This window comes from Brevibacterium sp. UMB1308A, assembly GCF_030230605.1.
GTDB lineage: Bacteria > Actinomycetota > Actinomycetes > Actinomycetales > Brevibacteriaceae > Brevibacterium.
Genome location: NZ_JASPDO010000016.1, coordinates 1 through 57,671, shown reverse-complemented (window position 1 = coordinate 57,671; position 57,671 = coordinate 1). Strand labels below are relative to the sequence as shown.

56 protein-coding genes (1 of these 56 running past the window's edge) are annotated in these 57,671 nt (G+C 57.0%); 10 read left to right on the top strand and 46 right to left on the bottom strand.

Annotated elements, in window-relative coordinates:
- From QP868_RS08100 to QP868_RS08085, 4 genes are all read left to right on the top strand, one after another.
- Window positions 1–72, top strand: the 3' portion of a protein-coding gene (locus QP868_RS08100) for a phenylacetate--CoA ligase family protein (protein ID WP_284926077.1). Its footprint begins 1,533 nt before the window's first position; only the last 72 of its 1,605 coding nucleotides appear in the window; its start codon lies off the left edge, out of view; it ends in the stop codon at window positions 70–72.
- An 81-nt stretch (window positions 73–153) separates the two neighbouring features.
- Window positions 154–642, top strand: a complete 489-nt coding sequence (locus tag QP868_RS08095) for an antibiotic biosynthesis monooxygenase family protein (protein WP_284926076.1) — start codon at window positions 154–156, stop codon at window positions 640–642.
- Window positions 643–647: 5 nt separating this feature from the next.
- Entirely contained in the window at window positions 648–1,829 is a 1,182-nt protein-coding gene (locus QP868_RS08090; protein ID WP_284926075.1) for a hypothetical protein, read from the top strand.
- On the top strand, window positions 1,826–2,875 hold the full coding sequence (locus QP868_RS08085) for a hypothetical protein (RefSeq protein ID WP_284926074.1): 1,050 nt from the start codon (window positions 1,826–1,828) through the stop codon (window positions 2,873–2,875). The genes QP868_RS08090 and QP868_RS08085 overlap by 4 nt, the downstream gene beginning before the upstream one ends.
- Window positions 2,876–2,950: 75 nt before the next feature.
- On the opposite strand, the gene rplQ is transcribed toward QP868_RS08085, so the two are convergent.
- From rplQ to infA, 6 genes are all read right to left on the bottom strand, one after another.
- On the bottom strand, window positions 2,951–3,529 hold the full coding sequence (gene rplQ, locus QP868_RS08080) for a 50S ribosomal protein L17 (RefSeq protein WP_284926073.1): 579 nt from the start codon (window positions 3,527–3,529) through the stop codon (window positions 2,951–2,953).
- A gap of 21 nt (window positions 3,530–3,550) precedes the next feature.
- Entirely contained in the window at window positions 3,551–4,549 is a 999-nt protein-coding gene (locus QP868_RS08075; RefSeq protein ID WP_005885783.1) for a DNA-directed RNA polymerase subunit alpha, read from the bottom strand.
- Window positions 4,550–4,637: 88 nt separating this feature from the next.
- Window positions 4,638–5,039, bottom strand: a complete 402-nt coding sequence (gene rpsK / locus QP868_RS08070) for a 30S ribosomal protein S11 (protein ID WP_284926072.1) — start codon at window positions 5,037–5,039, stop codon at window positions 4,638–4,640.
- Between the two features lie 27 nt (window positions 5,040–5,066).
- Window positions 5,067–5,435 carry a 30S ribosomal protein S13 gene (rpsM, locus tag QP868_RS08065; protein WP_005885787.1) on the bottom strand — a complete coding sequence of 123 codons (369 nt, stop codon included), beginning with the start codon at window positions 5,433–5,435 and terminating at the stop codon, window positions 5,067–5,069.
- Window positions 5,436–5,598: 163 nt separating this feature from the next.
- A complete protein-coding gene (rpmJ, locus tag QP868_RS08060; RefSeq protein WP_005885790.1) occupies window positions 5,599–5,712 on the bottom strand; it encodes a 50S ribosomal protein L36 in 114 nt (37 codons plus the stop codon).
- A gap of 64 nt (window positions 5,713–5,776) precedes the next feature.
- Window positions 5,777–5,998 carry a translation initiation factor IF-1 gene (infA, locus tag QP868_RS08055; RefSeq protein ID WP_019159374.1) on the bottom strand — a complete coding sequence of 74 codons (222 nt, stop codon included), beginning with the start codon at window positions 5,996–5,998 and terminating at the stop codon, window positions 5,777–5,779.
- Window positions 5,999–6,184: 186 nt separating this feature from the next.
- Here infA and QP868_RS08050 point away from each other — a divergent pair, with 186 nt between their 5' ends.
- Complete coding sequence (locus tag QP868_RS08050) at window positions 6,185–7,183, top strand: C2 family cysteine protease (RefSeq protein ID WP_284926068.1); 999 nt, start codon at window positions 6,185–6,187, stop codon at window positions 7,181–7,183.
- Between the two features lie 117 nt (window positions 7,184–7,300).
- Here the strand turns inward: QP868_RS08050 and QP868_RS08045 are convergent, their stop codons facing one another.
- The 7 genes from QP868_RS08045 to QP868_RS08015 form a co-directional block, all read right to left on the bottom strand.
- The gene (locus QP868_RS08045; protein ID WP_284926067.1) at window positions 7,301–9,430 is read right to left on the bottom strand and encodes an LPXTG cell wall anchor domain-containing protein; all 2,130 of its coding nucleotides are present in this window, start codon (window positions 9,428–9,430) and stop codon (window positions 7,301–7,303) included.
- A gap of 179 nt (window positions 9,431–9,609) precedes the next feature.
- Complete coding sequence (locus QP868_RS08040) at window positions 9,610–10,056, bottom strand: META domain-containing protein (protein WP_284926065.1); 447 nt, start codon at window positions 10,054–10,056, stop codon at window positions 9,610–9,612.
- A gap of 41 nt (window positions 10,057–10,097) precedes the next feature.
- On the bottom strand, window positions 10,098–12,908 hold the full coding sequence (locus tag QP868_RS08035; RefSeq protein ID WP_284926064.1) for an alpha/beta hydrolase: 2,811 nt from the start codon (window positions 12,906–12,908) through the stop codon (window positions 10,098–10,100).
- 88 nt (window positions 12,909–12,996) lie between these two features.
- Entirely contained in the window at window positions 12,997–13,821 is an 825-nt protein-coding gene (gene map, locus QP868_RS08030; protein ID WP_284926063.1) for a type I methionyl aminopeptidase, read from the bottom strand.
- Complete coding sequence (locus QP868_RS08025; RefSeq protein WP_284926062.1) at window positions 13,821–14,384, bottom strand: adenylate kinase; 564 nt, start codon at window positions 14,382–14,384, stop codon at window positions 13,821–13,823. Before QP868_RS08025 ends, map begins: the two co-directional genes overlap by 1 nt.
- A 21-nt stretch (window positions 14,385–14,405) precedes the next feature.
- Entirely contained in the window at window positions 14,406–15,707 is a 1,302-nt protein-coding gene (gene secY / locus QP868_RS08020) for a preprotein translocase subunit SecY (protein WP_284926061.1), read from the bottom strand.
- A gap of 162 nt (window positions 15,708–15,869) precedes the next feature.
- Window positions 15,870–16,697 carry a hypothetical protein gene (locus QP868_RS08015; RefSeq protein WP_284926060.1) on the bottom strand — a complete coding sequence of 276 codons (828 nt, stop codon included), beginning with the start codon at window positions 16,695–16,697 and terminating at the stop codon, window positions 15,870–15,872.
- Window positions 16,698–16,804: 107 nt separating this feature from the next.
- Between QP868_RS08015 and QP868_RS08010 the strand changes: the two genes are divergently transcribed.
- Window positions 16,805–17,029 (top strand): hypothetical protein, encoded by a 225-nt coding sequence (locus QP868_RS08010; protein WP_284926059.1) that lies wholly within the window; start codon window positions 16,805–16,807, stop codon window positions 17,027–17,029.
- Between the two features lie 125 nt (window positions 17,030–17,154).
- Here QP868_RS08010 and rplO read toward each other — a convergent pair whose 3' ends face one another.
- From rplO to rpsL, 24 genes are all read right to left on the bottom strand, one after another.
- Window positions 17,155–17,607: a 50S ribosomal protein L15 gene (gene rplO, locus QP868_RS08005; protein WP_102238567.1), complete on the bottom strand. Its 453-nt coding sequence runs from the start codon at window positions 17,605–17,607 to the stop codon at window positions 17,155–17,157.
- A 1-nt stretch (window position 17,608) separates the two neighbouring features.
- A complete protein-coding gene (rpmD, locus tag QP868_RS08000; RefSeq protein WP_005881509.1) occupies window positions 17,609–17,791 on the bottom strand; it encodes a 50S ribosomal protein L30 in 183 nt (60 codons plus the stop codon).
- Complete coding sequence (gene rpsE / locus QP868_RS07995) at window positions 17,791–18,438, bottom strand: 30S ribosomal protein S5 (protein WP_005881511.1); 648 nt, start codon at window positions 18,436–18,438, stop codon at window positions 17,791–17,793. Before rpsE ends, rpmD begins: the two co-directional genes overlap by 1 nt.
- Window positions 18,435–18,815: a 50S ribosomal protein L18 gene (gene rplR, locus QP868_RS07990; protein WP_005881513.1), complete on the bottom strand. Its 381-nt coding sequence runs from the start codon at window positions 18,813–18,815 to the stop codon at window positions 18,435–18,437. Before rplR ends, rpsE begins: the two co-directional genes overlap by 4 nt.
- Window positions 18,816–18,817: 2 nt before the next feature.
- Complete coding sequence (gene rplF / locus QP868_RS07985; protein WP_284926055.1) at window positions 18,818–19,354, bottom strand: 50S ribosomal protein L6; 537 nt, start codon at window positions 19,352–19,354, stop codon at window positions 18,818–18,820.
- 17 nt (window positions 19,355–19,371) lie between these two features.
- Window positions 19,372–19,770, bottom strand: coding sequence for a 30S ribosomal protein S8 (rpsH, locus tag QP868_RS07980; protein ID WP_005881516.1), 399 nt, complete (start codon window positions 19,768–19,770; stop codon window positions 19,372–19,374).
- Between the two features lie 66 nt (window positions 19,771–19,836).
- Complete coding sequence (gene rplE / locus QP868_RS07975; protein ID WP_005881518.1) at window positions 19,837–20,409, bottom strand: 50S ribosomal protein L5; 573 nt, start codon at window positions 20,407–20,409, stop codon at window positions 19,837–19,839.
- Entirely contained in the window at window positions 20,409–20,774 is a 366-nt protein-coding gene (gene rplX / locus QP868_RS07970) for a 50S ribosomal protein L24 (RefSeq protein ID WP_005881519.1), read from the bottom strand. Before rplX ends, rplE begins: the two co-directional genes overlap by 1 nt.
- Before the next feature lie 2 nt (window positions 20,775–20,776).
- A complete protein-coding gene (gene rplN, locus QP868_RS07965; RefSeq protein WP_005881521.1) occupies window positions 20,777–21,145 on the bottom strand; it encodes a 50S ribosomal protein L14 in 369 nt (122 codons plus the stop codon).
- Window positions 21,146–21,283: 138 nt separating this feature from the next.
- Window positions 21,284–21,568 carry a 30S ribosomal protein S17 gene (gene rpsQ / locus QP868_RS07960; RefSeq protein ID WP_005881523.1) on the bottom strand — a complete coding sequence of 95 codons (285 nt, stop codon included), beginning with the start codon at window positions 21,566–21,568 and terminating at the stop codon, window positions 21,284–21,286.
- Complete coding sequence (gene rpmC, locus QP868_RS07955) at window positions 21,568–21,819, bottom strand: 50S ribosomal protein L29 (protein WP_005881525.1); 252 nt, start codon at window positions 21,817–21,819, stop codon at window positions 21,568–21,570. Before rpmC ends, rpsQ begins: the two co-directional genes overlap by 1 nt.
- 2 nt (window positions 21,820–21,821) lie before the next feature.
- On the bottom strand, window positions 21,822–22,238 hold the full coding sequence (rplP, locus tag QP868_RS07950) for a 50S ribosomal protein L16 (protein ID WP_005881527.1): 417 nt from the start codon (window positions 22,236–22,238) through the stop codon (window positions 21,822–21,824).
- A gap of 3 nt (window positions 22,239–22,241) precedes the next feature.
- Window positions 22,242–23,048, bottom strand: a complete 807-nt coding sequence (gene rpsC / locus QP868_RS07945) for a 30S ribosomal protein S3 (protein ID WP_102238557.1) — start codon at window positions 23,046–23,048, stop codon at window positions 22,242–22,244.
- Window positions 23,048–23,422: a 50S ribosomal protein L22 gene (rplV, locus tag QP868_RS07940; protein ID WP_005881530.1), complete on the bottom strand. Its 375-nt coding sequence runs from the start codon at window positions 23,420–23,422 to the stop codon at window positions 23,048–23,050. Before rplV ends, rpsC begins: the two co-directional genes overlap by 1 nt.
- 36 nt (window positions 23,423–23,458) lie before the next feature.
- The gene (gene rpsS / locus QP868_RS07935; RefSeq protein ID WP_005881532.1) at window positions 23,459–23,740 is read right to left on the bottom strand and encodes a 30S ribosomal protein S19; all 282 of its coding nucleotides are present in this window, start codon (window positions 23,738–23,740) and stop codon (window positions 23,459–23,461) included.
- A 15-nt stretch (window positions 23,741–23,755) separates the two neighbouring features.
- A complete protein-coding gene (rplB, locus tag QP868_RS07930; RefSeq protein ID WP_005881534.1) occupies window positions 23,756–24,592 on the bottom strand; it encodes a 50S ribosomal protein L2 in 837 nt (278 codons plus the stop codon).
- Window positions 24,593–24,622: 30 nt separating this feature from the next.
- Window positions 24,623–24,922 carry a 50S ribosomal protein L23 gene (gene rplW, locus QP868_RS07925; protein ID WP_005881536.1) on the bottom strand — a complete coding sequence of 100 codons (300 nt, stop codon included), beginning with the start codon at window positions 24,920–24,922 and terminating at the stop codon, window positions 24,623–24,625.
- On the bottom strand, window positions 24,919–25,590 hold the full coding sequence (gene rplD / locus QP868_RS07920; protein WP_284926054.1) for a 50S ribosomal protein L4: 672 nt from the start codon (window positions 25,588–25,590) through the stop codon (window positions 24,919–24,921). The genes rplW and rplD overlap by 4 nt, the downstream gene beginning before the upstream one ends.
- A gap of 6 nt (window positions 25,591–25,596) precedes the next feature.
- Window positions 25,597–26,271: a 50S ribosomal protein L3 gene (rplC, locus tag QP868_RS07915; protein WP_284926053.1), complete on the bottom strand. Its 675-nt coding sequence runs from the start codon at window positions 26,269–26,271 to the stop codon at window positions 25,597–25,599.
- 14 nt (window positions 26,272–26,285) lie between these two features.
- On the bottom strand, window positions 26,286–26,594 hold the full coding sequence (gene rpsJ / locus QP868_RS07910) for a 30S ribosomal protein S10 (protein WP_040347502.1): 309 nt from the start codon (window positions 26,592–26,594) through the stop codon (window positions 26,286–26,288).
- Between the two features lie 386 nt (window positions 26,595–26,980).
- Window positions 26,981–28,174 (bottom strand): elongation factor Tu, encoded by a 1,194-nt coding sequence (gene tuf, locus QP868_RS07905; RefSeq protein ID WP_005881543.1) that lies wholly within the window; start codon window positions 28,172–28,174, stop codon window positions 26,981–26,983.
- 97 nt (window positions 28,175–28,271) lie between these two features.
- Window positions 28,272–30,377 carry an elongation factor G gene (gene fusA / locus QP868_RS07900; protein WP_005881548.1) on the bottom strand — a complete coding sequence of 702 codons (2,106 nt, stop codon included), beginning with the start codon at window positions 30,375–30,377 and terminating at the stop codon, window positions 28,272–28,274.
- Between the two features lie 73 nt (window positions 30,378–30,450).
- The gene (rpsG, locus tag QP868_RS07895) at window positions 30,451–30,921 is read right to left on the bottom strand and encodes a 30S ribosomal protein S7 (protein WP_005881550.1); all 471 of its coding nucleotides are present in this window, start codon (window positions 30,919–30,921) and stop codon (window positions 30,451–30,453) included.
- Window positions 30,921–31,295 carry a 30S ribosomal protein S12 gene (gene rpsL, locus QP868_RS07890; protein ID WP_005881551.1) on the bottom strand — a complete coding sequence of 125 codons (375 nt, stop codon included), beginning with the start codon at window positions 31,293–31,295 and terminating at the stop codon, window positions 30,921–30,923. Before rpsL ends, rpsG begins: the two co-directional genes overlap by 1 nt.
- 404 nt (window positions 31,296–31,699) lie before the next feature.
- On the opposite strand from rpsL, the gene QP868_RS07885 reads away from it, so the two are divergent.
- A complete protein-coding gene (locus tag QP868_RS07885) occupies window positions 31,700–32,482 on the top strand; it encodes a DUF1707 SHOCT-like domain-containing protein (protein ID WP_284926052.1) in 783 nt (260 codons plus the stop codon).
- A 112-nt stretch (window positions 32,483–32,594) separates the two neighbouring features.
- The gene (locus QP868_RS07880; protein ID WP_284926051.1) at window positions 32,595–33,620 is read left to right on the top strand and encodes a 6-phosphofructokinase; all 1,026 of its coding nucleotides are present in this window, start codon (window positions 32,595–32,597) and stop codon (window positions 33,618–33,620) included.
- A 158-nt stretch (window positions 33,621–33,778) separates the two neighbouring features.
- On the opposite strand, the gene QP868_RS07875 is transcribed toward QP868_RS07880, so the two are convergent.
- Window positions 33,779–37,654 (bottom strand): DNA-directed RNA polymerase subunit beta', encoded by a 3,876-nt coding sequence (locus tag QP868_RS07875; protein WP_284926050.1) that lies wholly within the window; start codon window positions 37,652–37,654, stop codon window positions 33,779–33,781.
- Between the two features lie 42 nt (window positions 37,655–37,696).
- Window positions 37,697–41,179 (bottom strand): DNA-directed RNA polymerase subunit beta, encoded by a 3,483-nt coding sequence (rpoB, locus tag QP868_RS07870; protein ID WP_040347505.1) that lies wholly within the window; start codon window positions 41,177–41,179, stop codon window positions 37,697–37,699.
- A gap of 350 nt (window positions 41,180–41,529) precedes the next feature.
- Between rpoB and QP868_RS07865 the strand changes: the two genes are divergently transcribed.
- Complete coding sequence (locus QP868_RS07865; RefSeq protein ID WP_284926049.1) at window positions 41,530–44,952, top strand: hypothetical protein; 3,423 nt, start codon at window positions 41,530–41,532, stop codon at window positions 44,950–44,952.
- 17 nt (window positions 44,953–44,969) lie between these two features.
- Here QP868_RS07865 and QP868_RS07860 read toward each other — a convergent pair whose 3' ends face one another.
- From QP868_RS07860 to rplJ, 6 genes are all read right to left on the bottom strand, one after another.
- Window positions 44,970–46,049, bottom strand: a complete 1,080-nt coding sequence (locus QP868_RS07860; RefSeq protein ID WP_284926048.1) for an ABC transporter ATP-binding protein — start codon at window positions 46,047–46,049, stop codon at window positions 44,970–44,972.
- The gene (locus tag QP868_RS07855; RefSeq protein ID WP_284926047.1) at window positions 46,046–47,728 is read right to left on the bottom strand and encodes an ABC transporter permease; all 1,683 of its coding nucleotides are present in this window, start codon (window positions 47,726–47,728) and stop codon (window positions 46,046–46,048) included. Before QP868_RS07855 ends, QP868_RS07860 begins: the two co-directional genes overlap by 4 nt.
- A complete protein-coding gene (locus QP868_RS07850) occupies window positions 47,725–48,771 on the bottom strand; it encodes an ABC transporter substrate-binding protein (protein ID WP_284926046.1) in 1,047 nt (348 codons plus the stop codon). Before QP868_RS07850 ends, QP868_RS07855 begins: the two co-directional genes overlap by 4 nt.
- A gap of 145 nt (window positions 48,772–48,916) precedes the next feature.
- Entirely contained in the window at window positions 48,917–50,116 is a 1,200-nt protein-coding gene (locus QP868_RS07845; RefSeq protein ID WP_284926045.1) for a cobalamin-independent methionine synthase II family protein, read from the bottom strand.
- 204 nt (window positions 50,117–50,320) lie between these two features.
- Entirely contained in the window at window positions 50,321–50,710 is a 390-nt protein-coding gene (rplL, locus tag QP868_RS07840; RefSeq protein WP_005885891.1) for a 50S ribosomal protein L7/L12, read from the bottom strand.
- A 57-nt stretch (window positions 50,711–50,767) separates the two neighbouring features.
- The gene (gene rplJ, locus QP868_RS07835) at window positions 50,768–51,304 is read right to left on the bottom strand and encodes a 50S ribosomal protein L10 (RefSeq protein WP_284926044.1); all 537 of its coding nucleotides are present in this window, start codon (window positions 51,302–51,304) and stop codon (window positions 50,768–50,770) included.
- A gap of 338 nt (window positions 51,305–51,642) precedes the next feature.
- Between rplJ and QP868_RS07830 the strand changes: the two genes are divergently transcribed.
- A complete protein-coding gene (locus QP868_RS07830; RefSeq protein WP_284926043.1) occupies window positions 51,643–52,434 on the top strand; it encodes an MBL fold metallo-hydrolase in 792 nt (263 codons plus the stop codon).
- Window positions 52,435–52,597: 163 nt separating this feature from the next.
- Here QP868_RS07830 and QP868_RS07825 read toward each other — a convergent pair whose 3' ends face one another.
- Entirely contained in the window at window positions 52,598–57,484 is a 4,887-nt protein-coding gene (locus QP868_RS07825) for a PT domain-containing protein (RefSeq protein WP_284926042.1), read from the bottom strand.
- Window positions 57,485–57,671: the final 187 nt, after the last annotated feature.

Below are 57,671 nucleotides of genomic sequence, written 5' to 3'. Positions count from 1 at the left end.
CACGACCACGGCACCGGCCCGTTCGCGGAGGCCACCAAGAAGATCAAGAACACCTACCTGATGAAGTCCTAGTGGGCCCCACCGCCGCCCAAGCAGCCGCCGTCCATAGCGTCGAGCCCGAAAGCACCCCCAACACCAACAACAGGAGCACTCATGCGCACACGAGACTTTTCCGCCACCCCACCCCAGGGGCAGGGCAACGCTCTGTTCTTGGGATGCAACGAATACCGGTCGGTCCTGGACATGGCTGATCAGGTGCGCCGTTGGACCAAATTGGCCCGAGCCCTCAAACGCGCCCCCGGCTACCTCTGGCACCGCAGTTACTACGAGTTCCCCAAGCGGATCGGCCTGGTTGTGGTGTTCCAGTCCCTCGATGACCTCATGCGTTTTGCCCGCACGCAGGAGCACCACGAAATCATGCACTGGCTGGTGGGCAAGGGCGACAAATCCCCAGCTAAAGGCGGGTTTATCCGCATTCACGAGGCGAACGAATGGGGGTACTCCAACGGCATCTTCCGCGCCGAGGACGGCCGCACCGGCATGATCGACCGCTTCACCCAACTCCCCGGCGAAACCGCGACCTCCAGCACCCAGCTGCCCGGCGCCGCCACCTCGCCCAGCGCCCGCACCGACCTCCCGTAACCCCCATGCCTCCCATGATCACAGTCGAACAGGTGGAAACCCGCGCGCAGCTGCGTGAGTTCTGTGCGGTTCCAGCGTGGATGACCCCCGCCGAGGTGGCCTCCCGAGTCCCGCTGTTACGTTCCGATGTGGTGGCGTGGCACCGGGGCAGGTCGTGGTTTCCCGGCCCGGTGACGTTGCTGTTGGCCCGCGACGCGCATGGCACGGTGGTGGGCCGGTGTACGGTGCATTCGCACGCTGACATGGACGCGAAGCTTGGCTTCCCTACCCTGTTGTTTGGAGCCCTCGAGTTTGCACACCGAGACGCTTTCGAGGCGCTCATGGCCACGGTTGATGAGCACGCCGCCCGCACCGGCAAGACGCACATCATGGGGCCGGTCTCGCTGTTGCCCAACGAAACCGGGGGCGTTGTTGTCGCCGGTCACGAACACCCGGGCTTCTTCGACTCCGCGTGGAACTCCCCGCTGGTGTCCCACGCGTTCGAGACCAGTGGTTTCACCCCGTTCAGCGGCGGCCGCACGTGGGAAGTTGACCTGGGTAAGGTGCCGGCTAAGCGGGCTACGGCGCCCGCGCCGCAAGAGTTCGCCGAGGTGGGAGTCGAGCTACTCAGCCCCGGCCGCTTGGGGGTGAGGAAGGTTTTGAACCGCGTGATGCCCACGCTTAACGAAGCGTTCGACCCGCTCCCCTACTACACGCCCATTTCTACAGAACAGTTCGCCTCACAGACCAGTGGCTTGGAGTTGCTCATGGACCCCGGGCTGATTGTGTCGGCCCAGGAGGTGGGGGCCAGCCCTGACCCCGACAGCCCAGACGCTGGCTCCACCCCTGTCGCCGGGTTCATTCTCACTGTCCCCGACCCAGTCGAGCATCTACGCGCAACCAACGGCGCCCTCTCCCCCACCTTCGCCGCACGTTTGCTGCGGGAGCGCCTATCACGGAAGCGGTTAACCACCTCGGCGAACGATGCGGTTCTCATCATCCAGGGCTCCCGCCCGTCCGTACAGGGGCGAGGCATTGTCTCACTGTTGGCGCGCCAGATGTTCTCCACCCTGGTCAAGAAAAACTACCGCCGACTTAGAATTACGTTTATAGGCGAGGACAACCCCGGCTCGGAAGCGATCCCACGCAAGGCCGGTGGTCACCCGCTCCACGACATCCGATTTTTCCTCCGAAAGGTGCACACGTGAGCTTCTCCGAGGCCACTTTCGATCGAGTTTTCGCAATCGCCGGCTGGGCTCCCAGCGCGCACAACACGCAACCGTGGCTGCCCCAGGTGAGTTCGCTGTCTGGGTCGAGTGCCACCCTTACGGTGCGCGTCGACCCTGAGCGCACGCTCCCCGTGACCGATCCGCACGCCATGGACCTGGGCCTCTCCCTGGGCTGTTGGGTCGAAGCGGCCAACATCGCCTTGGGTGCGACTGGCGCCCGCATTGAGGACGTGCGCGTGCTGGGTGAAGGGCACGGCATCTGGCTTGAGTTGGAAGTCGCCGAGGTTGGCGCGGGTGCGCACGAAACTGACAGCGGGGCGAGTTTTGAACCCGCCGAGGTGTTAGACCGTCAGGTGGACCGCGGCAAGTTGGTGCCCCGGACCGACCGCCTGGAAGAGGCACTCGCCCAGTTCGCCAAGACCAACTTCGCGTACACCTCGGGCCCTATTGCCAGCGCCCAGATTCCTGAAGCCACCTGGAGCGCGTCCTCCCGTTATGCGCAGGCGGCGGCGCTGTCACCTCGGGAAGCCTTGGACGAAACCCTGGAGTGGTTGCGCTTAGACGACACCGACCCGCGTTACTACCAGGACGGGCTGACGGCGGAAACACTGCGGATTCCGCGGGCCGTGGCTCGCACAGGCGCCCGTCTGGTCAGAGCCGGCAGCGACACGCTTTTGAACGCCGTGTCCCGCACCGGAGTGTGGAGCACTATGCTCCCCACGTTCACATCACGTAAAGCCCCAGACCGCGTGGTGCTGGCGCTGCACCGCGACCACGCGTCACAGGTGAGCGCAGAAGACTGGGTGCAAGCAGGGCGCGACCTGCTACGGTTGTGGCTGATTCTTGCTCGCCACGAGCTCCGGGTGGCTGTTGAGTCACAGTTGAAAGACACGCCACTGTCTGCAGCCATGCTGTGCGATGTTTTACGACGCACCGACCCACACGGCAGTTTCGTCCCGTTTGCCGTGTTTTCCGTGGGCGAATCCACCAGCGAGGTTCCCAAGTCACATCGTCTGGTGGAATAGACACCCAAAGCGTGAAACGCAACAACGCAAAGAGCCCGTCCACCAAACGGTGAACGGGCTCTTGCCAAAGAAACCTTACTTGGTTTCTTCTTCAGCCTTTTCGTCTGCTTCTTCAGCAGCGTCGTCAGCTACAGCCTGTGCTTCGTCTTCCTGAGCACCGGAGTCAACGTCAGCAGGAGCTTCAGCCTTAGCCTCAGCAGCTTCGTCAACCTTCTCTTCAGCTACGTCAGCTTCTTCAGCAGCAGCGGTTTCAGCGACTGCTTCAGCTTCCTTGACGGCCTTCTGCTTTGGCGAGTAGGGCTCAAGGACCAGTTCAATGACAGCCATTGGAGCGTTGTCGCCGCGACGAGGACCAATCTTGGTGATGCGCGTGTATCCACCTGGGCGCTCAGCAACAGCAGGAGCAATCGAGGTGAAAAGTTCGTGCACGATTCCCTTGTCGGAAATCGAAGCAAGAACACGACGGCGTGACGCGAGGTCGCCACGCTTTGCGAACGTGATGAGACGTTCTGCAACGGGGCGCAGGCGCTTTGCCTTGGTCACCGTGGTGGTTACTGACTTGTTTTCAAAGAGCTGGGCTGCCAAGTTGTTCAGCATTGCCCGCTCGTGCGCCGGGGAACCTCCCAGACGGGTTCCCTTAGTAGGGGTAGGCATGGATATTTCTCCTTGGAATTCTTAGAACTGTTCGTCCTCAACGAACGATTCGTCTGAGTCGAGGTTAGCTTCACCGAATCCGTTAGGGCTGTCCTTGAGGCTCAGGTTCAGTTCATTAAGTTTCTGCTTGACTTCGTCGATGGACTTCGAACCGAAGTTACGGATGTCCATGAGGTCAGCTTCGCTACGAGCAACCAGTTCACCAACAGTGTGAATACCTTCGCGCTTGAGGCAGTTGTACGAACGAACCGTCAGATCGAGGTCCTCGATCGCAAGCGCCAGGTCAGCAGCCAAAGCAGCGTCAACTGGCGACGGTCCAATGTCAATACCTTCAGCTTCCACGTTGAGTTCGCGGGCAAGGCCGAACAGTTCGACAAGGGTCTTACCGGCCGATGCAACTGCATCACGTGGCAGAATCGATGGCTTGGTTTCTACGTCGATGATCAGGCGGTCGAAGTCGGTGCGCTGTTCAACACGTGTGGCTTCAACCTTGTAGGTGACCTTCAGCACAGGCGAGTAGATCGAGTCGACAGGAATCCGGCCGATCTCAGCGTCAGCGTTCTTGTTCTGCGCAGCAGAAACATAACCACGTCCGCGTTCGATCGTCAGTTCAATGTCGAGCTGACCTTCGTCATTGAGCGAGGCAATGTGCAGATCCGGGTTGTGGACCTCCACACCGCCAGGCGCAGAAATGTCGGCGGCCGTGACTTCACCAGGACCCTGCTTGCGCAGGTAGGCGACGACAGGCTCGTCGAATTCCGAGGAGACGACCAGTGACTTGAGGTTCAAGATGAACTCGGTGACGTCTTCCTTAACTCCAGGCACGGTTGAGAACTCGTGCAGGACACCGTCCACCCGGATGCTGGTGACAGCAGCGCCAGGAATTGAGGACAGCAGGGTGCGACGAAGTGAGTTACCGAGGGTGTAACCGAAACCAGGTTCAAGAGGTTCAATGATGAATCGTGAACGGTAGTCGGATACGACCTCTTCGTTAAGCGTGGGGCGTTGTGCAATTAGCACGTTGGCTTCCTTTCAGCGAGCAACCGCTATTTGACGCTCGCATTGCACTCAGTGGAGGGATTTACTCGTGACGCAACCTGTTAGGAAATTAGCCGCGACGACGCTTTGGAGGGCGGCAACCGTTGTGCGGAACTGGGGTGACATCCTGGATGGTGCCCAATTCCAGACCAGCAGCCTGGAGCGAACGGATCGCGGTTTCACGACCTGAACCCGGTCCCTTAACGAAAACATCTACCTTCTTCAAGCCGTGCTCTTGCGCACGACGAGCAGCAGACTCGGCAGCCATCTGAGCTGCATAAGGGGTGGACTTACGGGATCCCTTGAAGCCAACCTCACCCGAGGAAGCCCAGGAGATCACAGCGCCCGTTGGGTCCGTGATCGAAACAATGGTGTTGTTAAAAGTTGACTTGATGTGCGCCTGGCCATTAACAACGCTCTTCTTGACCTTGCGACGCGTAGAACGCGCTGATGCGCGTGACTTGGGTGGCATGTGTGAAAACTCCTTACGAAAACCTGATTACTTCTTCTTACCGGCCACGGTGCGCTTTGGTCCCTTGCGGGTACGCGCGTTGGTCTTAGTGCGCTGACCACGCACTGGAAGTCCGCGGCGGTGGCGGAGGCCTTCGTAGCTACCAATTTCCACCTTGCGGCGAATGTCAGCTGCAACCTCACGACGGAGGTCACCTTCTACTTTGAACGTACCTTCGATGTAGTCGCGCAACTGCACGAGTTCATCGTCAGTAAGGTCCTTCACACGGGTGTCCGGGTTAACCCCGGTCTCCGTCAGGGTCTGGCTCGCACGAGTGCGGCCCACACCATAGATGTATGTTAAGGCGACTTCCACACGCTTTTCGCGCGGGAGGTCGACTCCGGCAAGACGTGCCATATTTGCGGTTCTCCTGTTGTTGATCAGAGGTACTTACTCAGACCTGTTCCCTTTCGGGTCCTCGGCCTCTGAACCGAGGGTGTCGTCCCGCTTGTGCGGGGGGCGAGGCCTGCTTGGGTGTGGGTTCGCCTGCTGAGCAGTGCGAATCCGTGATCTGCGTTGATCAGCCCTGACGCTGCTTGTGGCGCGGGTTGGTGCAGATAACCATCACGCGGCTGTTGCGGCGGATGACTTTGCAGCTTTCGCAGATCTTCTTGACGCTGGGCTTAACCTTCATCGCTATTCCTTCATATCGACAACAGCACAGTTATGCGCAATTGCCGAGTAGTCGAAAAGATCTCTTACTTGTAGCGGTAAACAATTCGTCCACGCGACAGGTCGTAAGGAGACAGCTCCACCACGACACGGTCTTCGGGAAGAATACGGATGTAGTGCTGACGCATCTTTCCAGAGATGTGAGCGAGCACCTTGTGGCCGTTTGTCAGCTCAACACGAAACGAAGCGTTCGGAAGAGCTTCAACAACGGTTCCTTCGATCTCAATGACCCCTTCTTTTTTGGCCATATCGTTCGCTAACCCCATTTTCCCGCGGATAACCCGCGTATTGAATGAGAATCCAAGGATGGATTCTTTTACCGCGGCCTGTGTCGTGAACCAAATAAACGTGGACTCCGCTATTATCTAACGAAGTAGCTTGTTTTTGAGCGCACGACAGCCATAGACCAATTGACCACTTTACATGGATTCCCTATGCTGTTCAAGTTTAAATACTCCACTTGGAAGCCAAATCACAGTACACTTCGCACTGTTATAGCGGAACTCGAGGCGATTCACTCACTCACGCTCACTCATGGGCTGTCCTCGGTCCGGGCCGACCTCGGGACCCTCAACGCCTTCCTCGCCACAAACCCCAAGGCGCGTGCCGTACGCACATCCCTCATCCAGCACCTCCACGCCCACCGGGCGGAACTGACCTATCTGCTTGAATATCTTCCCGCCGTTGAACCACGGTTCCGCGGCCCCGCCACCCGTGAACGCGCACGTCTGCACCATGGCGTTACCCAGGTACGCCAGGGGCAACTGGGCGACTGCTGGCTTATCGCTACCTTGGCCGCGTGCGAAAACGTCAAACCGGGATTCACGGCCAGCCTCATTGAACACAGCCCGCACATCAACTCACCGCACACGGTCCACACTGCCAGTGTGCGGCTCCACTCCCCCTGGCCACGTACAATCGCCGTGACCCGCTGGGTGCCACGCCGCCACCGAGCAGGCGACAACCACCTCGGCGCAAACAACGCCAGTCTGGTCGAAAAGGCCGTCGCTTCCCTGGTCCACTCGTATGTGCGCATCCAGTTCAACTTCGCCGGCACGGCACTGTGGCTTCTCACCGGCACGTGGTGCCCGGCACGGCCGGTCCCTAGCGACCTCGGGGTTGTGCAGGAATGGCTTGCCAGCGGGCGCCCAGTAGTTGCGTCAACGCTCGTCCACCGCCGAGGTGCCCGCCGCCTTCCGCGCGAAGACAACCCTGACCGGTGGGTGGGTGTCATGGCGGGGCATGTGTACGTTGTGTGCGAAGTCCTGCGGTGCGATGAGGACGGTCGCACTGATGACGATGCGCCATGGCGGGTACACGTACACAACCCTCTGGGTGGCGCGGAGGGGGAACCGCGCCGCACGGATCTTTTTCTTTCCGCGGCACAGTTCAAGCGCGCGTTTTTAAGTATCAATGTGGGGCCGGTTGTGTAGTTCGCGCACGTGGTTTTCGTGAATACGCCAGAGGCGGGAAGGATTGTCCTTCCCGCCTCTGTTATGTGCGCGACCTCGCGGTTTACGCGTGGCGTTTTATGCCTTTGCGCTTACGCTTTATGCCTTACGGCGACGTGAAGCTGCAATCAGGCCACCACCAACGGCGATCATTCCAATTGCCACTCCGGTAGCTGCAAGCGCAGACGTACCTGTGCGAGGCAGAACGTTTGTGCCCTTGTTTCCGGACTTGTCGTCGTTGTTGTTGTGACCTGGGTTGCTGTTGTCACCCTGGTTGCCCTTGTCGCCAGGCTTGGCGGTGTCATCAACAACCTCGAACTTGCCAGTCAGTTCTGATTCGTCGAACTTCGCGATGACCGAGTACTTACCGAGGAAGCCTTCACGTGGGCCGGACTCGCCCCACACGCGGGCAACAGCTACACCGTTTTCATCTGCGACACCGGAGGTTTCGCGAACAACCTTTCCACCGAACAAGGTCTGGAACGTTACCTTGGTTCCCGGCTTCAGGCCCTTGACGCTGTAGCTGACACCAACTTTGTCGTCCTTCTTACCGTCACCAGCGAACTTGTCAACGTCGATGCGCTCAGGGTCAACCGTCAGCGTGGTCTTAACATCCTCAATGGGCTTTTCCGTCGGCTTCTGGGTTGGCTTCTGAGTAGGTTTCTGCGTTGGCTTTTGGGTAGGTTCCTGAGTCGGCTTCTGCGTTGGCTCAGGCTTCTGAGTCGGTTTCTGGGTTGGCTTCTGCGTCGGCTCCTGAGTTGGCTTCTGAGTAGGTTCCTGCGTCGGCTTCTGCGTTGGTTCCTGAGTAGGTTCAGGCGTTGGCTTGTCTGAAGCCTTAGTCACCGTGTAGGAAATTGCCAGTGGCAGGGAGACCTCGTGTTTGGTGTGCAGGAAGAGTTTGCCTGTGGCCTTTTCACCCGCCTTGCCAGGAGCCTTGAACGACCACTTGCCGTCCTTCACAGTAACTGGAACCTCGGTGCCATCTTCGAGGACAAAGGATCCACCCGTGAACATCGAGTCGGCTTTGCCGCTGAGGCTTCCACCCTCTTCGACCTTGGTTGAAACTGGGTCAGCAGCAGCTTTTGCACCCTTTGTCAGTCCCTTAGGCCCGCTCTTTGCAGAAGCAGCTTTTGCACCGTCAAGCGCAGGTTCTTTCTCCACGAGAACGCGTGCCCCGTCACCAATCTGGTCGAGGTCGTTGCGGAGGTCAGAGAACCACGCGAGGTTTTTTCCGTCCTCTGAGGTTGAGTACGCGGACAAGACACCAGCTGCGCCACCTTCCTGAGTGATGGCAGGCCCACCAGAGTCCCCCGGCTTACCTTTCATGTATCCGCCGAAGCCCTTAACCATGCGCCCCTGAACGTTCAGCCAACCGGAATACTCAATTTTCCCTGAGTCAAAGCCGGTGGTGCGTCCCGAACGTGCAACCGTGTCACCAGGCTTGGCATCTTGGATCTTCTGCACCGGAATGCTGTCTGCGATCAGATCGGATGGATCTTTCCACTTGGTCACGCGTGGGTATACGCCTTCAAACGTCTTCAGGTCGTAAACACCGAAGTCAATGTATTTCTCGCCGTTTTTGTACTCGTCTGCACCTTTAGGCAGGCTGTAATCAGGGTTCTTTTGCCCCGGAGCTCCCATCTGGAAGCTCTTGATTGCGCCCGTTACCAGGTCGTTGCCCTTTTCACCTTTTCCACCTACTGCAGGCGATTCCGTGGGGTCGGCCCACAGCAACTTCGTCGCTGTTCCGATCGTCATGTTGTTCCCGGCACCGATGTTGGCCGCAGTGCAGTGACCGGCTGTGGAAATTTGGGGCGTGAACTTCTTTGAGAGGAGCGCAAAACCGGCGGAACACACAGCCGCTTCCGAACCCGTGTCATTCGACATGAGAGTTGGGTGGCCCGCAACCACCTGGCCACCAGATGCGAACGCCGCAGGCTTGTCGAGTTCAACAACTTCCACATTCTTGTGGCTACGGATGAACTTTTCGGCATCTTTGCCGAGCTTGTCGCCTTTGACTTTGAAGATCAAGACTTTGTCGTCTTCACCTCGGGCATAACCCTTCACCTTGGAGTCTTTAGCAAGCTTGTCGCCGTTTGACTCAAACTGTGCACCGGCAACCGCAGCTTCGGAAGCAAAGGATGCTGTTCCCGTCGTAGCTACGCCAGCGAACCCAACGGCCAGAGCAGCGCCAAAAGAGATCAGTCGCTTAGAAGGCGTTACACCCATATAGTTTTCTCCACATCTTTATCAGTGAGTTGCGCGCTCGTGCACACAACACGTGATACATACTTGGACTCGACCATACTGTCACGCACATCACCTGATGGAAAGTTTCGGTCATTTTGTTCACGGCATTTTTCAGAATGCCCACAATGCCAAGATGACTTGCGATGCGCGCCGCTACTTTATGAGCGGAACAGCTTGCCAACTTCCTTACCGCTGTGATCTTTCACCGTCATCTGGGTGTCGTCGAATTCGACTTCACGCCCCTCGGCCAACCACTCATCAACGTCTGGGCAGCCTCGTAAGGTAGTTGCGTAGTCCTCGAGACGCGCCGCGTTGCGCTCTGGGTCGCTGTTCATGGAATACCGAGTGAGAATCCCGTTGCAACCGGTACTTCCTTGGACTGTTCCGTCTTCGTGGAACTCTAAAAAGGCACCGCCTTTTTCACGAGCCTCCCAACGCCCAAGAATCCGCGACTGGTTGGTGTCCGAGCTCTCCGTTCCCTCGGTTCCACCAAATTGATTGTCACTATTGCCTTGCGAACAGCCAGCCAAAAGTAAGATGCCTGCAATCAGTACGGCCCATACACCACGCATTTTCGCCCCTAACGCATCAGTGGACCCAAGCATATCGCTTAGGTCCACTGACGGTTTGAGCTATGTACTACTTACTAGTGCTGCTGCTTACGCTTGCGAGCTACTACAACCGCACCTGCACCAGCTGCCACGAGGATCAGAGCAATTCCTGCCTGGAATCCAAGTTCGGCACCGGTACGTGGCATCGAGCCGTTGGCGTTGGAGTCGTTAGATCCCTTACCGTCGCCCTTATCGGACGAGCCGCCCTTGTCGCCATCTTTATCAGAGGAACCACCCTTGTCGCCCTTGTCAGAGCCGTCCTTGCCATCGTCGACGTTTCCGCCGGACTCAGGGTCGTCTTCCTTAGGCTGTTCTGCCTTCATGATTTCAAGGTCACGGGTTGCAACTACCTTGCCGTCAGCGTCCACCAGCGAAACCTTCACGGTTCCAGGCTTCAGGCTTGCAGGCAGGGTGAAGGTTCCAGCACCGTTACCTCCGTTGTCGGCCTTCACGGTCGCAACAGTTTCGTCACCTACGCGGATGCTGTAGTCAGCTTCCGAGTTGTAGTGACCAAACATGTAACCGATCTTTTCACCTGCGTGCGCTTTCGACGTTGAGGTCGAGAACGACGACTCGCGGAACGTTTGAACCTTGCAACGGGTGTTAAACGTAACGGTGTTACCCAGGTCGTCCTTAGCAGTGTCAGGCTTCTTAAGCTTTGCGCCAAAGTCGCCGTCTTCTGGAACAATCCCCTTCTTGAAGAAGTCGTTGACCGTTTCGTCAACACAGATCTTTTCTTCGTCACCAGAGATGAACGAGGTGTGCGAAGCACCCGAAACGCTCAACAGGGTTCCGTCGATCAGACGTGCGAGCTTCACACCCGAGTCGTACGGGGTAGCCGAGTCGTGAGACGTCGAGATCACCAGAATGTTCGGAACCTTGGTCAGCTTTTCAGGACCAGGTAGGGTTCCCTTGAACTTCCAGAAGTCACAGTAGTCGTACACACCGGGAGCAACCGTTGCTGCCTGGAACGGTGCAGCCTCGTCATACGCCTGAGCGAAACGACGGATCAGATCCTTCGAAGGCATATCACCCTTCGAGTTCGAGTCAGTACAACGGATGTTGGTAAACGCCTGCAACATTGGGGCGTAGTGGCCCTCTTCGTCGCGGTCCATGTACTGGTCAGCCAGGATCATCAGACCACCGGCAGACTTTCCTGCCTTCAGTTCGTTCAGAGCAACGTTGAGCTGTGACCACAGCGATTCGGAGTACAGGGCCTGGAAAACACCCTGACGTCCGTCAGCGAATGACACCATACGGTTGTCGTTTGGCTGTCCGGTAGGGAGACCCTTACCGCCGTTTGCGCTTTCCAGGGTCTGCAGGAGCTTAGCGTTCGCTTCAGTGAGCTTCTTGGTGTCAGTGATTCCGTCACCCAAAGCACACGAGAATGGCTGGTCTGCAAGTTCAGTTTCCGCAAACTCTGGCCACAGTTCGCCGTAGGTCTTACCTTCTGCACCCTTTTCGGAGCAGTCCAGTGCGAACTGCTCGAACGTGCCTTGGAATCCGGCACCCTGTGCAATCGTGTCCTTCTGGTCGTCGGTGAAGTCCGAGTCATCAACAGGAGCGTCGGCTGCGACCTTCTTGCTGAGGTAACGGTCAGAACGCTGGTTGATCTGCTTCAGCGACTCGATTGCAGCCTTGTCGACGTTACCTGGGTCAACAACACCGTCGAGAACCAGTTTCCCAACGTTCGCACCGTACTTCTGCGCGTAGACATAACCCAAGCGAGTTCCGTAGGAGAACCCAACGTAGTTGAGCTTGTCGTCACCAGTGATCGAACGGAGCAGGTCCAGGTCGCCAACAGCGTCCCAGGTTCCCAAGTGCTCCATGACGTCTTGCTGAGTGGCCTTGCCCAGGTCGAAAAGCTTTCCGGTGTTGTTAAAGCAGTCGTCCGTGTATCGCTTCGCACGGTCGTTCAGGTCCTTTTCAGCCTCTTCAAGGTCCATTCCGAACGAGTTGGATTCACGGTCTTCGTCAATCTGCTTGTCAGACGAGCACTGTGAGAACGGCATGGAAGAACCGGTTCCGCGGGGGTCAAAACCGATCATGTCGAAGTCTTCAGCCAGTTCAGGGTCGTACAAGGCGCCAACGACCGACATGGTCATTCCGGAACCGCCCGGACCGCCTGGGTTCCACATGACCGAACCCTTGGATTTGGTGGGCGTGAACTTGCCGTTTTCATCAAGCTTCCCCGACTTGACCTTCATGACTGCAATGGCAATGTTGCCCTTGCTGGCGTCGTTCACGTCGATCGGCGCAATCATGTAGCCGCATTCAGCCTTACGCCCAATTCTGGATTCGTAGGTGCCATAGCCCAGCGCTTCACAGTTTTCAGGCGAGAAGTCAACCTTCTGGTTGTAGTACTTCTCAAGCCCGGAAGGAATGTTTCCGGCACCTTTGCCGCCTTTGACTGGTTCGGTGATTTTGTACTTTCCGTCACCGTCGGGGTCGAACATTTTCTTAGCGAGCTCTGGGTAGTACTTATCTAGAGCGTCGTCAGCTGGTTCTGCAGCGTCGTCATCTGGGGCTTCGCCTCCGTTGACACGGGTTTGTTTTTTAGCCGCGCCCTCAGCGTCAGGGTTGGCGGGGGTTTCGGCTGGTTCCGCTCCCGAGGTGTCCTCAGGTGCCGCCCTTTCTTCCGGGGCGCGGGGTTCGGCAAGTTCCTGCGCTTCTTCCGAAACGCCGGGGGTCTGTGCAGCTTCCGTTGCCGAATCCTGATTCGGCGTTTTTTCGGTGGGTTGTGCCTGCGCGGGGAGCGCACCCATGGTTACTGCGAGGGACAGGGACGAAATAAAGGCGAAGGCGCCGACACCGCGCCTCCGCCGTTGCAATTGATTTTGTGTCATGAAACCGATCTTAAAACATTCTGACCGGCTTCTGTGAAGCTCGTCACGATTTTTTCATATTTTGTCGTGAGCGCCTCAGGGCTGCGCCCTATTCAGGCAGTGGAACAGGGGTAACACCATAAGGCGCCAGGCGCGCTTCTCCCCCGTCTGGCTCAGTCAAAACCCAGATACCGTTCTGGTGCATTGCGACCGTGTTCTCCCAGTGAGCTGCACGTGAACCGTCGTTAGTTATGACCGTCCATTCGTCATCCAGTGTGGTGTTCGCCTGATCACCGCGCACCACAATTGGTTCAATACAGATCACCATTCCGGGACGAACCCGGGGGCCACGATTCTTAGCCCCATAATTCAGGACTTCGGGCTCCATGTGCATTTGCGTGCCAATTCCATGGCCAGTGAAATCTTCCACAACAGAAAGATCCGGTGCCACATCCATGATGTAACCCTCAATCGCTGCACCAACGTCACCAATCCGCTTAGCGGAAGCAAACGCAGCGATACCAGCCCACATTGATTCCTCGGTCACATCAGACAAACGCTGGTCAGCAGGATCCCCACCATCACCCACGATCGTGGTAAACGCATTGTCACCATGCCAGCCGTCAACAATCGCACCACCGTCAACGGAAACCAGGTCACCCTCACGGATCACGCGGTCACCTGGGATCCCATGAACAATCTCTTCATTCACAGAGATACACACGGTGGCCGGATAGCCGTAATACCCCAAGAAATTGGAGGTGGCGCCAGCGTCAGCGATCGCCTGTGCGGAAGCCGCGTCGACCTCGGCGGTGGTAACTCCCGGAACCAAAACCGAACGGGCGGCTTCCAGAGCCGCCCGCGATACGAGCCCAGCTTTCCGCATGAGCGCGATTTCTTTGTCCGATTTCAGTTCCACTTTGGAACCGAACATTACACTCCTAAAGCTTTGAGAACGCGGTCAGTGACCTCGTCGATTTCGCCCAGACCGTCAACCTTACGCAACAGTCCGCGCTCTTGGTAGATGTCAGTGAGTGGCTGCGTCTGCTCGACGTACACGTCCAGGCGGTGACGGATCACGTCTTCGGTGTCGTCGGCGCGCTTTTCGATCTGTGCACGAGCAAGCAGTCGCGCCACAATTTCGTCAGTGTCAGCGGTTAGCTCAACCACGTGATCCAGTTCCTGCGAAGTTTCCTTCAGCATGCGGTCGAGTTCATGGACCTGAGCCTCAGTACGTGGGTAGCCGTCGAGCATGAAACCGTTTGCCGTGTCGTCCTGGTTGAGACGGTCCTGCACCATGGAGTTCGTCACCTCGTCAGGAACATACTCGCCAGCGTCCATGTAACGCTTAGCGGTCTTGCCCAACTCAGTTTCGTTCTTCACATTGGCACGGAAAATGTCACCTGTCGAAATAGCGGGAATACCAAGCTTTTCGCTCAAACGAGCTGCCTGAGTACCTTTTCCTGCCCCAGGGGGACCAATCAAAATGATGCGCATAGCTTTAGCTACCTTTCTGAACTACCTGAGCAAACCTTCGTAGTGACGCTGCTGCATCTGGCTGTTGATCTGCTTAACTGTTTCAAGACCAACACCCACCACAATCAGGATCGACGTTCCACCGAATGGGAAGTCCTGGTTTGCGTCAATCAAAATCAACGCGATGAGCGGAATCAAAGCAACCACGGTCAGGTACAGCGAACCAGGGAATGTGATGCGTGTCAGCACGTAACTCAAGTACTGTTCTGTGGGCCGTCCCGCACGAATTCCCGGAATGAATCCACCGTACTTCTTCATGTTGTCGGCGACTTCTTCAGGGTTGAAGGTAATCGCAACATAGAAGTACGCGAAGAAGATCGTCAGCACTGCGTACGTGAGAATGTAAATCCAGTGGTCACCTCGTGTGAGGTGAGTGTTGATCCACTGCACCCACCCGGCTTCCGGGTCACCGAACTGAGAAATCAGCGTTGGCAAGTAGAGCACTGAGGATGCGAAGATCACCGGGATAACACCGGCCTGGTTGACCTTGATGGGGATGTAAGTGGAAGTGCCACCGAACATGCGGCGACCCACCATGCGCTTGGCGTACTGGACCGGGATGCGACGCTGCGACTGTTCAACGAACACCACGGCCAAGATAACCAACAGACCCACGGCCAAGACGATCGCGAAGATGTCGATACCCTTCGACGTCAGAATCGAGTTCAAGGCGGCGGGGAACCCAGCGGCGACCGAGGTGAAAATCAGGATCGACATACCGTTACCAACACCGCGCTCAGTGATCTGCTCACCCATCCACATGATGAGTGCGGTACCAGCGGTCAGTGTCAGCACAATAATGCAGATGCCCCACCACGTGTCATTCGCAATCAGGTTCATACACGCGTCCACGTTGCCGAACAAGGCACCCGTGCGAACGGTAGTCACCAGGGTGGTGGCGTTAAGAATCGCCAACGCAATGGTCATGTAACGCGTGTACTGCGTGAGCTTAGCCTGCCCGGATGCACCTTCTTTGTGCAGTGCTTCGAATCGAGGAATCACCACACGCAAAAGCTGCGTAATAATGCTGGCCGTAATGTACGGCATGATTCCCAGAGCAAAGATTGAAAGTTTGAGGAGCGCACCACCACTAAACAGGTTGATGAGCCCGAATGCACCTTGACCAAGAGCGGGTGAGGCAACACAAGTTTGAACTTGCGAATAGTCGATGCCAGGCGCGGGAATAAAGCTTCCGAGCCGGAACAAAACAATTACCCCAAGGGTAAAGAGGAGTTTGTTTCTCAAGTCAGGCGTACGAAAGGCCCGCCCAATTGCGCCGAGCAAGAGTCCTCCAAAACAGTGGCCACGGCACGCACCGTGGCCCAAAAATCCGATTACAGTACCAGAGCACTTTATCAGTAACTTGAGCTGTGACTGTAACGCGAAAGTTAACTTTTCCCGTGAACCGCCAGCAACCCCTACTCATTCAGAATTGCGGAGCATGTTCTAGCGGTCACGATACTCGATGAGATGCGCGCTGGGAACCGTGTTGGCCACAGCCTTTTCCGAGGCGCGTAATGCAACTGAATGTAGTTCCAGAAGCGTTTTCATGAGCTTTGCTTGCACAACCGCAAGGTTAGGGCCTACTGTCACTTCATCCGGCAAAGAAGGTAACCGAAAACCCAGCATTGAGGCCGTAAAGAACACGTCATAGTACTTTGGCGGCGAAAGCACACTCGATGACCGGTATGAGCGCTCAAGCTGCGCAACCTGCGTGCTCACACCTTCTATTTCTTGCACCTTCTCACTCACGCGATACGCACGCTCAACAAGCTCTTGCGCCTGCCGCTGTGAGACAGGGCGAAGCGTCGTCGCCGTAGCCCAGGCATCTTGTGGCAACTCCACGAACGGCAACACCTCATGTGAACGGTCAACAACACCGAGCAATGCACCAGACCGCAACTTCCCGTACCCGTGGTGTTGCGCAATATAAAGCAATTTGTCGCGGCAGGTGCGGGACACCTCGGGAACCTCATATAGCAACAGCGACAGTGAGCCGTCGTACACCGGCGTAACCGCAGCCGGCGAGACCTGCAGAAAATTCGCTTCGACATGGGGCTCCAACGACACCACCGCAAACTTGCCGACCTTTTCCGCTCGCATCGCACCGCGCGTCACCATACGCCCAATCTGGTTACGCACCGAAGACTCAGAGTACCCACGCTCCCCCAGCAACGCCACAATGACTGGAATGGGCAAAGCGCGGGCCCACAAGCTACCAAAAACAGACACGACATCGAAGCCCAGCCGGGTGATCCTGTACCTATTTGCCACATTTTCTCCGTGAAACGGGAGGAGTTCTTCGTGAGTGCTACGTCACAATACCATCAGTGTGGAAAAACACCCCTACTTCTCTCACCTACCCAACACAGGAGATAAACATGCAAGCAGAGTCAGTCCACAAACTTGCCAACGGCGCCCGCGCATTCTCTTCAGCACTCGCTGCCATGAGCATCGCTGTCATCATCACCTGCGTCGCTTTCGGAATTGCCGCTCTCCCGGTGCCAAACATCCTGGTATGGATGGCCTTTATCGGACTGCTCGCATTCTCCTGCACGTACATCGCCACGTACATCACATTGTCACTGAGCAAACCCAAGGCGTGACCCCCGCCGAGGTGTCCCCCACCTCGGGCAGTATAGGTCACTTTCACGGAGGACAGTTCCGCTGGTAGCGGGCAAAGAAAAATGGGGAGGAACCGAAGTTCCTCCCCATTCTTCTTATTCACTCATCACAAGCTGGTAGCCGAGCCACCTGCAGCAGCGATCTTGTCAGCTGCCGACTTCGAGAACTTGTGTGCCGTGATGTCGAGCTTCACGGTGATTTCACCAGTGCCCAGAACCTTCACCGGCTGCTTAGCGCGCACAGCACCCTTAGCAACCAAGTCATCAACAGTCACGGTTCCACCTTCAGGGAACAACTGTGACAACTTGTCAAGGTTCACGACCTGGTATTCAACCTTGTTCGGGTTCTTGAAACCACGCAGTTTAGGTAGGCGCATGTGCAGTGGCGTCTGGCCACCTTCAAAGCGCTCTGGAACCTGGTAGCGTGCCTTCGTACCTTTAGTACCGCGACCCGCAGTCTTACCCTTCGATGCTTCACCGCGACCCACACGAGTCTTAGCGGTCTTCGCACCGGGAGCCGGACGCAGATCGTGGAGCTTCAGTGCCTTGTTGTCGGCCATATCAGTCCACCTCTTCGACCGTTACAAGGTGGCTGACGGTGTTCACCATGCCACGAATCTCCGGACGGTCTTCCTTCACAACAGTGTCGTGCAGTTTACGAAGACCAAGCGAACGGAGAGTCTGGCGCTGGTTTTCCTTGCCACCAATCTTTGACTTCACCTGGGTAATCTTGAGCTTTGCCATTAGGAAGCAGCTCCCTTCTGCGCTGCAACAAGCAGAGCGTGAGGAGCAACCTCGTCAACGGGCAGGCCACGTCGAGCCGCAACTTCCTCAGGACGCTCAAGCTGCTTCAGAGCCGCAATCGTTGCGTGAACAATGTTGATCGCGTTAGCTGAACCCAGCGACTTCGACAGAATGTCGTGGATACCAACACAGTCGAGCACCGCGCGCACCGGACCACCGGCGATAACACCGGTACCAGGAGCAGCAGGGCGCAGCAGGACGACACCAGCAGCGTCTTCACCCTGGACAGGGTGAGGAATGGTCTTCTGGATGCGAGGCACGCGGAAGAAGTTCTTCTTCGCTTCCTCAACACCCTTAGCAATAGCAGCAGGAACTTCCTTTGCCTTGCCGTAACCAACACCAACCATGCCGTCACCGTCACCAACGACCACAAGTGCGGTGAAGGAGAAACGACGTCCACCCTTAACCACCTTGGAGACGCGGTTAATGGTCACTACGTGCTCAATGAACTGGTTCTTGTCGTCACGGTCGCCGCGGTTACCACGACGTCCGCCGCCCTCGCCACGACCTCGGCCGCGACCGCGTTCATCAGACTTGTTGTTGTTCTGCTCAGCCTGTGCTTGCTGATTCTTGTTTTCTTCGCTCACAGGTTCAGCCCTCCTTCACGTGCACCCTCAGCAACCGCTGCGACACGACCGTGGTATGCGTTACCACCGCGGTCAAACACAACGGCTTCGATGCCGGCGGCCTTGGAGCGTTCAGCGACGAGCTCGCCTACCTTGCGCGCCTTAGCAGTCTTGTCTTCGGACATCGCACGCACGTCAGCTTCCATGGTGGAAGCCGATGCGAGGGTCTTGCCTTCGACATCGTCGATAACCTGAACAAACATGTGGCGAGACGAACGCGTCACGGACAAACGTGGACGCGCAGCGGTACCCGACACAGATTTGCGCAGACGGTTGTGGCGACGGGCACGCGCAGCGGCCTTGCCCTTGCCATAGCTTTGCTTCTTTCCAAAGGCCATGGTTACTTACCAGCCTTTCCAACCTTGCGGCGAACAACTTCGCCGGCGTAGCGGATTCCCTTACCCTTGTACGGTTCAGGCTTACGCAGCTTACGGATGTTAGCCGCAACCTCGCCCACCAACTGCTTGTCGATTCCGTTGACGCTCAGCTTGGTCTGGCCATCAACTTTGAATTCGATACCTGCAGGTGGTTCAACGGTGATCGAGTGGCTGTAACCCAGGTTAAACTCCAGGTTCTTACCCTTAGCCTGAACACGGTAACCGGTACCAACGATTTCGAGGTTCTTGGAGTAACCTTCGGTGACACCCACGATGTTGTTGTGAATCAGGGAACGAGTAAGTCCGTGCAACGAACGGTTTTCACGCTCGTCGTCAGGACGGCTCACAGTGATCTCAGCATCGTCCAAGCTGACCTTAATTGGTTCAGCAACGGTGAGTGCGAGTTCACCCTTAGGTCCCTTAACCGAGACGTTCTGGCCGTCAATCTTCACCTCGACGCCGGACGGAACGGAGATGGGCTTCTTGCCAATACGTGACATCTGCTATCTCTCCTTTCCTACCAAACGTAGGCGAGGACTTCCCCACCCACGCCCTTCTTTGCGGCTTGCCTGTCTGTCAAGAGGCCCGAGGACGTTGACAGGATTGCGATTCCCAGTCCACCGAGGACTTTAGGAAGTGCGGTGCTCTTTGCGTACACACGAAGACCTGGCTTCGAAACACGCTTGATGCCGGCAATCGAACGCTCACGGTTCGGACCAAACTTGAGGTCGAGCTGGAGGTTCTTACCAACTTCAGCGTCTTCGACACGGTAGTCGGCGATGTAACCTTCAGCCTTGAGAATTTCGGCGATGTTCGACTTCAGCTTGCTATAAGGCATGCTGACGTCCTCGTGATACGCCGAGTTTGCGTTACGCAGACGCGTCAACATGTCTGCGATTGGATCGGTCATTGTCATTGGGCTTGTGCCCTTCCTCGTTGGGGTTTCTACGCGCCTGAGCGCGCAGACCTACAACGTAGTAGTTCAGTTTGTTTTGAAGGGGAAGCCGAGGTGCTTAAGCAGCGCACGGCCTTCTTCGTCGTTCTTCGCAGTGGTAACGACGGTGATGTCCATACCACGAACACGGTCGATTGAGTCCTGATCGATTTCGTGGAACATCGACTGTTCGGTCAGACCGAACGTGTAGTTACCGTTTCCATCGAACTGGCGGTCCGAAAGCCCGCGGAAGTCACGAATACGTGGCAGAGCCAGCGAAACTACGCGGTCCAGGAACTCCCACATACGAGCGCCACGCATGGTTACGTGCGCACCAATGGGCTGTCCTTCACGCAGTTTGAACTGCGCAATCGACTTCTTGGCGCGAGTCACAACAGGCTTCTGACCCGTGATCATGGTGAGGTCACGGATTGCACCTTCAATGAGCTTCGAGTCACGTGCCGCGTCTCCAACACCCATGTTGACAACAACCTTTGTGAGCGTTGGAACCTGCATGGGGTTTGCGTACGAGAATTCGTCCTGAAGTTTCTGAACGATTTCGTCGCGGTACACCTGCTTCAGACGTGGCAACGGACGGCTTGACACAGTTGCTTCTGTCATCAGATGTCCTCCCCAGTACGGCGTGAGTAGCGGATGCGAACAGTCTTGGTGCGACCGTCGCGTTCAACTTTCTCTTCACGGAAGCCCACGCGAGTTGGCTTGTTGTCCTTAGGGTCTACAAGCATGACGTTGGAAGCGTGGATAGGTGCTTCGTGAATTTCGATTCCACCAGCGGTAGCGCCTGTTGCAGTCTGAGCTGGCTTCTTGTGCTTAGTGACGCGGTTGACGCCTTCCACAAGAACGCGGTTCTGCTCAGGGAACACCTTAAGAACCTTGCCCTGCTTGCCACGGTCTCCACCGCGGGACTGGCGTGCACCGGAAATAACCTGAACCAGGTCACCCTTCTTGATGTACATCTTCGGCATACTCACAACACCTCCGGAGCAAGCGAAACGATCTTCATGAACTTCTTGTCGCGAAGTTCACGGCCAACCGGCCCGAAGATACGTGTTCCACGAGGCTCACCGTCGTTCTTCAGAATGACGGCTGCGTTTTCGTCGAAGCTGATGTATGAACCGTCTGGACGACGGCGTTCCTTACGTGTGCGGACGACAACTGCCTTTACAACATCGCCCTTCTTGACGTTTCCACCGGGGATAGCGTCTTTCACGGTCGCAACGATGGTGTCACCGATGCCTGCGTAACGACGCCCAGATCCTCCGAGGATGCGGATTGCGAGGATTTCCTTCGCACCCGTGTTGTCAGCGACTTTGAGTCGCGACTCCTGCTGAATCACTGATTCTCTCCTGTCGTCTCGTCGGTTCTCATAATGAGCCTGACGGAACGGTTATTGACAAAATGCCCGCACCTCGGGTCCCGGTAGCCAGCCTGGAAAAGCTGGGACCGGGAGGGACCGAGGTGTTGTAAAAGTGCTTTACTTGGCGCGCTCGATAATTTCGAGCAACCTAAAGCGCTTCGTTGCCGAAAGCGGGCGGGTTTCGACGATACGAACGAGGTCACCCACACCAGCGGTGTTGATCTCGTCGTGAACTTTGTACTTCGAAGTCGTACGCATCACTTTGCCGTACAGGCGGTGCTTCTTGCGGTCTTCGACTTCAACGACAATAGTCTTGTCCATTTTGTCAGAAACCACGTAGCCACGCATAGTCCGGCGAGTGTTACGTTCGACAACTTCTGGCGTTTCGTTCTGCTCAGCCATCACTTACCCTCTTCCTTTGCATCGGCCGGGTTGGTGCGGATCTGCAGCTCACGCTCGCGAAGGACCGTGTAGATACGCGCGATGTCACGGCGTACGGCCTTGAGTCGACCGTGGCTTTCCAGCTGGCCGGTAGCGGACTGGAAACGCAGGTTGAAAAGTTCGGCCTTAGCCTTCTTGAGTTCCTCGACAAGGCGGTCGTTGTCATAGCCGTCGAGGACGTCCATCGAGAGGTCCTTTGAACCTACTGCCATGGTCACTCACCACCTTCACGAGAAATAATACGAGCCTTGAGTGGCAGCTTGTGGGTAGCGAGGCGCAGAGCTTCGCGTGCCACTTCTTCACTCACACCTGCGAGTTCAAAAAGAACACGACCAGGCTTCACGTTTGCAACCCACCATTCAGGTGAACCCTTACCGGAACCCATACGGGTTTCAGCAGGCTTCTTGGTCAGCGGACGGTCTGGGTAAATGTTGATCCAGACCTTACCGCCACGCTTAATGTGACGGGTCATCGCAATACGTGCGGCTTCAATCTGGCGGTTGGTGACGTACGCAGGTTCAAGAGCCTGGATACCCCAGTCACCGAACGCAATTTCCGTTCCACCTTTAGCCAGACCACTACGCTTAGGGTGGTGCTGCTTGCGGTACTTAACACGACGTGGGATCAGCACGGGTCAGCCCTCCGATCCTGCCGAAGCCTTTGCTTCGGTCTTGTTGTCATTCTGCTGCTGGCGTCCACCACGGTCGCCACCGCGTCCACGGCCACCACGGCCTCGGCCACGTCCACCGCCACGTGGTCCACGACCACTTGGCTGTGCGGCTTCCTGTGCAGCCAGTTCCTTGTCTGTCAGGTCGCCCTTGTAGATCCAGACCTTGACACCGATGCGACCGAAGGTCGTGTGTGCTTCGTAGAATCCGTAGTCAATGTTCGCACGCAGGGTGTGCAGTGGCACACGACCTTCGCGGTAGAACTCGGAGCGGCTCATTTCAGCGCCACCCAAACGGCCCGAGCACTGCACACGGATACCCTTAGCACCTGCACGCTGTGCGGACTGGATCGCCTTACGCATCGCGCGGCGGAATGCCACACGGCTTGCAAGCTGCTCAGCAACACCCTGAGCAACCAGCTGAGCATCGATTTCTGGGTTCTTAACTTCCAGAATGTTCAGCTGAATCTGCTTGCCGGTGAGCTTCTCAAGCTGACCGCGCAGACGGTCTGCTTCCGCACCTCGGCGACCAATTACGATTCCGGGACGTGCGGTGTGGATGTCCACACGCACACGGTCACGGGTACGTTCGATGTTTACTCGGGAAAGACCAGCACGTTCCAGGTTGTTCTGGAGCATTTCACGGATACGAACGTCTTCTCCTACGAAGTCTGCGTAACGCTGACCGCGCTTGTTGGAGTCCGTGAACCACTTCGACTTGTGGTCGGTGGTAATTCCCAAACGGAACCCGTTGGGGTTAATTTTCTGACCCATCAGGCGTTCTCCTTTCGTGAAGCGCCCTGTTCGTCAGACAGCACCACAGTGATGTGGCTGGTGCGCTTGTTGATGCGGAAGGCACGGCCCTGGGCGCGTGGCCTAAAACGCTTCATAGTGGGACCTTCGTCAACGTAGATTTCCGAAATGTACAGATCGTCCTCGTTGAATGCTTCGCCGTTCTTGTCTGCAAGAACGCGTGCATTAGCAACACCGGAGGCGATCAGTTTGTACACCGGTTCTGACGCTGACTGTTCAGCAAATTTCAGCACCGCGAGGGCTTCGGTTGCCTGCTGACCACGAACCAGGTCAACGACACGCCGAGCCTTCTGGGGCGTCACACGCAGGTAGCGCGCTTTCGCCTTGGCTTCCATCGTTTCCTTCTTTCTTAGACCTTAGAGTCGGTCGCCTTAGCGGCGACGGCCCTTACGGTCATCCTTGTCGTGACCGCGGAACGTCCGCGTGGGGGCAAATTCGCCGAGCTTGTGCCCGACCATCGATTCGGTGATGAACACCGGTACGTGCTTGCGTCCGTCGTGCACGGCGATCGTGTGACCCAGGAAGTCTGGAACGATCATCGAGCGACGGGACCAAGTCTTGATTACATTCTTGGTGCCCTTTTCGTTCTGAGCAGCAACCTTCTTGTAGAGGTGCTCGTCTACGAAGGGGCCCTTCTTCAAGCTACGAGGCATGTCTGAGGCTCCCTATCAACGCTTCTTGCCAGTACGACGACGACGCACAATGTACTTGTCGCTTTCCTTCTTAGGACGACGTGTGCGTCCTTCTTTCTGACCCCAAGGGCTAACCGGGTGGCGACCACCTGAGGTACGTCCTTCACCACCACCGTGTGGGTGGTCGATCGGGTTCATAACAACACCGCGGACGGTTGGACGAACGCCCTTCCAGCGCATACGTCCAGCCTTACCCCAGCTGATGTTGGCCTGCTCAGCGTTTCCGACTTCGCCTACGGTTGCGCGGCAACGTGCGTCGACGTTACGGATTTCGCCGGAAGGCATACGCAGCTGAGCGTAACGCCCAAAACGTGCGACGAGCTGAACCGAGGTTCCAGCAGAGCGACCAATCTTGGCGCCACCACCGGGACGAAGTTCAACAGCGTGGATCACGGTACCAACTGGGATGTTGCGCAGCGGCAGGTTGTTACCTGGCTTGATGTCTGCGTCGATTCCAGCTTCGACACGGTCACCCTGCTTCAGCTTGTTTGGCGCAATGATGTAGCGCTTTTCGCCATCTACGTAGTGCAGAAGAGCGATACGAGCTGTGCGGTTCGGGTCATATTCGATGTGTGCGACCTTAGCTACGACACCGTCTTTGTCGTGACGACGGAAGTCGATCACGCGGTACTGGCGCTTGTGTCCACCACCGTGGTGACGAGTCGTAATACGGCCCTGGCTGTTACGACCACCCTTCTTTGGAAGAGGGCGGAGCAGTGACTTTTCCGGCGTAGACCGGGTCACTTCGACAAAGTCGGCGACCGAGGAGCCACGGCGGCCCGGGGTCGTCGGCTTGTACTTACGGATTCCCATGAGTCCTATTCCTTCTTCAAGGAGAATCGCTTAGAGCGATCCGCCGAAAATGTCGATCGATCCATCCTTCAGAGCAACAATTGCACGCTTGGTGTCCTTGCGCTTGCCCCATCCGGCGCGAGTGCGCTTGCGCTTGCCCTGGCGGTTCAGGGTGTTTACGGAAGCCACTTTCACGTCGAAGATGGATTCGATTGCGTACTTGATTTCAGTCTTGTTCGAACGAGGGTCCACGAGGAAGGTGTACTTACCTTCGTCCATGAGACCGTACGTTTTTTCCGAAACTACCGGCGCGATGATGACATCGCGTGGGTCTTTGAACTTCACGCTCACTTTGCAACCTCCTGAGCTTCGCCAGCTTTAGCGCCACGTGCGAATTCAAGGAAGCTGTTCAGAGCTGCTTCGGTGAACACGATGTCGTCAGCCATGAGCACGTCGTAAGTGTTGAGCTGATCGAAGCTGAGCACGTGTACGGTTGGCAGGTTACGCACTGACAGCGCGGTGATGCTGTCGTCGCGCTCCGTCACAACAAGCTTGTGTGCGCGGTCCGAAAGTGCTTCGAGAGCCTGGCGCGCTGCCTTTGTTGATGGAACGTCCGAGTCGATCAGGTTCTTCACAACGAACACCTGGCCAAGACGAGCGCGGTCTGAAAGCGCGCCACGTAGAGCAGCAGCCTTCATCTTCTTAGGAGTGCGCTGCGAGTAGTCGCGTGGCACCGGACCGTGCACGATTCCACCACCTGCGTACTGAGGTGCGCGGATCGAACCCTGACGAGCGTTACCCGTACCCTTCTGACGGTATGGCTTACGGCCACCACCGCGTACTTCGGAACGGGTCTTTGCCTTGTGTGTTCCCTGACGTGAAGCCGCAAGCTGTGCAACGACAACCTGGTGGATCAACGGGACGTTGGTCTTCTGGTCAAAGATGGACGCAGGCAGTTCAGCTGAACCAGCTTTCTTGCCCTTTGCGTCGAGAATGTCAACGGTTAGGTTTTCAGACATTTAAACTCAGGCCCCCTTCGCAGCAGAGCGAACGAGAACAACTGCACCCTTTGGTCCGGGCACTGCACCCTTGATGAGGAGCAGGTTGTTTTCGGAGTCAATCGAGTGGATAGTCAGGTTCTGCGTAGTGTGGCGCACGTTACCCATGCGTCCAGCCATGCGCATACCCTTGAAAACGCGACCCGGGGTGGCTGCTCCACCAATCGAGCCGGGCTTGCGGTGGTTACGGTGCTGACCGTGCGAAGCTCCCACACCTGCGAAGCCGTGACGCTTCATTACACCTGCAAAACCTTTACCTTTGGTGTTTGCGGTTACGTCAACTTTGATGCCAGCTTCAAACACCTCGGTGGAAAGTTCCTGACCGAGTTCGTATTCGCCAGCGTCAGCGGTGCGAAGTTCAACGAGGTGACGACGCGGTGCAACACCGGCCTTCTCGAAGTGACCCTTGGCAGGCTTGTTGACCTTGCGTGGGTCGATTTCGCCGTAACCAATCTGAACGGCGCTGTAGCCGTCAACTTCTTCGTTACGGATCTGAGTAACTACATTTGCGGAAGCCGAAATCACGGTCACAGGCACCAGGTTGTTGTTTTCATCCCATACCTGGGTCATGCCGAGTTTGGTTCCCATCAAGCCCTTGACGTTAAGAGTGGTCGGAAGGGCCTTTGAACGGGTGTTAGCCATTTCTGGTCCCTCCTTTAGAGCTTGATCTCGATGTTGACGTCGTCAGCCAAGTCGATGTGCATGAGCGAGTCGATGGCTTTTGGTGTTGGGTCAACAATGTCGATGAGACGCTTGTGGGTGCGCATCTCAAAGTGTTCGCGACTGTCCTTGTACTTGTGTGGCGACCGGATAACGCAGTACACGTTCTTTTCGGTCGGCAACGGCACGGGGCCCACAACCGTAGCGCCAGCGCGAGTCACCGTGTCGACAATTTTGCGTGCCGCATTGTCGATGACTGCGTGGTCGTACGACTTGAGCCGGATGCGGATCTTCTGTCCCGCCATGGCGTCGTTTCTCCATCTGTCGGTTTTCCTGGCCATCAACCGCGGTCCTAACGGATCGCGCGGTCTGCGCCAGCTGAGCGTGACCGACCCCCGAGGTCGGGCGTGTCGTCTTGTCCTTGCGGACAAAATTTCACGTTTCCATTCATTTTGTTGCCGGTTGATTGAACCTAAAGATTCGTCCCGGAGTCTTGGACCGTTCGCGTCTCAACGCAGTGCAGGGGTCATGGCCCAAAATTGCAACTTGTCTATCTTGTCATACGTAGCCGAAGGCATGCAAATTCAGGTGCGATTGATTGCCAAACGTTTTCGGCACCAATACTTCTCCCCTACGCAGGAAACACAAACGCTCCGCAACCCGGAGGCTGCGGAGCGTTTGAGTGAAGAAATTACTTGGTGATCTTGGTTACTCGACCAGCACCAACGGTACGTCCACCTTCACGGATAGCGAAGCGGAGTCCTTCTTCCATAGCGATTGGCTGGATCAGCTCAACCGACATGTCGGTGTTGTCTCCAGGCATAACCATTTCGGTTCCTTCTGGAAGGGTGATAACACCGGTCACGTCCGTGGTACGGAAGTAGAACTGAGGACGGTAGTTGGAGTAGAACGGGTTGTGACGTCCACCTTCGTCCTTGGACAGGATGTAGACCTGGCCTTCGAAGTTGGTGTGCGGGGTGATTGAACCCGGCTTAACGATAACCTGTCCACGCTCAACTTCGTCACGCTTGGTACCGCGCAGAAGCAGACCAACGTTTTCACCTGCACGTGCGTCAGGCAGGGTCTTGCGGAACATTTCGATAGCGGTAACGGTGGTCTTGGACGACTGTGGCTTGATACCAACGATTTCGATCTCTTCGTTAGGCAGAAGCACACCGCGCTCAACACGACCGGTAACAACGGTTCCACGACCGGTAATCGTGAAGACGTCTTCAACTGGCATCAGGAATGGCTTGTCGATGTCACGTTCTGGTTCAGGAACGTTCTCGTCGACAGCGTCCATGAGGTCTTCAACCGACTTGACCCATTCTGGGTCGCCTTCGAGAGCCTTCAGAGCGGAAACGCGCACAACTGGTGCGTCGTCACCGTCGAATTCCTGGCTGGACAGAAGTTCACGAACTTCCATTTCAACCAGTTCGAGCAGTTCTTCATCGTCAACCATGTCGGACTTGTTCAGTGCGACAACGATGTATGGCACACCAACCTGGCGAGCCAAGAGAACGTGCTCACGGGTCTGCGGCATAGGACCGTCGGTAGCTGCAACCACAAGGATCGCACCGTCCATCTGTGCCGCACCGGTAATCATGTTCTTGATGTAGTCGGCGTGACCAGGAGCGTCAACGTGTGCGTAGTGACGCTTTTCGGTCTGGTACTCAACGTGCGAAACGTTGATGGTAATACCGCGCTCTTTTTCTTCTGGAGCGTTGTCAACCTGGTCGAATGCCCGTGCCTCGTTGAGGTCGGGGTACTTGTCAGCCAGAACCTTGGTAATTGCCGCGGTCAGAGTCGTCTTACCGTGGTCAACGTGACCAATGGTACCGATGTTGACGTGCGGCTTAGTCCTGTCGAAACTAGCCTTTGCCACTGGGTTCCTCCTCGTGGTTGGTGCGGCCCTTGTGGCCGCGCCTTTCCTTTAATTTGCTGTCTGATCGGCGCTTTACCGACCAGACGAACGTCGGAGATTACTCTCCGCCGCGGGTCTTCTGGATGATCTCGTCAGCAACAGCCTTCGGGACCTCAGAGTAACTCTGGAACTGCATCGAATATACGGCGCGTCCCTGAGTCTTCGAGCGCAGATCGCCAATGTAACCGAACATTTCGGACAGTGGCACGAGTGCCTTTACTACCTTAATGCCGGTGGCGTCTTCCATCGACTGAATCTGTCCGCGACGCGAATTCAGATCGCCGATGACGTCACCCATGTACTCCTCGGGAGTACGAACTTCAACGTCCATAAGAGGTTCGAGAAGAACCGGGTTCGCCTTCTTCACGGCTTCTTTAAGAACCATGGATCCAGCGATCTTGAACGCCATTTCCGAAGAGTCGACGTCGTGGTAAGCACCGTCCACAAGTGTGGCCTTGATGCCGACCAGCGGGTATCCCGCAAGAACACCCATCTGCATGGCGTCTTGGATACCAGCGTCAACGCTTGGAATGTATTCACGGGGAACGCGACCACCAGTGATAGCGTCCTCGAACTCGTAAATCGTGTCGCCGTCGACCTCCATAGGTTCGATGGTGACCTGTACCTTTGCGAACTGACCAGAACCACCCGTCTGCTTCTTGTGGGTGTAGTCCTGCTTCTCCACCGTGCGGCGAATCGTTTCGCGGTAGGCAACCTGCGGCTTACCGATGTTTGCTTCAACCTTGAATTCGCGCTTCATACGGTCGACGAAAACGTCGAGGTGAAGTTCACCCATACCACCGATTTCGGTCTGACCGGTTTCTTCGTTCAGGTTAACCGTGAACGTTGGGTCTTCCTTCACAAGCTTCTGAATCGCGGTCGAAAGCTTTTCCTGGTCGCCCTTGGTCTTAGGTTCGATCGAAACGAAGATCACTGGCTCAGGGAACGACATCGATTCCAAGACAACTGGGTCGGATGCGTCACACAGAGTGTCACCGGTGGTGGTGTCCTTGAGGCCAATGAACGCGTAGATGTGGCCAGCGAATGCCTCGTCAACAGGGTTTTCCTTGTTCGAGTGCATCTGGAACAGCTTACCGACACGTTCTTTCTTTCCGGTGGTGGTGTTGAGAACCTGGTCACCAGGCTTCACCGTACCGGAGTAAACGCGAACGTAGGTGAGCGAACCGAAAAATGGGTGAGTCGCAACCTTGAACGCAAGTGCTGCGAATGGCCCGTCCTTCTTAGGCTCACGCGTTACAACTGTCTCTTCGTCGTTAACTGGGTGTCCCTGAACGGGTGGGACGTCCAGAGGCGACGGTAGGTAGTCAATAACGGAGTTCAGCATAGGCTGAACACCCTTGTTCTTAAACGCCGATCCACACATCACTGGGAAAGCTTCCGAGTTGATGGTGAGCTTACGAATACCGGCCTTGATGTCCTCGATTGGCAGTTCGCCTTCTTCGAGGTACTTCTCCATCAGTTCGTCCGATGCTTCAGCAACGTCTTCAACGAGGCTTGCACGGTATTCTTCGGCGCGGTCCTTGAGATCCTCTGGGATCTCAATTTCCGTCATGTCCTGGCCCTTCTTTTCTTCGTCTGGCCAGACATATGCCTTCATAGTGATGAGGTCGACGACACCCTCAAAGTCTGATTCCGCACCGATTGGAAGCTGGATCACCAGAGGCTTAGCACCCAGGCGGTCCTTAATGGTTTCAACGGTGTGGTAGAAGTCGGCACCGAGCTTGTCCATCTTGTTGACGAAGCACACACGTGGAACGTTGTACTTATCAGCCTGACGCCACACGGTTTCGGACTGTGGTTCAACACCTTCCTTACCGTCGAACACAGCGACAGCACCGTCAAGAACACGCAGTGAGCGTTCTACCTCAACGGTGAAGTCAACGTGGCCTGGGGTGTCAATGATGTTGATCTGGTTGTCTTCCCAGTAGCAGGTTGTTGCAGCGGAGGTAATGGTAATACCGCGCTCCTGCTCCTGTTCCATCCAGTCCATAGTCGACGCACCGTCGTGGGTTTCGCCGAGCTTGTAGTTCACACCTGTGTAGAACAGGATACGTTCAGTGGTGGTGGTCTTTCCGGCGTCAATGTGCGCCATAATGCCGATGTTGCGAACTTTCTTAAGATCGCTAAGCACTTCGAGTGCCACGGTGTCTCTCTCTCGTCTCGTTGACTTGCTCGGACCTGGGGTAAGGGTAGTTACCCCTACCCCAGATTAGCGACTACCAGCGGTAGTGAGCGAAGGCCTTGTTGGATTCGGCCATCTTGTGAGTATCTTCACGACGCTTAACAGCGGCACCAAGACCGTTGCTTGCGTCAAGGATTTCGTTCATGAGGCGTTCCGTCATGGTCTTTTCACGACGCTGACGGGAGAAACCTACGAGCCAGCGCAGAGCAAGCGTGGTTGAACGTGCAGGACGCACGTCAACTGGAACCTGGTACGTGGCACCACCAACACGGCGGGAACGAACTTCAAGGGCCGGGCGGATGTTGTCCAGAGCCTTCTTCAGCAACTGAACTGGCTCCATGTTGGCCTTTGCGCTTGCACCTTCAAGAGCTCCGTAAACAATACGTTCTGCTGTGGAACGCTTACCGTCGAGCAGAACCTTGTTAATGAGCTGGGTGACAAGCGGTGAGTTGTGAACTGGGTCAATAACAACCGGGCGCTTAGGTGCGGGTCCTTTACGTGGCATTACTTCTTCTCCCTCTTGGCTCCGTAACGGCTACGTGCCTGCTGGCGTCCCTTGACACCCTGGGTGTCGAGTGAACCACGCACAATCTTGTAGCGGACACCAGGGAGGTCCTTCACACGTCCACCACGCACGAGCACAATCGAGTGCTCCTGCAGGTTGTGCCCTTCACCCGGGATGTAGGCGGTTACTTCAATCTGGGAAGAAAGCTTGACACGAGCAACCTTGCGCAGGGCTGAGTTGGGCTTCTTCGGGGTAGTTGTGTACACACGGGTGCACACGCCACGACGCTGCGGGCTACCCAAAAGGGCAGGCGTCGCGTTCTTCGCGGCCTTGTCGTGCCGTCCTTTACGGACGAGCTGCTGAATAGTTGGCACTAGTTCTCCATTGCTTCTCAGTATTCCTAATTCCACTGCTCTGGTTGAGCAGTGGACATGTCCACCTGCGATCGGGTGAAGCTACCTGCCCAATCACAGTCCTCACGCGTTACTCCAACCCCCGCGTTCGGGTGTGTCGGAGGGACACATTCCAGACAAAACCGTAGAATCGCTTCTATCTGTTCTGCGCTTTTCGCGCGTGAGAGTGCTTGAATGCACGCACGCAAGCACGGTCGCTTCAAAAACAACCACAGTCAAGCGTAAACGCCACTCACGGTCAGCGTCAATTTGAGTCACAATCGTTCAGCGGTTGTTCATCTTATTTGAGAGTGAAAAACCCCAAACTGCCAAGCGAAAACTACTTCACGAAACTAGACTGGGCACTAAATCGATAGGATCAAAACATGCTCAACTCTAGCGCTCAGCCCGGTGAAGGCAAAGACCTCGCAAAGCCCCAACCTGACCCCAAGAACAACGAGCACAACCCAATTGAGAAGTTAGCTCCACAGCAGTCGCAACAACGTCGCACTCGTGCAAGTGACACAGACCGTGACGCCGTAGTATCTGCCTTGTCAGACGCTCTTTCACGTGGCCAACTGACCGCACTCGAATTCGACGAACGCCATTCGCAAGCCCTCAAAGCCATGTACATCGACCAGCTCCCGGAACTCATCGAGGACATTCCCGAAGCTGACGAACTCGAACAAGAGCTCCGCTCACGGGACACTGCCCGCCGCGGAAACACTGACGTAGCAACCAAACCCGGGTCCCACCTCGGGCCATATACCAACCAACGCCCCGGCCCCATCCAGCCTGCCAAACCCGGGAATGGCAAAAGTGACACCGCAATCTGTATTCTGAGCGGTTCAGACCAAGTTGTCGCCCCAAACACCCCTAAGGTCAACGCGCTAGCCATGCTGGGAGGCAACGACTACGACCTGTGCGACGTGATGGGACCAGGCGTTGAGTTCACAATCGAAAGCGTCAACTTCTTAGGCGGGCACGACATCTACGTTCCCCCAGGCGTGCGCATCATCGACAAAAGCATTTCGATCCTGGGCGGCGTAGACATCGCACAAAACGCACGCGGCGACGGATCCAACGGCACACTCATCATTAGTGGCTTCAACCTACTAGGCGGCGACGACGTCATGCTGGCACGCGGCTACCGCCAAACCCAACAGTAGCCACGGCAACCCTGACCACGCACCCACCAGCCAGTCCCCCACCAACAAGCGACCACTCAACACATAACGGCAACCAACAACCAGCAACAGCAGTAGACCTAAGGAGACCGGTATGAACATTGGAATCTTGACATCCGGCGGCGACTGCCCCGGGCTCAACGCTGTCATTCGTGGGGCGGTGCGTAAGGGCGTGCGTGAAACTGGCGACACGTTCGTGGGCCTCAGAGATGGGTGGCGTGGATTGTTGGAGGCAGATTACGCCCCGCTGACTACGCATGACGTCCGGGGAATTTCCGGCCGAGGTGGAACTATCTTGGGTACGTCCCGCACCCACCCGTACTCCCAGGGTGGGCCAGACCAGATGAAACGTGTCATGAAGGAACACAACATCGACGCGATCATCGCGATTGGTGGCGAGGGGACGCTGGCCGGCGCAGCCCGCTTGGCCGACGACGAAGGCATGCCGGTTGTGGGCGTCCCGAAAACCATTGACAACGATCTGAACAACACGGATTACACGTTCGGGTTCGACACGGCAGCCTCGATTGCAACTGAGTCGCTGGACGCGTTGCGCACCACGGCTGAGTCCCACCACCGCTGCATGGTTGTGGAAGTGATGGGGCGCAACGTGGGTTGGATCGCTCTGCACGCGGGGATGGCCGGCGGTGCGCAGGCCGTTTTGCTCCCTGAGTTCCCGGTCCCCTATGAGCAGATCTACACGTGGGTGCGTTCTGCCCGGGACCGAGGTCGTGCCCCCATTGTTGTTGTGGCAGAAGGTTTTGTGCCCGAAGACCTCGATGACCAGGTCTCTGACGCCGGTCGTGACAAGCACGGCCGTGTGCGCTTGGGTGGCGTGGCCAATCACTTGGCTCCTCTTATTGAAGAGGCAACAGGAATCGAGACGAGGGCCACGATTTTGGGGCACCTGCAACGCGGCGGCTCCCCCACTGCGTATGACCGCGTGCTGGCGACTCGTTTGGGAATGGCGGCCGTTGAGTTGGTTCACCACAAAAAATGGGGGTACATGACAAGCCTTTCGGGTGTGGACATCACGTCTGTTCAGATGGCGCTTGCTGTTGACAACCTCAAGACGGTCCCCCAGTCCAGGTGGGATGAACTGCAGGTGCTCTTGGGGTAAAGATTTTCTGGGCTCAGGTCGTGCGTCCTGGGCTCTAACTCAACGACGAGCGCCCCTGAGAAGCGAACGAGCGCCCCTGACCGTGATGGTCAGGGGCGCTCAGTTCTTGCGCTTTATGCCGGGTTCTAGCCACCGTCAGTGGCTAGAGCCGGGAGAGGCTAGCCTCCGAAGGAGTCGAAGTCGTAGTCCTCAAGCGGAATCGTTGAAGCGTCTCCGCCCAGAGCCGGGTAGAAATCACCGTAGGAGTTGGCAAACATTTCCTGCTTGGCTTCTTCCGTTGGTTCCACGATCATGTCGCGGAACTTGTGCATGCCGGTTCCGGCTGGGATGAGCTTACCGAGGATGACGTTTTCCTTCAGCCCCAAGAGTGGGTCGGACTTACCTTCAAGCGCAGCTTCCGTAAGAACACGTGTGGTCTCCTGGAAGGATGCGGCGGAAAGCCAGGACTCGGTTGCAAGCGACGCCTTGGTGATACCCATGAGTTCGTCACGTGCTGATGCGGGCTGGCCACCTTCAGCAACGACGCGCTTGTTTTCTTCCTGGTAACGGCTGCGGTCAACCAGTTCACCTGGCAACAGGTTGGTGTCACCAGATTCGATCACGGTCACGCGGCGCAGCATCTGACGCACAATAACTTCGATGTGCTTGTCGTGGATACCCACACCCTGTGAGCGGTAGACCTTCTGCACTTCGTCAACCAGGAAGCGTTCAGCCTCACGGCGACCACGGATGCGCAGAACCTGCTTGGGGTCAACCGCACCCATCTGCAGCTTCTCGCCGGCCTTGACGTGCTGGCCTTCTTCAACCAGCAACTGTGCACGGCGTCCAACAGCGTGCTCGATCTCGTCCGATCCGTCGTCCGGAACCACAATCACGTAACGAGTCTTACGCGAGTCGTCGATCTTCACACGTCCGGTTGCTTCAGCAATTGGCGCGAATCCCTTAGGTGTACGTGCTTCGAAGAGCTCGGTCACACGTGGCAGACCCTGCGTAATGTCACCGCCACCACCGGCAGCAACACCACCGGTGTGGAAGGTACGCATGGTCAGCTGGGTTCCAGGTTCACCAATCGACTGAGCAGCCACCGTACCGATAGCTTCACCGATGTCTACCAGCTGACCAGTAGCCATGGAGCGGCCGTAGTGCTGAGCAGAGATCTGCACGTCGGAGTCCGCGGTGAGAACCGAGTGGACCTTGACTTCACGGATTCCGGCTTCGACCAGAAGGTCGATCACGTCGGTCGAGATGTCGGTCTTAGCTGGAACGATCACATTACCGTCAGCGTCCACAACGTCGGCAACTGTCAGACGCCCAAGGACCGAGGTCTCAACGAACTCGTGTGGTTCGAGCGTTCCGTCTGCAGCTTCTTGCGAAACTGGGAGCGTAATACCCTTCTTGGAGTCGGTGGTTTCGGTGCGGACAATAACGTCCTGCGAAACGTCCACCAGACGACGTGTCAGGTAACCGGAGTCTGCGGTACGCAGAGCGGTGTCGGCCAGACCCTTACGAGCACCGTGCGAGGCAATGAAGTACTCAAGTACAGACAGACCTTCACGGTAGTTCGACTTAATTGGGCGAGGAATAATTTCACCCTTCGGGTTGGTCACCAGACCACGCATACCAGCAAGCTGGCGCACCTGGGTCCAGTTACCGGAAGCACCCGACTCAACCAAGCGGTACACCGAGTTTTCGGAATCGAAGTTGTCCTGCATGATCTCAGCGACACGGTCCGTGGTGTCCGACCAGATCTTCACGAGTTCAGAACGACGTTCCTCATCCGTGAGCGCACCAATTGCGTACTGGTCTTCAACCTTGGTCGACTGGTCTTCAGCGTCGTTGAGCAGACCTTCCTTGGCTTCTGGTGACACGATGTCACTCATCGCCACGGTCAAACCTGAACGGGTGGCCCAGTAGAAACCGGTTGCCTTGAAGTTGTCCAAGGTCGCTGCGACTTCCACCTTGGGGTAGTAGTCGGCCAGGCGGTTAACAATCTTCGACAGGAGCTTCTTGTTTACCGTGTTGTTAACGTAACGGTAGTTCTCCGGAAGCGTTTCGTTAAAGACTGCACGCCCCAGCGTGGTTTCGATGGTCAGGGACTGCCCTTCGGTCCAGTCCTCTGGCAGTTCCATGTCCTTGGCTGGGACCAGGTTGTCGATCCGGATGCGTGCTTTAGCGCGCAGGTCGAGTTCTCCCCGGTCAAAAGCCATGATGGCTTCGGATACAGAAGAGAATTCGCGACCTTCACCAACAGCTCCGTCAACCTGTGAGGTCAAGTGGTAGATACCGATGATCATGTCCTGCGAAGGCATGGTCACGGGCTTACCGTCGGAAGGCTTCAGAATGTTGTTTGCTGACAACATCAGAATGCGAGCTTCTGCCTGAGCCTCGGCCGACAGTGGCAGGTGAACGGCCATCTGGTCACCGTCGAAGTCCGCGTTAAACGCTGAACAGACGAGTGGGTGAATCTGGATGGCTTTACCTTCAACCAGGAGCGGTTCGAACGCCTGGATACCCAAACGGTGAAGCGTAGGTGCACGGTTGAGCAACACTGGGTGTTCGGTGATGACTTCTTCAAGAACGTCCCACACCTGTGGGTGCTGACGTTCCACCATGCGCTTTGCAGACTTGATGTTCTGTGCGTGGTTGAGGTCAACCAGGCGCTTCATCACGAACGGCTTGAACAGTTCCAGAGCCATGGCCTTGGGCAGACCACATTCGTGCAGTTTCAGCGTAGGACCAACCACAATCACGGAACGACCCGAGTAGTCCACACGCTTACCAAGCAAGTTCTGACGGAAACGTCCCTGCTTACCTTTAAGCATGTCAGACAGTGACTTCAGTGGGCGGTTACCGGGACCGGTCACTGGGCGTCCACGACGTCCGTTGTCAAACAGCGAGTCGACAGCTTCCTGCAGCATGCGCTTTTCGTTGTTGACAATGATTTCGGGGGCGCCGAGGTCGAGCAACCGCTTGAGACGGTTGTTGCGGTTGATCACGCGACGGTAGAGGTCGTTGAGGTCCGAGGTGGCAAAGCGGCCACCGTCGAGCTGCACCATGGGGCGCAGTTCCGGCGGGATCACCGGAACGGCGTCCAGGACCATTCCTTCTGGCGAGTTGTCGGTGGTCATGAACGCGTTGACGACCTTCAGACGCTTAAGAGCACGAGTCTTGCGCTGTCCCTTACCGGTCTTGATCAGTTCGCGAAGTGCTTCCGCTTCACCTTCGAGGTCGAAGTCGCGCAGACGCTGCTGGATCGCTTCTGCACCCATTGCACCCGTGAAGTAGATGCCGAAACGGGCAACCATGTCACGGTAGAGCGATTCGTCACCTTCGAGGTCTGAGACCTTGAGGTTCTTGAAACGGTCCCACACCTTTTCGATACGGTCGAGTTCGCGGTCTGCGTGGCGACGCAGGTTGGCCATTTCTTTGTTTGCCTGAGTTTCGACCTTTTTCTTGGTGGCGGCTGTCTTGCCTTCGTCTTCGAGGACCTTGAGGTCTTCTTCCAACTTCTTGGCACGACGGTCCAGGTCAGCAGCCAAACGGTCGCTGATCTGCTTTTTTTCGACATCGATCTGGTTCTGCAGGGTTGGAAGGTCGCGGTGACGCGAGTCTTCGTCAACAGATGTGATCATGTAGGCCGCAAAGTAGATGACCTTTTCGAGGTCCTTTGGAGCCAGGTCGAGCAGGTAGCCCAAGCGTGATGGAACACCCTTGAAGTACCAGATGTGGGTCACGGGAGCGGCGAGCTCGATGTGTCCCATGCGTTCGCGGCGCACTTTAGCGCGGGTGACTTCCACGCCACAGCGTTCACAGATGATGCCTTTGAAGCGAACGCGCTTGTACTTTCCGCAGTAGCACTCCCAGTCACGGGTAGGACCGAAGATCTTTTCGCAGAAAAGACCGTCCTTTTCCGGCTTCAGGGTGCGGTAGTTAATGGTTTCAGGTTTTTTGACTTCGCCGTGTGACCAGCGACGGATGTCGTCCGCGGTCGCCAGGCCAATGCGCAGCTCATCAAAGAAATTGACGTCAGGCACGTGAATCCTCTTTCTTGCCGTTAGGCCAAAATTTCAGGTAGATCAGACTTCTTCGACGGTGTTTGCTTCGTTACGCGACAGGTTGATGCCCAGCTCTTCAGCTGCGCGGTACACCTCGTCGTCGTCTCGCATCTCAACTGACTGGCCGTCCGAAGACAGCACTTCCACGTCGAGGCACAGGGACTGCATTTCCTTGATAAGAACCTTGAAGGACTCCGGGATTCCCGGGTCAGGAAGGTTGTCGCCCTTAACGATCGCTTCGTAGACCTTGACACGGCCAGGAATGTCGTCGGACTTGATGGTGAGCAGTTCCTGGAGTGTGTACGCGGCACCGTATGCTTCCAGTGCCCACACTTCCATTTCACCGAAGCGCTGACCACCGAACTGTGCCTTACCACCCAGAGGCTGCTGGGTAATCATGGAGTACGGTCCGGTCGAACGCGCGTGGATCTTGTCGTCGACCAGGTGGTGCAGCTTAAGCATGTACATGTAACCGACCGAAATCGGGAATGGGAACGGTTCACCCGAACGTCCGTCAAACAGACGTGCCTTACCGGTGGAGTCGATCAGACGGTCTCCGTCGCGGTTGGGGCGAGTCGAGTCGAGTAGACCGCGCAGTTCGTGTTCATGCGCACCGTCGAACACTGGTGTTGCCACGTTCGTGCCCGGTTCGGCGTCGAATTCGAACTTACCGTCGGCCAGTTCCTTGGCCCATTCGGGGTTGCCCTCGATGTGCCATCCCTGGTTTGCGATCCAACCCAAGTGGATTTCGAAAACCTGACCGATGTTCATACGGCGAGGAACACCGTGTGGGTTCAGGATGACGTCGACAGGCGTTCCGTCTTCCATGAATGGCATGTCTTCGATCGGAAGGATCTGGGAGATGACACCCTTGTTACCGTGACGTCCAGCCATCTTGTCACCAATGGTGATCTTGCGGCGCTGGGCGACGTACACGCGAACCAGCTGGTTCACACCTGGTGACAGTTCGTCATCTTCTTCACGGTCGAACACCTTGACACCAATGACGGTACCGGTCTCACCGTGTGGCACCTTGAGCGAGGTGTCACGGACTTCACGGGACTTCTCACCGAAGATCGCGCGCAGCAGGCGCTCTTCTGGGGTCAGCTCTGTTTCACCCTTAGGCGTGACCTTACCCACCAAGATGTCGCCGTCGGTGACTTCAGCACCGATCCGAATGATGCCTCGTTCGTCAAGCTCAGCCAGAGCGTCGGGTGAGATGTTCGGAATGTCACGAGTGATCTCTTCAGCACCCAGCTTGGTGTCGCGAGCATCGATTTCGTGCTCTTCGATGTGGATCGACGAAAGCACGTCATCCTGCACCATGCGCTGAGACAGAATGATCGCGTCTTCGAAGTTGTAACCTTCCCAAGACATGAACGCCACGAGGAGGTTCTTACCCAGGGCCATTTCACCGTTTTCGGTGGATGGTCCGTCAGCAAGAACTGCTCCAACCTCAACACGGTCACCCTGGTCAACAATGATGCGCTGGTTGTATGAGGTTCCGTGGTTCGAACGACGGAACTTCTCAGCCTTGTAGGTAGTGGTAGTACCGTCATCGTTCATGACGGTCACATAGTCGGCGGACACCTCGGTCACCACGCCGGCCTTTTCAGCCGTGATGACGTCACCAGCGTCAACTGCCGCACGGTACTCCATACCCGTACCAACGTAAGGCGCCTGGGCGCGTACCAGCGGAACAGCCTGGCGCTGCATGTTCGCACCCATGAGAGCACGGTTAGCGTCGTCGTGTTCGAGGAACGGAATCAGAGCGGTCGCAACCGACACCATCTGACGTGCAGAAACGTCCATGAAGTCGATTTCGTCAGCTGGGATCAGATCAGCTTCTCCGCCACCACCCATGGGGCGAGCAAGGACGAACTCTTCTTCGAACTTCTGGTCTTCGGTCAGCGGGGCGTTAGCCTGCGCGATGTTGAATTCCAGTTCGTCGTCAGCTGTGAGGTACTGCGTCTTATCAGTGACAACACCGTTTTCAACCTTGCGGTACGGAGTCTCAATGAAACCGAACGGGTTGATGCGGGCGTAGGACGCAAGCGAACCGATCAGACCAATGTTGGGGCCTTCAGGGGTTTCAATGGGGCACATACGACCGTAGTGCGACGGGTGAACGTCACGGACGTCCATACCTGCGCGGTCACGTGAAAGACCACCAGGACCAAGAGCCGACAGACGACGTTTGTGTGTCAGACCTGCAAGCGGGTTGTTCTGGTCCATGAACTGCGACAGCTGGCTGGTTCCGAAGAACTCCTTGATCGCAGCAACGACCGGGCGGATGTTGATCAGCGTCTGAGGCGTAATCGCTTCGACGTCCTGAGTGGTCATGCGTTCGCGGACCACACGCTCCATACGTGACAGACCAGTGCGCACCTGGTTTTCGATCAGTTCACCAACCGCGCGGATACGGCGGTTACCAAAGTGGTCGATGTCGTCAAGCGCCACACGGATGTCAGCCTTCTGGCCATCGCGTACACCTGGCATGGTTTCCTTGCCAGCGTGCAGGCTGACGATGTAGCGGATGGTTGCAACGATGTCGTCAACCGTCAAAACCGATTCGGTCAGAGCCTCGTCAACACCCAGTTTGCGGTTGATCTTGTAACGACCCACTTTGGCCAGATCGTAGCGCTTGGGGTTGAAGTAGAGGTTGCGCAGAAGGGTTTCAGCAGCGTCAACGGTTGCTGGTTCTGCTGGACGCAGTTTCTTGTAGATGTCCAGAAGCGCTTCTTCGCGGGTGCTGACCGTGTCCTTGGCCAGAGTGTCTTTAATGGAGTCAAACTCACCGAACTCTTCAAGGATCTGTGATTCGGTCCAGCCCAGAGCCTTCAGAAGAACCGTGACCGACTGCTTACGCTTGCGGTCCAGACGCACACCAACCTGGTCGCGCTTGTCGACTTCGAACTCCAACCATGCACCGCGGGACGGGATGATCTTTGCGGTGTAGATGTCGCGGTCCGAGGTCTTGTCCGGCACGGACTCGAAGTACGCACCTGGCGAGCGCACCAGCTGGGAAACAACAACACGTTCGGTTCCATTGATGATGAACGTTCCCTTGTCGGTCATGAGTGGGAAGTCACCCATGAACACGGTCTGGGATTTGATTTCACCCGTGTTGTTGTTCATGAATTCGGCGATCACGAAGAGTGGCGCCGAGTACGTCATGTCACGTTCTTTACACTCGTCGATCGAGTATTTGGGTGGCTCGAAGCGGTGTTCGCTAAATGACAGCGACATTGCTCCAGAGAAGTCTTCTACCGGCGAGATCTCTTCAAAGATGTCTTCAAGACCCGAGGTAGTAGCAACTGAGTCGTCTCCGTTTTCAATTGCTTCTGCTACGCGGTCTTGCCAGCGTTCGTTTCCGATCAGCCAGTCGAAGCTGTCGATCTGCAGACCAAGCAGATTAGGAACTTCGAGTGGTTCGTGAATCTTGGCAAAGGAAACGCGCTTGGGCGGGTTAGCGGTCCTTGTGTTTTCGTTGGCGACGGCCAATGGGATCCTTCCACAGTGGTTGTATCTCCGAGCGCTGCAGTTCACGCCCACCGCTATATGAAGGCAAAATGAAGTCACCGCAACGCAAACCACCAGTTTAACCACGAATACCAAACCGCGCAAGATCGTTGTGGTATGGTTCTATCTTTTCACCTTTCTTGAGAATTCCATGTGTGCACGAAAGCTTCGTTCGCGCTGGTGAGCATGCGAAGTCGAGTCGCGGTGACCCGAGGTTGTGGATACTCACATGTTTTGAGACAAATCTGCAACGAACCGCCCCTCCTCCTGTGGATAACGCATTTTCCGCGCAATCGCAGTGCTAAGTTTCTGGCTGAAAGGGAGTGACAGACGTGACACTTGGTTGGCTACTAATTTTTTCGTGGATCAGCGTCTTTACCGTGCTTGTGGCGGGCGTAGTTTTGAACGCCACGACAGCCTCAGCCAGAACACGAACGGCCAGCCAGCAACCACCTCGGCCGGGGCCTTCCACTCCACCACCCACAACCCACGCAGGATCCGGGCCACCTACCCCGCAGCCACCACCCCCGCAACACCAAGAGAACTCCGGATACCCTGGTTTCTCTGACGGCTCCCCGCGGGCGAGCCAACCCGGTCAACCCGGCCAGCCGGGACAACCCAGTCAGCAGCCACCGCTCCCCCACCAGCCAGCTCAGAAACAGCAGTCCTCGACCGCATGGATGCCGAACATTCTTCTGGGTGTCGCGTGCCTTTTCCTCATTGCCGCTGCGATCACGTTTGCGAGTGTGACTGGGTCACCGGTGGTGCGTGCTGTAGCAATTGGGGTTGTCGCGGCGCTGTCTTATGTAGCTGGTCTTGTTATTCACACCCTGTCTGCCCGGCTCAAGCCTGTTGGTTTTGCGTTGGTGGCACTGGGAATCGCGTTGCTTCCCATTGCGGCTGGACTGTTGGGCGCAAGTGATTCCATTCCAGGTTCGGTGGCATGGTTTGCAGCGTCGCTGGTGGGCGTTATCGCGTATGTGCTGGCAGCGATTCTGCTGAAGTCCGAAACGATCATGTGGTTCGGCTTGCTGTTCGTGGGTTCGTTGGTGCTGTCCATTGTGAACTTCGCAGCGTTGCCACCTGTGGCGTTTTTCTACGGGCTCATGGCTACAGCCACCGTTTTTGCGCTGGTTGGTGCGCTGGGTCGCAACCGGTTACCTAAACGGTTTGTGCGCCCACACATGCTCTTGGGTGAGATTTTGGCGCCCGCGTCTGCGGTCGCGTGCCTGTTCGTGCGGCCGTTTCCCGCCACGTATCAATGGGCAATTCTGTTTGGTCTTCTGACCGTGTTCTACGTCCTTTCTGCGAGCCTGAACCGTTGGGGATGGCAGGCCATTGTTGCTCGTGTAACTGGGGCGTTTACGATCGCGCTGACGGCAAACGCCATCGCAAAACTGCTCAGCGATACAGACGATGCGATCAGATTCGCCACCGGCCTTGCGTTCCTTGTCGTGGGGCTGTGGCATGTGGTGGAAGCGCTTATTCGTCGAGCTAACACAGCCTTCCGCTTGACAGCGCATATCGTGACGACCGCGTGTTTCCTGGTGGGCACAGCGGTCACGGGGTTCGGGGTCGAGGCCACTGACGGCAGGCTCTACATTCCGGCCGGGATCATATTCGTTGCGCTCGCGGCGATGCACATTCTGTTTGCTGTTGCGACAGACACTCCACTGCAGCGCGCTTTGGGATACGGCTCAGCCGTGATGTTCGCCGTGTCGCTTGCGTGCGTTGTTGCTCATTTCATCGGCGACGATAAGTCTGCGGTCGTCATTTGCTACATCATGGCAGTGGGCGTTTTTGTCGTGGCGGATGCGTTTTTCACCGGGTGGATTGTCAGTCCCCGAGGTCGCAGTCGTCGCCGCCTTCGTGTCGCCTCACCTTTTTACACGGCGGTCTTCCCTGCGAGCGCGTTCGCACCGGCTTTTTTGGCCCTGTTTTATGGGATGCAAGTGTGGCACTTGGTCGTCCTGTTTGTGCTGGTTTTGGTGGTCGTGGGACTGGCTTTTCTGGTGCGTTCAGGTCTGTTCACGCTGTCCACAGTTCCGCTGCTTTTCACTTTTTCGTTTGGAGTCGACGCGGTCATTCATAGCGGTCGCGACTCGTGGAACTGGATTTTCTCGCGCCCTCTTTCGCTTGCTTTCTTTGCTCTTTTGGCAGCTGGCCTCATGGTCGCGTACGCGCGTCTGTACGCCCGTGGCCGTTACCGGCGAGCGCAGTATTCTGCGATTGCGAGTCTGATTGTGACTGGTTTGGGCGCGGTGAACGCTTTGATGATCACGTTCGCCCCAAACTTCCCTTATGCGGTCCTGTTTGTGACTGCGACCGTGGTTGATCTGGTGGCGTTGCTTGTGAGTTTTGAAGTGGCACGTCGCCTGACCCGTGCTGAGCACCGGCGCCGGATGGAAGTTGCGAGGGCTAAGCACGCCGAGCGTGCCCAGCACGGGCCGGTGGCTCCAATTAGGCCGTCCCCGGCACCGGTGTTTGTCATTCTGTGTGCGGTCGCGGTGTGTGTGCACGCGGTTGGTGCCGTGGTGCCTAAGTTCGAGCAGTGGTATTTCTTCACTGTCACGAGTGTTATAGCGACCGCTGCGATTGTGTATGTGACTCACGTTTTGCGGGTTCAGTGGTTCATTTTGGCAACGATGGTCACGGTCCCTGCGTTCGCGTTGTCCGTCACGTCCACATTCCTCGAGGGAACCAACCACATGGTGCTTGCCAACATTATTGCGTGGGCCATTTTGTACGCGGTTCACTGGCTGCAGGTGATTGTTAAGCGCAAGGCTCTTGCCAGTTTGGTTGCCGCAGCCCTGATTCTGCTTGGCGCGTTGATGCCTGCGGCCTTTATCGACAGTTCCGCAGTGCCGATTCCATCCTTTGCCCGAGTTGTCGTGGGGCTGATCTTGTTGGCGGTTGCGGCCACCGTCATGACCGCGGTGCGGGTGAGTCGTCACCGTGCGGTGTTCTTTGAGATCGCCAGTTACCTGGGCGCGTTGGGCCTGGCGATTTCGTTCAGTGGGCTGGTGCGGTGGAATTTCTACGTGCCGCTGCACATCGTGGCGCTCACCGCACTGTTCTGGGCGTGGATGTATGGCGGCCGAGGTGGTTTCCCCTGGCTTGTTTCCCGTCGCGTTGGTACGCAGGTGAGGTTGTATGTCACGTTCGGGCTCATGACGTTCATTGGCTTGTTGGTGGCGTTTATTTCAGGCGGTTTCTACACGGCAGTTTTCTTGTCATGGCTGGTGCTGTTCCTCATCATGGGAGCGCTGACTAACCGGCCGGTTTTGGTGTGGTGTTCCGTTGGGACCTTGGCGCTTTCAGCCGTGTGGTTGCTACGTGATGTGGTGTGGCTGGTGTTGGTTGTTCTAGCACTCATCATCATTGGGGCTGTTGTGTGGATGTTGCTACGTGGCAACCGGAATCCCGCGGAAGATGCGCGCGTGGATCAGCAGGTTCAGCCGTTCGGTGCCGCTCAGGACCGGCAGCCTGCCCAGCACAACCCTGTGCCGCCTGCGCCTCCGGTGGCAACACAGCCGCAGGTGCCGCAGCCACCTCGGGCACCTCGGCGGGAGGTTCCGCAGCCGCCGCAGGCGCCACAACCTCCGCAGGTGCAACGGCAACAGCCTCCGCAGCACCCACAGGCGCGGGAGCCATTCAACACTCCACCGCAAGCTCCGCAACATCAGACTGATAACGGACGGCCCGCCCCCGAGGGCTGGGATTCAAGCGACAGGTTCCGGCCACCAAACTCGTGACGCTTCGAAGCGCCAGATCAGCGCGGGTTTTCGTGCGAAAACAGCGTCCCGCCCGTGAACCTAACGCCAACCGTATCGCCCACGCGCGGACGATCGCCCGCAGTCAAAACGGTCAGCGCCTGGTCCCCCACGCTCACTTGCACTAGCCAGCCCGCGCGGTCGAACAGAACAGACTCAACCGTTCCGTCCACATGCCCCTCACCGGCAGAACACACACGCGCGTCACCCTCACCTACAGCGAGGATGGGGTCCACCTCGGCGTGCATGCGGGTGAAGCCGGTGACTCGCGACCCGTTTTCAAGAGCAACGGCCCGGTCGCCGCCACTGCGCTCACCCCCGCCGTCACCACCTGCAAGCGTGACGGGGAACAGGCCGGCATCGGACATGAACTGCGCAACAAACGGATCCTGAGGAGCGTTCAACACCCGTTGAGGGTCGCTGTACTGAATGATTCGCCCAGCGTTGAGAACGGCAATCCGGTCGGCAAGCGCAAGGGCTTCAGAGCGGTCGTGCGTTACATACACGGCGGTCAGCGAAAGCTCCTCAGTGAGCGCTTTGAGCTGGCCACGCAAATCCGCACGCAACGGCTCGTCCAGTGATGACAGTGCTTCGTCAAACAACACCACGTTCGGTTTCGCAATGATTGCCCGGGCAATTGCCACACGCTGCCGTTGCCCACCAGACAGAGAGTCTGGCCTCCTGTCCGCCATCCCGGCCAGCCCCACCTGGGTGAGAGTCTGAGCGACACGATCGCGCACCTCGGGACCCTTCAGCCCGCTCACCCGCAACGGGTAGGCGACATTCTCCCCCACTGACATATGCGGCCACACCGCATGATCCTGAAACACCATGCCCAGCCCGCGCTTGTCAGGGCCTAGGAACGCAGAGTCAGAAACGACCTCGGAGCCGTTGATCCGCATACCACCAGACACGGGACGCAAGAATCCCGCAATGGTGCGCAACAGCGTCGTCTTACCCGACCCCGACGGTCCCACAAGGCAGATGAACTCACCGGTCTGCGCCGTGAGCGAGATGTCGAACAATCCGCCGCCACCGGGGTAGCGCACGTTGATGTCGTTGAGCTCAAGAGCGGTCATGCTGTGGCCTTTCGGTTGGAGGCGGTGACGAGGCCCAGTCCCAGGATCCCCACCAGGCACACCAGGACTGCGAGCGCACTGGCCGCTGAGTAGTCGCCTGCCTGTTGCAGGTTGAAGATGACCACGCCCAACGTGCGGGTGCCGGGGGCCACAAGCAGGATCGAGATGGTGAGTTCGCGAACCGCGGTGAGGGCGACTACCACTCCCCCGGTGATGGCAATGGGGAAGGTGAACCGGCCCGAGGTGGTTAACAGCGCCCGTGTGGGGCTAGCACCTGCGGTTTGGGCGGCTTCTTCAAAAGAGCGACTCAGGGCCGCGGAGGTGGGTCGAACCATTTGGACGACGATCGCGCTGAACGCCATGACGTATGCGGCGAGTATTGCCCACAGCGTGTTGAAGATTCCCAGTAGCGGTGAAACCAGAAGCCATGCGACAGCTACGACCAACCCTGGGAGCGCCTGTGGGAGGAGCGCGAAAATGTCGAGCCCCACATTGTCGAAGCTGCGGGTGCGCGTGAGGAGCAGGGCAACCGCCCACCCCAGCACAGTGCATACGACACCAGCGCCTATGGCCAGGAGCACTGAGTTCCCCACGCCTGACAACACGGAAGGGTTGGAGAGTGCGTGCGTGAAGTTCGCGAACGTGACGGTGTCTGCTCGCAGTGGTACGCCTGGGGCTGGCAGGATCGCTTGGCGGATGAGTGCAAGCAGGGGTAGCACGGTCGTGATGAGAGCTCCCGCCCAGAGGATCACGGTGAGTGCCCACATGAGTGGGGTGCGCGCGGCCGGTTGGGTGGGGCGGGTGGATGCCGCCGCCGAGGTCGTTCCTACGGAGCGCTGAACGAAGACGGCGAGGCATGCCAGGGTCAGGAGAAGGGTTCCCACTGCCGAGGCCGCCGGGAGCGGGTTGAGCACTGAGTGGGACGCGATGAACCGGTACACCAGGGTGGTGAGGGTTGTGTAGTTGGCGGGAAGCCCTAGGAGTGCGGGGATTCCGAAGTCTGAAAGATTACTGGCGAATGTCAGTACCAGCGACGCCATGAGTGCGGGCCGTAACAGTGGAAGTGTGATGGTGGTGTAGATGCGGGTGGTTGATGCGCCTGCCACACGTGCGGCCTCTTCGAGTTGGTTGGGGATGCGTGCCATGGCCGAGCTGATGAGCAAGTACGCCATGGGCCAGGATGTGATGGTCAGCAGCAGGATCACCCCACCGGCACCGTAAATGTTGTTCGGGAGGACTGTCCCTAAGAGAGAGCGGAGCGGCCCCGAGGGTGAGAACAACGCGATCCACGACATCGCACTGATGAACGGCGGGATCAGGAACGGCAACAGGAACAGCCATCGCAAGGCGGTAGCCTCCGGCACTTTGAACCTGTCCAGTGCGATTGTCAGTATAAGAGCCACTACGGTTGCCCCGAGTGCTGCACACACGGAACTCACCAGCGAGTTGAGTACAGCTGTCAACAGGTCAGGGTTGCGCAACGTTTCAAGCCCAGCGGAGCTCAAGCCCGTTGACACCACCGTCGCGAGTGGTAAGCCAATTGTCACCAGGACGGCGACCCAAACTGCGAGTCGTAGCCCTGGGACACGAAGTCCCGACTCCCGCGAGACCTTACCGCGCTTTGAACTCTGCGTGGAGGTGGTGGTACGGGAGTCAGAACTGTGGTGAGTCAAACTCACCCCATGATCTCCTTGAACTTCTTAACTGCACCGTCCTGCTGTTCTTTAACCTTGGCGTAATCAGGCTGGATGAGGTTGATGTCGGTAAGAGCAGGTGCGCCTTCAGGGGCACCAGCATCAGAGCGCACCGGCACGTAGTTCTGCTTGACTGCTAGCTCCTGGCCTTCTTTAGACACCAGGAAGCTCACGAACGCTTGGGCTGCTTCCGGGTTCTCCGAGTCTTTGAACACACCGGCAGGCTGGTTTACATACGGCACACCGTCCGTGGGGTAGCTCACTGCAACGGGTGAACCCTTGTCTGCAAGGTCGCGCACTGGGTAGTCCACGACAATGCCGACCGGCGATGATCCGTCAGCAACTGCCTGTGCGACAGGGCCGTTGGACTCCAGAACCTTGGGCTTGTTTTCACCCAGCTTCTTAAGCCAATCTTCGCCTAGTTCTGGCTGGTCAAGCCACAGTGCGGTGTTGAATGCCGCTGCACCAGAAACGTCAGGGTTAGGCATTGCGATCTGGTCTTTGAACTTGGAATCAGTGAGTTCGGCCCACGACTTTGGGGCTTCTTCCACTTTGTCCGTGTTGTATGCGATCACGGTTGGGATGATGCGGGTGCCCACATAGTACCCGTCCGCGTCGACCTGCTCTTCTTCGATTCCGTCGGTTTCAACCTTGTCGAGTTTGATCAGTTCGTCTTCGCTCTTGAACCCTTCAAACGTGGGAACGTCTGCGGCCAGCAGAACGTCAGCGCCGATCTTTCCGGACTTCTTCTCAGAGGCGATACGTGTTTTCAGTTCACCTGTTCCAGCACGGAAGACCTTGACCTGGATGTCAGGGTTTTCTTCGTTGAACGCGTCAATGACTTCGTTGATCTTTGCTTCAGGTTCTGAGGTGTAGAGGCTGATTTCACCGCTCCCCTCAGCCTTGTCGCCACCGTTACCAGCGTCGGAGACATCGCACGCGGTGAACATGAGTGTGGATACCACCAGCGCTGATGCAAGGGCGGTACCACGTACAGCAGAACGTGCATTACGGAAAAGGGGCTTCATATTTCTCCAGTTCAGACGAGGCGTACTGTGTGCGCGAGCGGTTATTCGAAACTCTCGCGCTAAGCAACGGCCACATCGTCCCCCACGAATCCAAACGCGGGGTATCACCAAGGTTGCACCTCGGTGAACCCCGCGCCCCTTCGCCTTAGCTCAGTCGCTTAGACGCGATTTCTGCTCCCTGTGCCAGGGTTTCGAGCTTGGCCCAGGCGATTTCAGGGTGGATACGGCCACCCAGTCCGCAGTCCGTGGAAGCGACAACGTTTTCGGGCCCAACAAGACGGGCGAAACGTTCGATGCGGTCTGCTACCAGCTCCGGGTGTTCCACCACGTTGGTTGAGTGGGACACGATTCCTGGAATGAGGTACTTGCCTTCAGGAAGTTTGGTGTCTTCCCAGATCCGCCATTCGTGCTCGTGGCGCACGTTCGCTGCTTCGAAGGTGATTCCGGCCGCGTTGATGTCCAGGACGTCGTCGACGATTTCTGCGAAAGGCAGGTCGGTGACGTGAGGGCCGTGCCACGATCCCCAGCATGTGTGAAAGCGGACTCGCTGCGGGTCAATTCCGCGCAGGGCGTGGTTAAGCGCCTCGATACGTGGACGTGTGAAGGCGCGGTAGTCCTCGTATGACGGTTCAGGGTTGATCTGGTCGAAGTTTTCCGCGATTGACGGGTCGTCAATCTGCACGATGAAACCGGCCTCTGTGATTGCGAGGTATTCCTCACGGAAGACATCGGCCATGGCCCAGATGAACTCTTCGTCGCTGTCATAGTACTCGTTGGTGATACGAGCGGCTGAGCTTGGCCCCAAAGAGTTGATGTATGCAGTCGACGGGTCAACGCCTGCCTTTTCGCAGGCCACGCGCAGGTTCTCAATGTCACGCTGCACCTTGTCCTGGCCGATGTAGGTCACCGGCCCAATCGCAGCTGGGAATTTTGGTTGCTTCCCGGTGTCGGCACCCGATTCCTGGTCACTGTAGACACCAGGGAAAATGTGACGGTCACGGCGATCGCCAAAGCTTGTCAGCTGCAAATTGCCGGGTTCTGAACGTACCGCCTCACCCTCAAACAAGGTCTGCTCGCGCAACTCCAGCCCACCTGTGCGTTCAAAGGAGTAGTGCCACCACGCACCGTAGTCCTTAGCTGCCGCCATCGCGTGACCGTATTCGCCGTCGTTGACGTCGGTGATTCCCAGTTCTTTTTGCTTAGCGACCAGATCCACAACGGAGTCCTGCAGAAGGCGCTGGAACTCGTCGTTGTTGAAGTTGTCGTCAAAGCGAGCCGCGTTGGCTGCGATGAGTTGGTCCGTGCGAGGTAAAGAACCTGCGTGAGACACGCGGATTGATGACATGCTGATTCCTTTCATACGACTGTGAGTCCACCACATCACATATGCGTATGCGCATGTCTGCAGTTCGTCATGATTCGCAATGCACCAGCCAAACGAAACGGCGCAACAAAAAACTGGCCGCCACCCACACGGGGTGACGGCCAGTCAGTAGCTTGGAACGACCTCGGGCACGGGATCACTGGACCCCGCACCCGGGCCACCAAATTACTTAAGCGATACGGTAGCGCCAGCTGCTTCGAGCTTTTCCTTAGCAGCTTCAGCGGTTTCCTTGTTAACGCCTTCCAGAACAGGCTTAGGAGCACCGTCAACGAGCTCCTTAGCTTCCTTCAGACCAAGGCTGGTGAGTCCACGAACTTCCTTAATAACAGGAACCTTCTTGTCTCCACCGGATTCGAGGATGACGTCGAATTCGTCCTTCTCTTCAGCTGCGCCAGCGTCTCCGCCGCCAGCACCAGGAGCAGCAGCAACAGCAGCAACTGGAGCAGCAGCTTCAACTTCGAATTCTTCTTCAAACTTCTTAACGAAGTCGTTCAGTTCAATCAGGGTGAGCTCTTTGAACGCTTCAATGAGCTCTTCAGGGGTGAGCTTAGCCATGGTGGCTACGTCCTTCCGTGAGTGGTTGGGTTCAACCGTGGTTTATGGGGGTGAAACTTAAGCTGCTTCGGATCCGGATTCTTCCTGCTTTGCACGCAGTGCATCGACGGTACGTACCGTCTTGACCAGAGGTGCGGTGAACGCGTAGGCAGCCTTGTACAGGCTTCCCTTGAGCGCTCCAGCAGCCTTGGCAAGCAGAACTTCGCGGGATTCGAGGTCAGCCAGCTTCGTAACTTCTTCAGCTGAAAGTGCGGCACCTTCGAGGTGTCCACCCTTGATGACCAGCTGAGGATTCGCCTTGGCAAAGTCACGCAGAGCCTTCGCAGCGTCAGCGACATCACCGGAGATGAAAGCGATAGCAGATGGACCCTTGAGGTTGTCTGCGTTGAACGCTTCCAGTCCAGCCTCTTTAGCTGCAATGGCGGTCAGCGTATTCTTTACCACGGCGTAGGAGGCGTTCCCACCGAGTGCAACGCGCAGTTCTTTCATCTGCGCAACGGTGAGACCGCGGTACTCAGTCAGCACAGCGGCCGAGGAGTTCTCAAACAGCTGTTTGATCTCCTGTACCGCAGCTGCCTTGTCTGGCCTCGCCATGGTATTCCTTTCGTACATGTTGGTGTGCGAACACGAAAAAAGCGTTCCGCGCAGCAGGCACGGAACGCTCACAAATGCATCCCTAACGGGAGTTCATGAAGTTCAGTATCACCTGCGCGGGTCACTCATTCCGAGTCTTCGTCAGCGTTTGCTTCTAAAAGGTGTTAGAGGCGCGCGCTGAGACCAACGGTCTTGGGCACCAGATGAGTCTAACGTAGAGTTCCGGGTAAGTCCAAATCTGGGGCGCAGTGTTTGGCCGGTGCGTGTTCGCGCGGGTGCGCGTTGCTATGTTTTTGGTCGGTGATTCTAGTGGAGATTCGGGTGGTGTTTTTGCCGTTATGACGCGTATTTTCAGTTTCACATCAGACCCTGTGGTGCTCAATTCGTACCTGATTCTGGGCGATGAGCGGGCTGTGATTGTGGACACGGGTTCCGGCCCGCGGCAGGCGTCGAGGATCCTGACGACCTTCGCCGAGGTGTCCCTCACCCAGTCTGGTCGCGCGCTTTTCGTGGACCTTCCCGTCAGTGTGGTGAACACGCACGACCACTGGGATCATTTCTTTGGCAACGCCACGTTCGCCCGCGCGGGCGTCACCGAGTTTTTCGCCTCACCGCAGTGCATACGAGACATGCAGGCCAGCGCGTGGGTGCAGTTTCACGAAGTGCCCAGCGACTTCGAACCCGATCTGCCCGCGGACCCTTCTGAGCTTCTCGTCCCCATGACCGAGGTGACTGACGGCGTCACGTTAACCGACCTCGGCGCTGGTTTTGCGGACCTGGACGTGACAGTCCGGGTTCTTCCGGGGCACACGGAGGGCGATCTTGTACTGATCGCCGGGCACGTGGCGCTGGTGGGTGACCTTGTTGAGGAGGGCGCTCCCCCGGCGTTGGGTGATGATGCGACCCCGTCAAGGTGGGCACAGAACCTGGAGCGGCTCCTGGAGGATCCGCGCTTGACCGTGTTTGCGCCGGGACATGGACGGCCGGTGGATCGGGAGTATGTGACGCGGCAGGCTGGGGTGATTGCGCAGGCAGGGCTGGAAGACGCCGAGGTGGCAGCAGTCCCCTTTTCGCGTGACCTCACTCTGGCTACGCCTGGATTGCCCGAGGGGGTAGCTAGGATTCTGTGAGGCTAGGTTCTTGCGCCCCGGGGTTTAGGGCGGGGCGTGGGGTTTTGGCGTGGGACGGGTGCGCGGGGAAAACGCAGTGCGGGCGGGATGGTTCCCGCCCGCACTGCGTTTCTAGAGGTGTTGGTGTGCGTGCTTTCCCGTCAGGTGACGGTGAGCATTGCTGCTAGTTTTTGCGGCGACGGAACACCAGTCCCGCACCCAGAGCCACCAGCGCGACACCAACTGCGAGGCTCATGCCAACGTTGACGCCCGTGCGAGGCAGAGCACCATTTTCCTTGGAGCTGTCGTTGCCCTTGTTGCCGGAGTCGGTGTTGTTATCGTTGCCGTTGTCGGAGGCGTCGCCTTCGTTTTCGGCTTCCTCGTCTCCAGCGTCAGTGTCGCCACCGTCGCTTTCACCCTTGTCACCGTCACCGGGATCACTGTCATCGCCAGGCGTTTCGTCGTTACCACCTTCTGAAGGAGCTTCGGTCGGCTCCTCTGATGGATCCTCACCTGGCTCTTCAGAAGGAGCGTCGGTTGGCTCTTCGCTAGGTTCTTCTGACGGCTCTTCCGAAGGTGCTTCTGACGGCTCCTCGCTCGGAGCTTCTGACGGAGCATCAGTTGGTTCCTCAGTTGGTTGCTCTGAAGGTTCTTCAGTTGGCTGTTCCGAAGGAGCGTCGGTTGGGTCCTCGGTCGGTTCTGGTGTTGGCTCCTCGACAGGTGCCGTCGTCACCACAAATTCGAAGCTACCAACGCCAGTTCCCATTGCCTTACGATCAACGCTAAACTCCTGAGCGCCGGCGTTTGCCGCCACGTTCGACACTGGAACGATGCCTGCATTTACAGCAGCCACCCGCACCTGAGCGGCCACACCCATGCTCAGTGCTGCGCCAGGCGTCACCGGTGCCACGCCAGCATTGTCACCTGCGGTTGCCTCATCGAAAAGCACGATGGTTTCACCATCGTTCGCTGAAGGTTTAACTTCAACCTTCGTGACCTTGCGACCTTCCTTCACGTTGACGCCAAGCGTGACCTTGTCACCGGAGAAGAAATGCTGCTTCTTAGCTTTTGTGTCGTACGCTACGTAACCGCCAGATTCAGATTCGTGGGCCTCGAGTGGCTGGCCGCCGTCCTTGAAGTACACGCTCTCTACTTCGTCTTTGTTTACCTGCACGCTCGCGTCGATACGAGTAAACGCGAAGTGAGCTTCAGTCGTCTTGTTTTCCTTGACTTCGATCTCGGTCTCTACGAAGTTTCCGCCTTCGGTGGTCGCCTCAGACTTCTCACCGGTGTCAGGGTCGATTTCGGTAGCCTTCTCGCCGCCTTTCAACTCGGCGAACGGCAAACGCTTGCCTTCGGAGTCAACAACTACCCCGAAGCCCTTCGCTACAGAATCGTTTTGCATGTAAACGGTGTACTTACCTTCAGGCAAGCCCTGCTTTTCCAAGGCTTCCGGCGTCACCTTGTACCAGTTACCCTGCTCATCAACCAGGTAGACGTAACTGCTTGCAACGTCTTCGTTTTCGCCAGAGTACTCGTTGTCCAAGCTCTCATCACGGAACAGGCGGAAGTCGACTTTTCCGTTCGGCTCAGGTGCAACCGTCGGATCATCGGTAGGTTCCGGTGTTGGCTCCTCAGTCGGGTCATCCGTCGGTTCCGGTGTTGGCTCCTCGGTCGGGTCATCCGTCGGTTCCGGTGTTGGCTCTTCCGTAGGATCTTCAGTCGGCTCCGGCGTAGGCTCCTCCGTAGGATCATCCGTCGGTTCCGGTGTTGGCTCCTCGGTCGGGTCATCCGTCGGTTCAGGAGTCGGCTCCGGCGTAGGCTCCTTAGTTGGGTCATCCGTCGGCTCTGGCGTTGGTTCCTCTACCGGCGCCGTCGTCACCACAAATTCGAAGCGACCAAAGTCGTCGCCCATCTTTGAACGGTCAACACTGAATTCCTGTACGCCAGCATTGTCACCTGCGGTTTCCTCATCGAAGAGCACGATGGTTTCGCCGCCGCGGGTCGCAGAAGGTTTGACTTCGACCTTCGTGACCTTGCGACCTTCCTTCACGTTGACGCCAAGCGTGACCTTGTCACCGGAGAAGAAGTGACGCTTCTTAGCTTCCGCATCGTCGGAAGCCATGAAACCGCCAGATTCAAATTCGAAGGCTTCTAGACGTTGGTCACCGTCTTTGAAGTACACACTCTCTACTTCGTCTTTGTTAACCTGCGCCGAGCCATCAATACGAGTGAACGCGAAGTTAGCTTCAACCGTTTCGTTCTCCTTGACCTCAATTTCGGTCGTTACGAACCGTCCCCTGTCGGTGGTCGTCTCAATCTTTTTACCGGTGTCAGCATCAATGTAGGTAGCCTTCTCGCCACCTTCCAATTCAGCGAAGGGTAGGCGCTTACCTTCGGAATCAACAACCACGCCGAAGCCGTCCGCTACGGAGTTGTTCCGCATGTACACGGTGTACTTACCAGCAGGCAAGCCTTGCTTCGCCAAGGAGTCTGGAGTCACCTTGTACCAGTTACCCTGCTCATCAACCAGGTTGACGTAACCACTTGCGACCTCTTCCGCGTCACCCGAGTACTTGTTGTCCAAGTTCTCATCACGGAACAAGCGGAAGTCAACCTTGACCGTAGGGGCAACCTTTTCAAGCTGCACGTCGAACTCAAAGCGCCCGAAGTCATCGCCCATTTCGGAACGCTTGATCCGGTATTCGGTGTCGGAAACCTTTTCTGCTTCCACAGTCTTACCGCCACCAAAGCCGCGTACAGTCACACCCTTGACTGTGTAACCGTCAATCTCTTCCACCCCAACAGTGACCCATTCTTCAGAGAAGAAGTGACGTGTCTTAGCACCAGCGTCATCGGAGGCAACATAACCCACTGAGTCAGACTTGTAGGTCTCCAGGCGTTGGTCGCCGTCCTTGAAGTACACCTTCGAGTCAACTGCTTCGCCGTCAGCAGTCACCTTTGCTGTCGCGTCAATGCGAGTTGAGGCGAAGTTAGCTTCGATCGTCTCGTTTTCCTTGATTTCAATCTCGGTCGTGACGAAACGTCCTTCATCGGTGGTTGTTTCGGCCTTTTCGCCGGTCTTCGCGTCGATGAAGGTAGCGTCCTTCTTGCCCTGCAACTCAGCGAATGGCAAACGCTTGCCGTCCGAATCAACAACCACACCAAAGCCGTCAGCAACGGATGCATCACGCATGTACACGGTGTACTTACCGGCAGGCAAGCCCTGTTGCGCCAAGGCCTCTGGCATCACCTTGTACCAGTTGCCTTCTTCATCAACCAGGTTGACGTAGCGATCAACGACCTCGTCAGTGCCTTCGTCGAAAGAGTTGTTGAGGTTCTCGTCACCAAACAGACGGAAGTTCACCTTACCCGTGGGGGCAACCTTTTCAAGCTGCACGTCGAACTTCAGGCGACCAAAGTCGTCGCCAAGTACGGAACGCTTGACACGGTACTCGGTGTCAGAAACCTTCTCCGCGTCAACCGTCTTGCCCCCGGCAAGACTACCAACGGTCACGCTTCTCACCTTGTGTCCGTCGATGTTTTCCACACCAACAGTCACCCATTCGTCGGAGAAGAAGTGACGTGTCTTTTTGTCCGCGTCGTCAGATGCGAGGTGCTCGGTTGTGGTGGAGGTCTTCGAAACGAAGCTCTCCAGGCGAGTCTCGCCGTCCTTGAAGTACACCTTCGAGTCAGCCGCTTCCCCGTCAACAGTGACCTTGGCGCTGGCGTCGATGCGGGTCGATGCCATGTCAACAACAGTTTCTTTGTCCGGTGCCACAGTGAAGGTGGTCTTCACGAACCGGCCCTTGTCGGTGACCGTTGGCAGAGTTTCGCCGGTGTCAGCGTCAACGTATGTCGCGTCGTGTGACTCGTCCAAACTGACGGTCTCCATACGCTTTCCGGTCGCACTGTCGACGACCACACCAAAGCCATCGGCCACACTCGCGTTGCGAACGTAGGCGGTGTACTCACCGGCCGGCAATCCCTGCTTTTCTAAGGACTCCGGTTCCACTTTGAACCAGCGACCGTTTGAATCAACCAGGTTGATATAGCTCTCGCTGACCTTTTCTTCGGGCCCTGAATATTTGTTGTCTACGTTTTCGTCACCGAACAGACGAACTGTGGCCTTTCCAATCTCAACCGGCTTGAGGAACACCTTGTATTCGAAGTTTCCCCACGCTTCCCCAGAGTCAGACGAGTTAACGGTGTACGTGTGGTTAGCTGGGTCGGATGTGACTTTCAACGGGTCGCTGAGCTTGTCGATGTTGTAAGCCCCGTCTTCTTGCTGGTGGAATCGCGCCTCCACTTTGTCGACCGCGTAGTTAATCTTTGGCGAAATGCGCGCCGTTACCTTGCCGCTGGCGAAGAGGTGTTTGTCCCACGCCGCATCGCCCTTACCAGCCCAGTAAAGACCGTCCACATTGGACGACTTCACGGATGCGCTTCCGTCTTTGAAGGCAACACCAACAGCGTCAGGGGCTGCGACCTCGGCACCGTCTTTCGTTTCAACAGCCGAAACGTTCGCACCAATCGAGGACGCCGCATATGTCAAGTCAAGAGACTTGCCTGCCTCCAACGTGATGTCCGTGTAGCTGTGGCGGCCGTAACCAGCGGTCACGCCGTTCGTGATTTCCTGGCCTTTGTCTCCGATTCGGGTCGCTGGAACGTTCATCTTCAGCATGGTGACTGGCAGACGCTTGCCGGTGGCAGTGTCAACGATCGCGTAGTGACCGAACGTGCTGTTCATTTCCACGTACAGCGTGTAGTCGCCTGCCGGTAGCCCGAACTTCTTCAAGTTGCCCGGGTGAATCACATACCACTTACCGGTGGCCTTGTTTTTCAAGGTCAGGGTTTTGTTGAGGTACGTGGGCTGAAGTGGCGGTTCGCCGTCGTCATACTGTTTGTCGTGGTCACGGTCTTGGAAGATGCGCACGTCGGCGGTGCCCCGGTCTGCGGCGACCGTAGCGTGGGCCGAGGCGGGCGTTCCGAACGCTGTCACGGCAGGGGTGAGCGTTCCGACGAGTGCGGTAGCTAGAACTGCCGCACTGAGACGAGAAGAGCGGTGCATGGTGGGGTCTCCAGTGTCAAGAAGATGAGAATAAGGGAATCGCCCCTAATCTTTCAGCGCACTGTGAACCCAATTCGTTGCACACCTTAACGTTAAGTGAACGTGAGTTGTGGGTTAATGCTCAAAATGTGTGTACGGCAGGGGCTTCTTGCCCAGTGTTCCGTAAGGCTTCAGGCGGTTATACATG

What these genes read in the sequence shown, in the direction of transcription:
- QP868_RS08095 (WP_284926076.1), top strand. Translation starts at nt 154, where the DNA reads ATGCGCACACGAGACTTTTCCGCCACCCCACCCCAGGGGCAGGGCAAC.
- QP868_RS08090 (WP_284926075.1), top strand. Translation starts at nt 648, where the DNA reads ATGCCTCCCATGATCACAGTCGAACAGGTGGAAACCCGCGCGCAGCTG.
- rplQ (WP_284926073.1), bottom strand. Translation starts at nt 3,529, where the DNA reads ATGCCTACCCCTACTAAGGGAACCCGTCTGGGAGGTTCCCCGGCGCAC.
- rpsK (WP_284926072.1), bottom strand. Translation starts at nt 5,039, where the DNA reads ATGCCACCCAAGTCACGCGCATCAGCGCGTTCTACGCGTCGCAAGGTC.
- rpsM (WP_005885787.1), bottom strand. Translation starts at nt 5,435, where the DNA reads ATGGCACGTCTTGCCGGAGTCGACCTCCCGCGCGAAAAGCGTGTGGAA.
- rpmJ (WP_005885790.1), bottom strand. Translation starts at nt 5,712, where the DNA reads ATGAAGGTTAAGCCCAGCGTCAAGAAGATCTGCGAAAGCTGCAAAGTC.
- infA (WP_019159374.1), bottom strand. Translation starts at nt 5,998, where the DNA reads ATGGCCAAAAAAGAAGGGGTCATTGAGATCGAAGGAACCGTTGTTGAA.
- QP868_RS08050 (WP_284926068.1), top strand. Translation starts at nt 6,185, where the DNA reads ATGCTGTTCAAGTTTAAATACTCCACTTGGAAGCCAAATCACAGTACA.
- QP868_RS08045 (WP_284926067.1), bottom strand. Translation starts at nt 9,430, where the DNA reads ATGGGTGTAACGCCTTCTAAGCGACTGATCTCTTTTGGCGCTGCTCTG.
- QP868_RS08040 (WP_284926065.1), bottom strand. Translation starts at nt 10,056, where the DNA reads ATGCTTGGGTCCACTGATGCGTTAGGGGCGAAAATGCGTGGTGTATGG.
- QP868_RS08035 (WP_284926064.1), bottom strand. Translation starts at nt 12,908, where the DNA reads ATGACACAAAATCAATTGCAACGGCGGAGGCGCGGTGTCGGCGCCTTC.
- map (WP_284926063.1), bottom strand. Translation starts at nt 13,821, where the DNA reads ATGTTCGGTTCCAAAGTGGAACTGAAATCGGACAAAGAAATCGCGCTC.
- QP868_RS08025 (WP_284926062.1), bottom strand. Translation starts at nt 14,384, where the DNA reads ATGCGCATCATTTTGATTGGTCCCCCTGGGGCAGGAAAAGGTACTCAG.
- QP868_RS08010 (WP_284926059.1), top strand. Translation starts at nt 16,805, where the DNA reads ATGCAAGCAGAGTCAGTCCACAAACTTGCCAACGGCGCCCGCGCATTC.
- rplO (WP_102238567.1), bottom strand. Translation starts at nt 17,607, where the DNA reads ATGGCCGACAACAAGGCACTGAAGCTCCACGATCTGCGTCCGGCTCCC.
- rpmD (WP_005881509.1), bottom strand. Translation starts at nt 17,791, where the DNA reads ATGGCAAAGCTCAAGATTACCCAGGTGAAGTCAAAGATTGGTGGCAAG.
- rplR (WP_005881513.1), bottom strand. Translation starts at nt 18,815, where the DNA reads ATGGCCTTTGGAAAGAAGCAAAGCTATGGCAAGGGCAAGGCCGCTGCG.
- rplF (WP_284926055.1), bottom strand. Translation starts at nt 19,354, where the DNA reads ATGTCACGTATTGGCAAGAAGCCCATCTCCGTTCCGTCCGGCGTCGAG.
- rpsH (WP_005881516.1), bottom strand. Translation starts at nt 19,770, where the DNA reads ATGACAATGACCGATCCAATCGCAGACATGTTGACGCGTCTGCGTAAC.
- rplE (WP_005881518.1), bottom strand. Translation starts at nt 20,409, where the DNA reads ATGACAGAAGCAACTGTGTCAAGCCGTCCGTTGCCACGTCTGAAGCAG.
- rplX (WP_005881519.1), bottom strand. Translation starts at nt 20,774, where the DNA reads ATGCCGAAGATGTACATCAAGAAGGGTGACCTGGTTCAGGTTATTTCC.
- rpsQ (WP_005881523.1), bottom strand. Translation starts at nt 21,568, where the DNA reads ATGGCTGAGCAGAACGAAACGCCAGAAGTTGTCGAACGTAACACTCGC.
- rpmC (WP_005881525.1), bottom strand. Translation starts at nt 21,819, where the DNA reads ATGGCAGTAGGTTCAAAGGACCTCTCGATGGACGTCCTCGACGGCTAT.
- rpsC (WP_102238557.1), bottom strand. Translation starts at nt 23,048, where the DNA reads ATGGGTCAGAAAATTAACCCCAACGGGTTCCGTTTGGGAATTACCACC.
- rplV (WP_005881530.1), bottom strand. Translation starts at nt 23,422, where the DNA reads ATGGAAGCCAAGGCGAAAGCGCGCTACCTGCGTGTGACGCCCCAGAAG.
- rpsS (WP_005881532.1), bottom strand. Translation starts at nt 23,740, where the DNA reads ATGCCTCGTAGCTTGAAGAAGGGCCCCTTCGTAGACGAGCACCTCTAC.
- rplB (WP_005881534.1), bottom strand. Translation starts at nt 24,592, where the DNA reads ATGGGAATCCGTAAGTACAAGCCGACGACCCCGGGCCGCCGTGGCTCC.
- rplD (WP_284926054.1), bottom strand. Translation starts at nt 25,590, where the DNA reads ATGTCTGAAAACCTAACCGTTGACATTCTCGACGCAAAGGGCAAGAAA.
- rplC (WP_284926053.1), bottom strand. Translation starts at nt 26,271, where the DNA reads ATGGCTAACACCCGTTCAAAGGCCCTTCCGACCACTCTTAACGTCAAG.
- rpsJ (WP_040347502.1), bottom strand. Translation starts at nt 26,594, where the DNA reads ATGGCGGGACAGAAGATCCGCATCCGGCTCAAGTCGTACGACCACGCA.
- rpsG (WP_005881550.1), bottom strand. Translation starts at nt 30,921, where the DNA reads ATGCCACGTAAAGGACCCGCACCTAAGCGCCCGGTTGTTATTGACCCA.
- QP868_RS07885 (WP_284926052.1), top strand. Translation starts at nt 31,700, where the DNA reads ATGCTCAACTCTAGCGCTCAGCCCGGTGAAGGCAAAGACCTCGCAAAG.
- QP868_RS07880 (WP_284926051.1), top strand. Translation starts at nt 32,595, where the DNA reads ATGAACATTGGAATCTTGACATCCGGCGGCGACTGCCCCGGGCTCAAC.
- QP868_RS07860 (WP_284926048.1), bottom strand. Translation starts at nt 46,049, where the DNA reads ATGACCGCTCTTGAGCTCAACGACATCAACGTGCGCTACCCCGGTGGC.
- QP868_RS07850 (WP_284926046.1), bottom strand. Translation starts at nt 48,771, where the DNA reads ATGAAGCCCCTTTTCCGTAATGCACGTTCTGCTGTACGTGGTACCGCC.
- QP868_RS07845 (WP_284926045.1), bottom strand. Translation starts at nt 50,116, where the DNA reads ATGTCATCAATCCGCGTGTCTCACGCAGGTTCTTTACCTCGCACGGAC.
- rplL (WP_005885891.1), bottom strand. Translation starts at nt 50,710, where the DNA reads ATGGCTAAGCTCACCCCTGAAGAGCTCATTGAAGCGTTCAAAGAGCTC.
- rplJ (WP_284926044.1), bottom strand. Translation starts at nt 51,304, where the DNA reads ATGGCGAGGCCAGACAAGGCAGCTGCGGTACAGGAGATCAAACAGCTG.
- QP868_RS07830 (WP_284926043.1), top strand. Translation starts at nt 51,643, where the DNA reads ATGACGCGTATTTTCAGTTTCACATCAGACCCTGTGGTGCTCAATTCG.
- QP868_RS07825 (WP_284926042.1), bottom strand. Translation starts at nt 57,484, where the DNA reads ATGCACCGCTCTTCTCGTCTCAGTGCGGCAGTTCTAGCTACCGCACTC.